Below are 55,534 nucleotides of genomic sequence, written 5' to 3' on the forward strand. Positions count from 1 at the left end.
CGCGGGAGGGGCCGCGCACGCAGGATGGGCAGCATGCCGAAGCCATCCCGCGCGCGTGCCGCCGCGCTGACCGTCTCCTCCGTCGTGCTGTCCTCGTTGGTCGCGGGGTGCGGCGGGACTTCCGGTGACGGGGACCTGACGGCGCAGAAGCTGAGCTGGAAGGACTGCCCCGCGCCCGCGCAGTCGGAGGGCGGCGGCACCTCCCCCTCCCCGCTGCCCGACGGCGGCAGCTGGCAGTGCGCGACCATGAAAGCGCCCCGCGACTGGGCGAAACCCAAGGGCGACACGATCGGCATCGCGCTCATCCGCGCGCGGACGAGCGGCGACGAGAGCAAGCGCATCGGCTCCCTGGTGTTCAACTTCGGCGGCCCGGGCGGCTCGGGCGTGACCACCCTGCCGTCGTTCGGCTCGGACTACGACCGGCTGCGCACCCGCTACGACCTGGTGAGCTTCGACCCGCGCGGGGTCGGCCGCAGCGCGGGCGTGCGCTGCGAGAACGACCAGCAGCTGGACGCCTACTTCCAGCAGGACATGACCCCCGACGACGCCGCCGAGCGCACCGCCCTGCTGAAGGCCACCAAGGACTTCAACGCGGCCTGCGAGAAGAACTCCAAGAAGATGCTGCCGTACGTGCGCACGACGGACGCGGCCCGCGACATGGACCTCATGCGGCAGGTCCTCGGGGACGGCAAGCTGTACTACTTCGGCATCTCCTACGGCACCGAACTCGGGGGCGTCTACGCCCACTTGTTCCCCAAGAACGTGGGCCGCGCGGTCCTGGACGCGGTCGTCGACCCGACGCAGACCTCCGAACAGGCCGCCCTGGGGCAGGCGAAGGGCTTCCAGCTGGCGCTCGACAACTACGCCGAGAACTGCGTCTCGCAGACCCAGCCGTGCCCCGTCGGGGACAGCACGCAGGACGTCAAGGACCGCATCGCGAAGCTCCTGAAGGACCTCGACGCCAAGCCGATCCCCGGGAACTTCCCGCGCGTGCTGACGCAGACCGCGGCCACCAACGGCATCGCGCAGGCCCTGTACTCCAAGGACTTCTGGGAGTACCTCACCGAGGGCCTGGAGCAGGCCTACGCGGGCGACGGCCGGGTCCTGATGCTGCTGTCCGACTCGATGAACGGCCGCAGCGGCGACGGCGAGTACAGCAACAGCACCGCCGCCAACGTCGCCATCAACTGCGCCGACGACAAGCCCCGTTACACCCCCGAGGACGTCGAGCGCAGGCTCCCCGCGTTCCGGGCGGCCTCCCCGCTGTTCGGGGACTTCCTGGCCTGGTCCATGCTCAGCTGCACCGGCTGGGCCGTGCCCGGCGCCGCCGACCACCCCGACGTGAGCGCGCCCGGCGCCGCGCCGATCCTGGTCATCGGCAACACCGGCGACCCGGCCACGCCGTACGAGGGGGCGCGCAAGATGGTCGAAGCCCTCGGCAAGGGGGTCGGCGTCGAGCTGACCTACAAGGGCCAGGGGCACGGCGCCTACGACAGCAAGGACAAGTGCGTGCAGCAGGCCGTGAACGCGTATCTGCTGGACGGGAAAGTGCCCTCGGCCGGAACCGTCTGCTCCTGACCCGACCCCGAGAAGTAGCAGGTCAGAAGGTTATCCACAGGCCTGCACGCGGTTTCCCGGTCCCGCCTACCATGGCGGGACAGCCGTTCGCAGCACGGTGCGGACGGCCCGCGAGGGGGGTGGTGCGCATGGCGCGAATCGCACGATGGGCGGCGTGGGGAGCCGCCGCCGCGCTGCTGCTGATGACCGGGTGCAGTGGCGGTACGGCGGACCAGGCGGACGGCGAGGCAGCGGCGGCGGCACGCAGCCCGGACACCTCGGGGCTGCCCGCCTCCTTGACCGGCCAGAAGCTGGACTGGAAGCGCTGCGCGAACAGCCCCGGTGACGAGTGGCGGTGCGCGACCCTCAAGGCGCCCCTGGACTGGTCGAAGCCCTCGGGGCGGACGATCGGCCTCGCGCTGGTGCGGGCGAAGGCCAGCGGCAAGGACCGTATCGGCTCGCTGCTGTTCAACTTCGGCGGCCCCGGCGGCTCGGGCGTGACCACCCTGCCGTCGTTCGGCTCGACGCTGTCGGCGCTGCGCACCCGCTACGACCTGGTCAGCTGGGACCCGCGCGGGGTGGGGGCCAGCGAAGGCGTGCGGTGCCGCGGCGACAAGGACATCGCGGCGGCCGAGACGATCGACACCACCCCGGACACCCCCACCGAGGAACAGGCCTTCTTCCAGGACGCCACCACCTTCGGGCAGGGCTGCGAGAAAGCGGCAGGCGACCTCCTGTCGCACGTGTCGACGACCGACACCGCCCGCGACATGGACCTCATGCGCCAGGTCCTGGGCGACGCGAGGACGCAGTACTTCGGGATGTCGTACGGCACCGAACTCGGCGGTGTCTACGCGCACTTGTTCCCGGCGAAGGTGGGCCGGTTCGTCCTGGACGCCGTCGTCGACCCGACCGCCGACGCGGTGGGCCACTCCGAGAACCAGGCGCGCGGTTTCCAGCGGGCCCTGGACGACTACCTGAAGTCGACCGGCCAGGACCCCGCGCAGGGCACCCGGAAGATCGCCGACCTGCTGGCGCGGCTCGACTCGCACCCGCTGCCGGCCTCCTCCGGCCGGATGCTCACGCAGTCCCTCGCCGTCACCGGCATCGTCCTGCCCCTGTACAGCACGTCGGGCTGGCCGAGCCTCACGCGCGCGCTGGACGACGCCGGGAAGGGCGACGGCTCGGCCCTGCTGCGGCTCGCGGACGCCTACAACGAGCGGGACTCCTCGGGCCGTTACGGCACGACGACCCACGCGCAGCGGGCCATATCGTGCCTGGACGACAAGCAGCGCCCGACCGCCGGGGAGATCCGCGCGCTGCTGCCGGAGTTCGAGAGGATCTCCCCCGTGTTCGGCCCGTACCTGGCGTGGGACGCGGCCGGCTGGTGCCACGACTGGCCGGTGGCCGGGCAGTTCGACACCCCGCAGGTGAGCGCGCCGGGCGCGGCGCCGGTCCTGCTGGTGGGCAACACGGGCGACCCGGCGACGCCGTACGAGGGCGCCCGCAAGATGGCGGACGCGCTCGGCAAGGGCATCGGGGTGCTGCTGACCTGGAAGGGCGAGGGGCACGGGGCGTACGGCAGCGGGAGCGACTGCGTGGACTCGGCGGTGGACGCGTACCTGCTGAAGGGCACCGTCCCGAAGGACGGGACGGTCTGCTCATGACGACGGCGGGGGCCGCGCCCACCTCCTCGGGGCGGACAACCGCCCCTGGTGCGCGAGACCCCCGCCGGCTCAGGCGGTCGTCAGTACACCGGCTTGTCGGGCTCGATCTGGTTGACCCAGCCGATCACACCGCCGCCGACGTGCACGGCGTCCGAGAAGCCCGCGGCCTTCAGCACGGCGAGGACTTCCGCACTGCGGACACCCGTCTTGCAATGCAAGACGATCTTCTTGTCCTGGGGAAGCGACTCCAGGGCGGTGCCCAGCAGGAACTCGTTCTTGGGGATCAGCTTGGCGCCCGGGATGGAGACGATCTCGTACTCGTTCTGCTCACGGACGTCGATGATCTCGATGTTCTCGCCCTCGTCGATCCACTCCTTGAGCTGCTTGGGAGTGATCGTCGAGCCGAGCGCGGCCTCCTGGGCCTCCTCGGAGACGACGCCGCAGAACGCCTCGTAGTCGATGAGCTCGGTGACCGTCGGGTTCGCCCCGCACACCGCGCAGTCGGGGTCCTTGCGGACCTTGACCTGCCGGTACTGCATCTCCAGGGCGTCGTAGATCATCAGGCGGCCGACGAGGGGCTCACCGGTGCCGGTGAGGACCTTGATGGCCTCGGTGACCTGGATGGAGCCGATGGACGCGCACAGCACGCCCAGGACGCCGCCCTCGGCGCAGGAGGGGACCATGCCCGGCGGCGGGGGCTCGGGGTAGAGGCAGCGGTAGCAGGGGCCGTACTCGGACCAGAAGACGGACGCCTGGCCGTCGAAGCGGTAGATCGAGCCCCACACGTACGGCTTGTTCAGCAGCACGCACGCGTCGTTGACCAGGTAGCGGGTCGCGAAGTTGTCGGTGCCGTCGACGATCAGGTCGTACTGGCTGAAGATGTCCATCACGTTCTCGGCCTCGAGCCGCTCTTCGTGAAGGATCACGTCCACATAAGGGTTGATGCCCTTGACGGTGTCCCGCGCGGACTCCGCCTTCGAGCGGCCGATGTCGGCCTGGCTGTGGATGATCTGCCGCTGGAGGTTCGACTCGTCGACCTCGTCGAACTCCACGATGCCCAGGGTGCCCACACCGGCGGCGGCCAGGTACATCAGCGCCGGCGAGCCCAGGCCGCCGGCGCCGACACAGAGCACCTTGGCGTTCTTCAGCCGCTTCTGCCCGTCCATCCCGACGTCGGGGATGATCAGGTGGCGGGAGTACCTGCGGACCTCGTCTACGGTGAGCTGGGGGGCCGGCTCGACCAGGGGTGGCAGCGACACGGGGACTCCGTTGGTCGGTCGATCACTACAGTTGTTCTCCTTGCAACACTGCCACGCGCTTCTTCATTCCGAGACACCTGGTCCGATCCGCGAGACGAGCTCGTCCCAGTAGCCGGGCAGCGTCTCCCAAGGGCCCTCGCGCGGGCCGCCGTCGGTGAACCAGACGGTCGCCGCGCCCTGCCAACGGGCGACGCGCAGCGCCTCGTCGAGATGCGTGCGCGGCACTCCGTGGACCAAGTGGCAGAACTTCTCGGGCGGATGGCCCGCGGTCCACTCGGCCGCCTGCGACCAGCGGTAGTCGGTCCAGGCGCCGCGGAAGGTGACCAACTGGTCGGCGTGGTCGGCGTATCCGGGGTACGGGTGGATGCCGTGGCCGAGGACCAGATGGGCGTCGTCGGCCGCCTCGCGCAGCGCGGTGAGCGTACGGACGACCCTGGGGAGGGCGTCGCGCTCGGCCGGGCAGCGGTCCAGCAGGAAGCCGTCGACGCGGTACCAGTCGGCGTAGCGGGCCGCGTCGGTGAGCAGATCCGCGCGGGGGCGCACTCCGTGGGCCGCGTCCAGGAACCCCAGGACGCGCACGCCTGCGCCGCGCAGCCGGGCGACCGCCTCCAGGCACTGGGGGTCGGGGCGCACCCCGGGACCGCTCGCGACGTCCAGGACGACCCAGTGCAACGGCCGCCCCACGCGCGCGAGTTCGCCCCACTCCCCGGGAGCCAGCAGCGGATGCGCGAGCCCCGGGGCGCCGAACCCGGTCTCCGCACCAGCGGAAACGTCCCCCACGCGCGGGCCGGCCGAGGGCGCCCCTTGAGCGCCCTCGGCCCCGTCACCGCCGCAGCCTCCGGGGCACGTGCCGTTGCCGTTCCGGAGCGGTCCCGGGGCGCCCTCCGCCCCCTCGCCGCCACAGCCACCCGCGCGCGTGCCGTTGCCGTTGCCCTTGCCGAACACCCCTTGGGCTCCCTCGGAGCCGTCGTCGCCCGCGCGGGTGCCGCTCAGATGCGGCATGCCGCCTCCATCCAGATGTCCGCCAGGGACTCCTCCAGGTTGATCCTCGGCCGCCAGCCCAGCCGGTCGCGCGCGGTGCGCACGTCGGCCTGCTGCCAGCTCCCGCAGCCGTCCGGGTATGGGTACGCGAGGGGCACCGGGTGGTCGGGGTCCTGCCCGTGCGGGTGCCTGGGGTGGCCCAGGGCGCCGCGCAGCGGGCCCGGCGGGGTGTCGAGCTCGTGCAGCGCGCCCCCGTACCCGGCGACCCGCGCGAGGGTCACCGCGGCGTCGCGCAGCCGTACCGCGCGCCCGGAGCCGATGTTGATGACGCCCTGCGCGGCGGAGAGCGCGGCGGCGTGCACCGCGCGGGCGACGTCGCGGACGTCGACGAAGTCGCGCTGGGCGCCGAGCCCGCCGAGCTTCAGCTCGCCGTCGCCGGACTGCATCGCGCGCCGCATGGCCTCCGCGAGCCGCCCCAGCGGTGAGCCCGCCGGGGTGCCGGGCCCGGCCGGGGAGAACACCCTCAGGACGACGGCGTCGAGGCCGGAGCCGAGGACCAGTTCGGTCGCGGCGAGCTTGCTGACGCCGTACGGGCCGCCGGGGCGCGGGACGGCGTCCTCGGCCGTGGAGGAGCCGGGCTGGCTCGGGCCGTACTCGGCGCCGCAGCCGATCTGCACCAGGCGCGCGCCGCAGCCGCTGCGCCGCAGCGCCTCGCAGACGGTGGCGACGGCGACGGTGTTGTGCCGGATCAGCTCCTTCGCGCCGCCGCGCGTGGCTCCGGCGCAGTTGATGACGGCCTGGGGGTGGACGGCGTCCAGGAAGCGGGTCAGCGCGCCGGGGCTGCCCGTGGCGAGGTCGAAGCGGACGTCGGCGTCGTCGCCCCGGCCCAGCGCGGTGAGCTGGGTCATGGGGTCGGCGAGCAGCCGGTCGGCGACGAACCGGCCGAGGTACCCGTTGGCACCGATCAGCAGGACCCTCATCGTGCGGCTCCCATGGTGTGCGCTGCGGCTCCGGGACGTGGGGTGGTCATCTGGCTCTCCTTCGGGGGTGGTGCGGTCGCCCGCGCCCGGGCGGGGGCGACCGCACGGGGTGTCCGTTCGGGCGTGGGCCGAGGCCCTGGTCAAGGTGCGGGTGGCGTGGATCAGCAGGGTGAGGGCGGCGGCCCCGCAGACGAGCGCGGGAACGGCTCCTGGGCCGCCGGCGGCCGTGAGGGTGTCCACGGGGACGGACAGGGCGGCGCAGCCCGGGAGCCGGCCCGCGAGGACGGTCGCCGGGGCGAGGGCCTCGGCGGCGGCAGCGGCGGTCAGGACGACGGCCGGGGCGTGCGTGAAGCCGTGCGTGGTGAGGAGCCGGGCCAGCAGCAGGAGCAGCCCGAGCGGCACCACCCGCGCGTAGGCGGCCGGTTCGTTCAACAACGCGCCCCCCAGGGCGGTCAGCGCGACCAGCGCGCCCGTGTACAGGGCGACCGCGCCGAGCAGCAACGGCCGTACGGCCACGGCGAATTCCTCCAGCCCCCGGCTGCTGTGCAGCCTCCTGCGCGCGCGTACGGCCAGCAGGTGGGCGCATCCGGCGGCGGGGGCGCAGGCCAGGGCCAGCGTCAGCAGGGGCGCGGCGTTCACCGGCCAGGGGGCGTCCGGCGCGAGTCCGGGCGGCTCGTCGGGGCCTCCGGAGAGGGCGCCGCGCAGCAGGCCGTCCCCCAGGGCGGCGTACGTGAGGAGCCAGAGGGTCGCCGAGGCGGTGCGGTGCGGGACGGGGTGCGTACGGCGGCGGCTCAGGGGGCCGTGGCGCAGGGCGGCTTGCAGTGCGAGGGCGACCGCGAGGACGCCTCCGGCGAGCAGTACCGCGCGCGTGGTGCCGTGTGTGCGGTGCAGACCGGCCAGCGTCGCCGCGCACAGGGCGCCCGGCAAGAGGCTCAGCAAGGCCCATGCCCAGAGCGCCGGACCATGGAGCAGGTGCTGAGAAGGCACCTGCTCCATCCCCTGAACCACGTCCGGATCTGAACCGCCGCGCGGCACGCGCGCGTACATCTCCTCCGCCAGCGAGAACACGTCCCGGTGCCGGAACCGCGCGGCGGCCCGGTCGGTGATCCCGTGCGCTTCGAGCCCCGCCGCGATCTCCAGCGGGTCCACGGCCCGTTCGCACAGCTCCCGGTGCCGGTGCAGCAGGGCCTTGACCGGATCGGCGGTCGTACGACGCCCCACGACCGGTTCGCCGAGCCCGCTCACCGGGCCCCCTCCCCCACCGGAGCGGCGGCGGCCAGCGGCACTTCTGAGGCCTCGAAGGCGTCGTGGACGGACTCGGGGACCCCGAACGCCTCCCAGGCCGCGTCAGGCCCGTCCAGCGCCCTTCCCCGCGCCCATCCCGGTCCACGCCCGGGCACCGGTTCGGGCGGCGCGGCGGGCAGCCCCGCCAGATGCGCCTCGGCGGGCACCCCGAACGGCAGCGGCTCCCCGGCGCGATCCACGACGACACGCCGCACAGGGCAGCGCGCGACGACGTCCAGGTAGATCTCGCCGAACGCGGTCACGTTCTGCTCGACGGTGAACAGCTCCAGCGCCCGGGCCCGCGCCGCCGCCCCCAGCCGCGCCCGGCGCTCGGGGTCGCGCAGCAGCGCCACGCACGCCTCCGCGAGCGCGCGCGGGTTGCGCGGCGGTACGACGATCCCGGTGCCGCCTATCGCCTCGACGACGGCGCCGACGTCGGTGGAGACGGTCGCCCGCGCGCAGAGCATCGCCTCGACCAGGCCGATGGGGAAGCCCTCGACGACGCTCGACGAGACGACGACCGCGCCGGCCGCACAGACGTCCGCAGGACCGGCGAGTCCGGGTCCGCCGGGCTCTTCGAAGGAGACCGGGTTGTCGCCCGTCGTGTAGGCGCCGTCGGCCTCGTCGGGGAAGAGCTGGGCGGCGAGCGCGCGGCAGTGGGCGGCGTAGGCGTCGCCCTCGGGGTCCTCGGGTGCGCCGACGATCCGCAGGCGGGTGCCGGGCTCCTGCCGGTGGACCTCCGCGAAGGCGTGCAGCAGGCACACCAGGTCCTTCGCGGGCCCGATGCGGCCGGTCCACACCAGGGTGCGCGGGTCGGCGCCGTCGGGCGCCTCGCCGACCTCGGCGAAGGGGGCGGCGTCCATGCCGGGGTGGACGGTGTGCAGTTTGGCCGGGTCGGCGCCGCAGCGTTCCTGCCAGCGGCGCGCGTGCGCGTCGCCCGGTGTGATGCGGGCGGCCCGGCGGTAGACCTCGGCGGCGAGCCGGCCCTGGAAGGCCGCCAGGAGGGCGCGTACGGCGGGCGCCCGGCCGGCGCCGCCGGGTCTCCCGGGAGCGCCGGGTTCGCCCGCGCCCTCGGGTCCCCCGGTCTCCTGGGCATCCAGGTAGTGCGTCCGCAGCCGCACCCCGTACTCGGTGACGACGAGCGGCACCCCGAAGAAGTGCCCGGCGAGCAGCCCGGGCAGCGCCGTGGTCCCCCCGGACGTGGCGTGGCACAGGTCGACGGCGCCCAGGGTGTCGTCCTCGTACCAGGGGAGCGACAGAGGGCGCAGGGCGTGTTCGAGGCGATCGGCGACGGCAAGGAGGTCGGGTACGCGCGCCGCGCGCGCGGCGTGGAGTGCTCCGGGCGCGCGACAGGCGCGTTCCAGGGCGCGTACGGCCCGTTCGGAGCGGAGCGCGCCGACCAGGCCGCCTTCGTCGCGGGCGAGTTCGGCGAGTGCGCACAGTGCGTTGCCGAAACGGTCCGCCTCCAGGGCGGAGAGGGGCTCCGGGGCGAGGCCCGAGGGTGCCTCGCACAGGGCGGCGACGAGTTCGCCGTAGCCCTCGGTGAAACGTTTGCGGGCGCGGCGGCCGTAGCGGACGCCGTCGTCCTCGGCGGTCCACAGGGGGGCCGTGCGGACGGCGGTGACCTGGGGTGGGAGGCCGGCCCAGGAGGTGGCGTCCGGGTGGGCGGCGCGACTGAGCGCGTAGACGTCGAACTCGTGCCGTCCGAGCCCGCGCACGAGCCGGTCGCACCAGAGTCCGGCGTCCCCGCCCGCGTACGGACGGCCACCCTCCGTCAGCAGTCCGATGCGCACGCGCGCACCCCCGATCTCCCGTTCAGGGAGCCGCCGTTGACCCGACGGCTCGCAGCGGGAAGAACGTAAGCGGACAAGGCGGTGGTGCGATGGACGGTTGTCCGTCGCACCACCAAAAGGGGTGAACGGTCGTAACTTTCCCGTGCGGGTCGCGTTCTGTCGCGCTAAGAGATCAGACGGTCGCACGCCGCCACGCCGATCATCACAAGAAAAGCGCCCCAGGGGACGGTGAAAGCCTCCCTAGGGCGCCTCTTGCGGGCTCACCCCATGCTCACGCGACGGCGAGCTCCTGCCGTCTGGCCCGCCGCTGGGCGGCGAGCTGCGGGTCGAGCGCCGGGACGGCCGCCAGCAGCTGCTGCGTGTAGGCCTCGCGCGGGGACTCGTACACCTCGTCGGCGGGGCCCTCCTCGACGATCCTGCCGCGGCGCATGACGGCGACGCGGTCGCTGACCTGCCGGACGACAGCGAGGTCGTGGGCGATGAAGACCAGGGCGAGGCCGAGTTCGCGCTGGAGCTCGCCGAGGAGCGCGACGACCTGTGACTGCGTAGTCACATCGAGGGCCGACACCGGTTCGTCGCAGACGATCACCTTGGGGTCGGCCGCCAACGCGCGCGCGATGCCCACGCGTTGGCGCTGGCCGCCGCTGAACTCGTGCGGGTAGCGGTCGTAGTGCGCGGCGTCCAGGCCGACGCGCTCCAGGAGTTCCCGCACGCGCGCGTGGATGCGCTGTTCGTCGCGTTCGCCTCGCGCGCGCAGGGGGTCGGCGATGGACTCGCCGATGCCGCGGCGAGGGTTGAGGGAGGAGACCGGGTCCTGGAAGACCATCTGCACGGCCGGGTTCACCCCCGTGTGCGGGCGGCCGTCGTAGCCGACAGTGCCCGTGGTGGGCGCCAGGAGGCCGACGAGCATGCGGCCCAGGGTCGTCTTGCCGCTGCCGGACTCGCCGACGATGCCCAGGGTCTCGCCCCGGCGGACGGTCAGGGAGACGTCGTCGACAGCCGCGAACGCCTTCTTGCCGCGCCCGAACTCGCGCCTGAGGCCCGTCGCCTCGATGACGACCTCGTCGGTCGCCCCCGAACCGGTGCGGCGCACGTCCACGCGCGGGACGGCGCCGAGCAGCTCGCGCGTGTAGGCGTCCTCGGGCGCGCCCAGGACGGCGCCCACGGGCCCGTGCTCGACGAGCCTGCCGCCGCGCATGACGAGGACGTCGTCGACGCTCTCGGCGGCCACGCCGACGTCGTGGGTGACCAGCAGCAGGCCCATGCCGGTCTCCTCGCGCAGCGTGTGCAGCAGGTCGAGGATCTGGGCCTGGACGGTGACGTCGAGGGCCGTGGTGGGCTCGTCGGCGATCAGCAGGTCGGGGGCGCAGGCGAGCGCCATGGCGATCAGCGCGCGCTGGCGCATGCCGCCGCTGAACTCGTGCGGCCGTGACCTGGCGCGCCGGGCGGCGTCCGGGATGCCGACCCGCTCCAGGACGTCGACGGCCCGCGCGCGGGCGGCGCTGCGCGACGCGCGCGTGTGCACCCGGTACACCTCGGCGATCTGGTCGCCGATCGCGTAGTACGGGTCCAGGGACGACAGCGGGTCCTGGAAGACCATCGCCGCCTTCCCGCCGCGCAGCGCGCGCAGTGCGCCGTCGGAGGCGTCCTGCACGGCCGTCCCGGCGACGGTGACGGAGCCGCTCACGCGCGCGCCGGTGCCCCGGTGCAGGCCCAGCAGGGCCGAGGCGACGGTGGACTTGCCGGAGCCGGACTCGCCGACCAGGGCGAGGGCTCCGCCGTGCTCCAGAGTGAAGGAGAGGTCGTCGACGGCCCTGAGGGCGCCGAACTCGACCGTGAGGCCGCTGACTTCCACGAGGCTCACGCGAGCACCACCCGTCGGTCGGCCACCGCGTACAGGACGTCCGCGAAGGCGTTGGCGAGGACCACGAAGAATCCGATGACCAGGACCGTGCCGACGACGACCGGGAGGTCGACGACGCTGACGGCGTGGACGAGCTCCTGGCCGATGCCGGGCAGCCCGAAGAGGGTCTCCACGAGGACCGCGCCGCCCATCATCGAGCCGAAGTCGTTGGCGTTGAGCGCGATGACCGGCGCGAGGGCGCCGCGCAGGGCGTGCCGGCCGACGATCGCGCGCTCGCCGACGCCGTACGCGCGGAAGGTGCGGATGTGGTCCTCGGCGAGCGTTTCGAGCATCGACGCGCGCGTGAGGCGTGCGAAGTAGGCGGCTTCCGCCAGGGCGATCGTCAGCCAGGGCAGCAGCAGGTTCCACGCCCACTGTTCGGGGTCGTCGGAGAAGTTGACGTACTGGGGGAACGGCAGGAGTTCCAGCTGGCCGCAGATGATGATCATCAGGATGAGGCCGATGACGAACGTCGGCATGGCGATGCCCGCGAGGGTGATGCCGGTCAGCGCGCGCTCGGTGAACCGGCCGCGCCGCCAGACGGACAGCACGCCCGTGCCGACGCCCAGGATCAGCCACAGGACCATCCCGCCAAGGACCAGCGACAGGCTGACGGGCAGCTTGTCGAGGATCATCTGGGTGACCTGCTGGTCGCTCTGGTACGACAGGCCGAGGCAGGGCGCCGAGCAGTGCTGCACGGAGGTGCCGGTCGAGTAGTCGTGGCCGACGACGATGCCCTGGAGGAAGTGCCAGTAGCGCAGGTACAGCGGGTCGTCGAGCTTGAGCTGTTCGGCGACCTGGCGGACCTGTTCGGGCGAGCAGCGCGGGCCGCAGGTGATCTGGGCGACGTTGCCGGGGGTGGCGTAGAAGACGACGTAGACGATCACCGAGATGGCGAGGAGGGTGACCACGGCGCCGATCACGCGGCGCAGGGCGAATCCCGCGAAGCCGTTCATGCCGTGGCCTCCTTGCCGCCGTCAGGGCCCGTCCCGGCCGTCCTGCGGTCCGTCCCGGTGTCCTGCCCCGCCGCTTTGGCCTCCTGCTTGCGGCCGGTGCCGACGCCGAGCCGGGAGGCGGCGCGCGGGTCGAGGGCGGTGCGGACGCCGTCGGCGAGGACGGTGAGCGCGAGGACGGTCACGAACAGGGCGGCGGCGGGCAGCAGCAGGTACTGGGGCGCCGCCTGGTACCAGACGTTGGCGGAGGTGAGCATCTGTCCCCAGGAGGGCGTGGGCGGCTTGACGCCGACACCGAGGAACGACAGGGAGGCCTCGATGGCGATGTTGGCCGGGGTCATCAGCGCCGCGTAGGTGATGACGGGCGCGGCGATGCCCGGCAGGAGCTCGCGGCGGGCGATGCGCCAGGTGGACCAGCCGCTGAGCCGCGCGGCGGCGACGTAGTCGAGCTCCTTGAGGGTGAGCGTCCGCGCGCGGGCGATCTTGCCGATGGTGCCCCAGGCGACGAAGCCGATGACGAAGGCGACGAGCACGGGGCGCGGGAAGCTGTCGGGGACGATCGCGAGGAGCGCGAGCGCCATGATGATCAGCGGCATCGCGACGATGATGTCCGTGATCCGGCTCAACAGTTGATCAACCCATCGGTTGCCGAGCGCGGCGGTGACGCCGACGACGACTCCGAGGACGACCTGGACGACGGTCGCGGCGAGCGCGACGCCCAGGGAGACCCGGGCGCCGTAGACGAGGCGGGCGAACATGTCGCGGCCGGTCTGCGGTTCGACGCCGAGCCAGTGGTCGGCGCTCATGCCGCCGAAGGAGCCGATGGGGACGCCGCCGCGGGCGGAGTCGATCAGGTCGGGGTGGTAGGTGGTGGGGTCCTGGCCCTCCAGCGCGGTGAGGAGGGGCGCGGCGAGCGCGACCAGGACGAGCAGGGCGACGACGGCCGCCGCGACCATGGCGGCCCGCTGCGCGCGCAGCCGCCGCCAGAACTGACGGGCACCCGAAGCCCCCGGGACGGCGGTGTCCGTCCCGGGGGCGGGGGTGGCGGGGAGTGCCTGACTCATGTCGATTGCTTGACCGTGTACTTGACTACCTTGACCACGTTGACTATTCGCTTGATCACTTGACCGCGACCTGCGAGATGTCCAGGACGCCGGTCCAGTCGCTGATGACGACGTTCTTGATGTCCTTGCCGACGAGCCGCTTGTAGACGGGGTGGAACAGCGGGACGGTCAGCGCCTGCTCACCGATCTTCTTGTCCAGCGCGCCCCACCGCTTGGCGGCGGCGTCGAGGTCCGTCAACTTGTTGATCGCGTCGATCTCGTCGTTGACCGACTTGTCGTTCAGCTGGCCGTAGTTGAAGTTCGCGCCGTCCGTGACGATCTGGCGGCCGTCGAAGATCGGGGCGAGGAAGGGACCGCCGGAGGGCCAGTCGGCACCCCAGTGGGCGAGGAAGAAGCCCGGCTCGGTCTTCACGTTCTGGATCGTGTCGGAGTACTCGTTGTCCTCAAGGCCCTGGAGCTTGACCGTGATCCCGGCCGTCTTGAGCGCGTCCTGGATCGCCGTCGCGATCTCGGGGCTCGTCTCGAAGTCCTTGGAGTTGGAGTGGGTCAGCGTGACGGTCAGCCCGTTCGGGTAGCCCGCCTCCTTCAGCAGCTCCTTGGCCTTCGCGGCGTTGCCCGTCGCCCCGGCCGGGAAGAGGTCGTACGGCGTGTAGCCGAAGGACTTCTGGTTCGGCAGGAACGTCGTCGCGGGCTCGGCGAGCGCGGAGCCGCCGGCCGCGTTGACCACGGAGGAGCGGTCGATCGCGTAGGAGATCGCCTGGCGCACCTTGGGGTTGTCGAACGGCTTCACCTTCGGGTTGAAGGCGATGTAGTTCGTGTAGCCGAAGTGGCCGGTGCCGACGCGGGCGGCGAGGCTCTTGTCACCGCTGACCTTCGCCAGCTCGGCCGGGCCGAGGTTGGTGTCCGTGGTGACCGCCGCCGCGTCCGTCCCCTGGGACGCCGACAGCCGCTGGTTGATCACCGAGGAGTCCAGGCCGGAGCGTACGTCGATCTTGTCCGGGTAGGCCTTGCGCTCGGCGTCCGTGGCGGCCGACCAGTTGGTGTTGCGCTCCAGGACGACGTGCTCGCCGTTGTTGTCGTTGGAGACGACCTTGTAGGGGCCGGACGAGATCGGGTGCTCGACGTACTTGGTGCCGGTGTCCTTGGCCTTCGGGACCGGCGCGAACTGCGTCTGCGTGGCCAGGAAGGGGAACTCGCCCTCGGGCTTGTTCAGGTGGAAGACGATCGTCCGCGCGTCCGGCGTCTCGATCGCCGACAGCCCCTTGGGGTCCTTGTACGGCCCCTGGTAGTCGGCCGCGCCGACCAGCCAGTCCCGCAGGTAGGGGGCGCCGCCGGACAGCTCGGGCGCGAAGGAGCGCTCGATGCCGTACTTGATGTCGGCGGTCGTGATCGGCGTCCCGTCCTCGTACTTGAGGCCCTCCTTGAGGGTGTACGTCCACACGGTCGCGTCCTTGTTGGGGCGCCCGGTGTCGGTGGCGAGGTCGGGGACGACCTTCGCGCCCTCGGCGCCGTTCTCGCGGTTGCGGGTGGTGAGCGTGCGGAAGAGCAGGGACGGCACGTTGCCGCCGCCGGAGGTGTACAGCCGAGCCGGGTCGAGGTTCTTCTGCGGGTTGGCGTTGAGAACCGTCAGGGTGCCGCCCTTGTGGGGCGTGGAGTCGCCTCCGGAGGCCTTGGCATCGCTGTCCTTGGGCCCGCAGGCGGCTGCACCCGCTGCCACCACCAGGCTGACGGACACCGCGGCCACGCGGCGGGCTATGACGGACGGTTGACGCATGGGTTGAGGCCTCTCATTGACTAGGTTGATTCGGCTGGCTGTGCATTGACTGGTACTTGCATCATCTGCACGTCTTGACACCTGTCTCGATATCCAAGACACATTGACAAGGAGTGAGACGACCGTGAACAGACGTCTGCCCCAGCGGCGGAGAGTCGAAAAACCGTGACTCAGGTCACGGTGAACGGTGGAGAATCCGACGCGCGCACGCTGAGGAGCGGGGCGTCAGCAACAGTGGATGTCGGCTACGCAGAGCGCGGTCACGCCGATGAGCGCGAGCTCGATGGCTGCGCTGTCGACGGCATGACTAGACCACATGGGCAGAAATATGAACGAAAATCGGTGCGCATGTCAACGTGACGTATGAGTCATTTGTCAACTGGCGGGATACGGCCAGGGGTTGGCGCGGCAGCGGATCCCGTCGTGGTCCAGGAACTTCGTCTGCTGCTGCATCACCGGCGCCAGCTCGCCGTCCTCGTCGCACGTCACATGCCCGTACCCGAGCCGGTGCCCCACCTCGTGGTTGATCAGCATCTGCCGGTAGGCGTGCATCTGGTCGCCATAGGTCGTCGAACCCTGCGCCCACCGGTAGGCGTTGATCATCACGCGCTGGGTGGAGGCGGAGTCGCAGGAGACGTTGTCCTGGGTGGTGTCCAGGCCTGACTTGGCGCACCAGAAGGCGGTCGTCCCGGGGCTCGCGAGGGTGATGACGAAGTCGGGGTCGCCCGAGTAGACCCGCTCGAAGGTACGGCCCCCGTCGTGCGCCCAGCTGCGTTCGTCGTTCAGCGTCGTCTGCACGGCCCGCGCGAACAGCGCCCCGTCCAGCCCGAGCCCCTCCTCGACGTCCACGCGGTAGGTGTACTTCTGCCCCGCGCCCGGCGCCTTGTCGACCCCGGGCACCGCGTCGAACTTCCCCGACCCCTCCAGCTCCGCCGCCAGCGGGTACTTCGCGGCCATCTTCTGGTCGTACGACAGCGCCGTCACGCCTGTCGAGGGCGACGCGCTCGGCGCGCCCGCCGTCGCCCCGGCCCCGACCTCGCGCCCCTTCGCCGCCTGAGCCCGCGCGTCGGAGACCGCGTCGTCGCTCCGCCCGCCGGTCACCTGTCCCGCGACCACCACGGCCAGGACAGTGGTGACGGCGGCGGCAGCGATGCCGGCGAAGGCGCGGCCCTTGGCGCCCTTCGCGGGGGCGGGAGCAGCGGGGTCGTCGGGGTTGATCGGACCGGCGGGATTGACCGGGTTGACCGGACCGCCCGGCGTTGATGGATGGTCCATACCGGGATCAATGACTTGACCGGCACCTTGACCAACGCGACGAAATCGGCCGACACCTTGATCAGCTTGACCGACTTGACCAGCTGGACCGACTGCACGATCAGCTTGACCGAGTGGACCAGCTGGGCCGGCTTGACCAACGGGCCGGCCAACTTGACCGGCCGGGCGGCCGACTTGACCAGCTTGACCAACTGGACCGGCAGAACGGCCAGCTTGACCAGCCGAACTTCCAGCTTGACCAACAGAACGGCCAGCTTGATCACCTGCACCAACTTGACCGAAACGCCCCGCCCGGCCGACCCGCTCAACATGGTCACGCCGATCAACCTGATCAACCTCAGCGAACGCGTCAATGTATTCCTGCCGAGGCCCGGAAACAGACCTGGGCCGAGGCACGACAGCCGGCCGCTCCCCCACAGCAGCCCCACCGACCCCAGAGCCACCACCAGCACCGCCGGCACCGGCCGCCCCACCGGCACCACCATCCCCGTACCGCCCAGGAAACTCCCCCCAGCCGCCCCCGGACTCCCGCTGCTCGGGATGCCCCCCGCGAACCTGGGGGAACCCGTACGCGGGTGTGCCGTCGAGGGGCGGGAAGGCGTGGGAGGGGGTCCCGTTGCCGCGGTAGGAGGTGTACGGCGGCCCGCTGTCGTGCCAGGTGTGCTCGTTGTTGGGGGGCGGGGTCGGGGTGTCGGGTGTCTCGGGGGGTGTGCCCTTGGGTGGCTTCGGGGTGGGGCCGCGGCGGCTGTGTCGTCCCACTGCGGCTCAGCTCCCCGCGTCGGCGGTGGACGTCGAGGAGAGCAGTTCGCGGACGGCGGCGGCGACGGCCTCCGGGTACTCCATCATCGCGACGTGCCCGGCGTCGGGCAGGGAGACCAGGCGGGCGTCGCGGAAGGTGCGCGCGGCCTTGGGGGCCATGCGGTAGCCGACGAGCTGGTCCCGGCCGCCGTAGACAAGCAAGGTGGGGGCGAGGACGCGGGCGGCCTGGCGCCACATGTTGTGCTGGCCGCCGAGTGTGTAGGAGTTGACGATCCCGCGCGCGGAGCGGGTCAGCGCGTCCCAGAAGTACGGCAGCCGCAGTCGGCGTTCCATTTCGTCGACGGCCGCGCGGAAGTCGTCGGGGGTCACGCGCGCGGGATCGCCGTAGCAGAGCGCCATGACGCCCCGGACCTGGTCCTCCGCCGTCCGGTCGCGGCCAGCCCTGCTGAGCAGCGCGGCCATGCCGGGGGCGGCGAGCAGGCCGGTGGGGACGGCGGTGCGCTGGACGCGGAGTTCGGGCAGGGCGGGTGAGATCAGGGTGAGGGTGCGTACGAGGTCGGGTCGTACGGCCGCCACGCGCGTGGAGACCGCGCCGCCGAGGGAGTTGCCGAAGAGGTGGACGGGGCCGCGTCCCGAGGAGTCCAGGAGGTGGATCACCGCGCGCGCGTGCGCGGAGACCGAGTAGTTGCCGTCGTCCGGGGGCGGGGAGTCGCCGAAGCCGGGCAGGTCGAGGGCCTCGCCGTCGACGTCGCCCTCCAACTGCCGCATCAACGCCGACCAGTTCTGCGAGGAACCGCCGAGGCCGTGGACGTACAGGGCCGGAGGCAGGCCCTCGCGCGCGGGCGGGCGGGAGCGGACCGTGAGTGTCACACCGGGCAGTCTGACCGACCGCAGCCGCTCACCCTGCGCGACCCGGGCGGGCAGCGCCTCCGGAAAGGCGTTGGCGGGGGACGGAGTTGGCAGCTCGGTCGAAGACATGCGGCAATGTTACGAGACGATCACACCGTGGTTCACGTGTTCGGTGTCACAGACCCCCCACGGGCTACCCGGAGCCTCCCGACGCCCCTCCCGAAGCCCTGCATCGCCCCCTCCAGCGATCCTCCCGAAGCCCCCCACCGGCACCTCCAGCGCCCCTCCAGAAGCCCAGCACCGACACCACCGGCACCCCCTCCGGAAACACCCCCGAACGCCCCGCACAGCCCCCCTCCCCCGCCGACATGGCATCCGCCAAGCCCGTCTCCTACGCTCGAATCAAGCGGAGCGGCAGGGACAGCCTGAAGGGAGCCCCTCATGGCAATCGACCCCACCGACCCTGAAACCTTCGGCCAGGACGCGCTAGGCGCCTCGGAGGCCGACGTGGAGGCCCCCGAGAACGACGCGGCGGAGCAACGGACCTCGCTCGCCCCGGACGAGGACGACTCCCTGGAGGACGCCGACACCACTGCGGCGAACGAGGCCGACCTCGCGGAACAGGCACGCGTGGTCGCGCTCGACGAGGACGACTACCGCTAACCGGACCGCCGGCGCGACAGCACCCCCAAACAGCACCCTTAGGACAGCCACCGCACACAAACCCCCCGCGCGCGGGAGCGCTCTACGGACGGACGCGCGAAAAAAAGCCACTGTCTACCCACTACGCATCACCCCAAACCACCCCCGGTGCCCCAGGAGCGGCTTTCCCCGCCGCCCGGTCCGTGAAATTCTGCGCTCGCACCGCGCACACCACGGTTACCGAAAAGTACGATGTCCGCGCGGATGGCAACACCGCAAGTGGACGATCTTGGGAGGCGGCGTGACAGCCATCGAGCAGACTGATGCGGCGCGCCCGCGGGGCACCCGCCTGCCGCGCCGGGCCCGACGCAACCAGTTGCTGGGCGCCGCCCAGGAAGTCTTCGTCGCGCAGGGCTACCACGCGGCGGCCATGGACGACATCGCCGAGCGCGCCGGGGTCAGCAAGCCGGTGCTCTACCAGCACTTCCCGGGCAAGCTCGACCTCTACCTGGCGCTCCTGGACCAGCACTGCGAGTCGCTGATCCAGTCGGTGCGCACGGCGCTGGCGTCGACGACGGACAACAAGCAGCGCGTGCGCGCGACCATGGACGCGTACTTCGCGTACGTCGAGGACGACGGCGGCGCCTTCCGGCTGGTCTTCGAGTCGGACCTGACGAACGAGCCCGCCGTGCGCGAGCGGGTCGACAAGGTCACCACCGAGTGCGCCGAGGCGATCTGCGACATCATCGCGGAGGACACGGGCCTCTCCCGCGCGGAGTCGATGCTGCTGGCCTCAGGGCTCGGCGGGCTCGCGCAGGTCGTGGCGCGTTCCTGGCTGCACAGCGACCGCAGTGTGCCGCGCGACCAGGCGGTGCATCTGCTGGCGTCGCTGGCGTGGCGCGGTATCGCCGGGTTCCCGCTGCACGGCATCGATCAGCACTGACCGTTTTTGTTCCCGCGCGGTGTTCGCTCCTGGCGTGGACGGCCCGCTCCGTGCGGGTCGCCTCCCCGGGCTAATGTGTGCAGCGTACGGCGCGGAACCGCGCACTTCATGACCGTCGGAGGGACATAGCCGTGGAGGTCAAGATCGGCGTGCAGCACGCGCCCCGCGAGATCGTTCTGGAGAGCGCCCAGAGCGCCGAGGAGGTCGAGCAGGCCGTGTCCGACGCGCTGTCGGGCCAGTCGAAGCTGCTGAGCCTGGTGGACGAGCACGGCCGCCGGGTCCTGGTCCCCTCGGACCGCCTGGCGTACGTGGAGCTGGGCGAGGCGGCCCCGCGCAAGGTGGGCTTCGGCGCACTGTAGAGAGCCGTTCACGAAGGGCCCGGGAGCTGTCGTACGACGGCTGCCGGGCCCTTCGCCGTGCGCCGGCCGGGGCCCTCGGCGGCGTCCCTGGGGCGCTTCGGCGTCTTCACGGACGGAGCACAAGATGCGCACAGGTGAGGATTGTTCCGCGCAGGTCACGGGTATGACGGAGTCGACCTTGGTGCACGGCCCGGCCCTGCGGGAGGACCCGACATGATCTTCGAAGTGCTCGCCTCCGCCGTGCTCGGCCTGGCGCTCGCCTGGGTGGCCCTCCGTCGTTTCCCGGACCGCCTCCCGGCCACCGCCCTGGTCCTGGCCACCGGCACGGCGGGCGCCCTCTTCGGGGACTTCGTCACCCACACCGCGCTGGGCTCCGGCGCGATCCTCCCGAGCCTCCTGGGTGCCGCCGCGCTGGGCGCCGCCTCGGTGTCGCTGCTGCTGCGCCAGGAGGCGGGCCGCCGGGAAGGCCGGCTGCGCCGACGATCGATCCCGGCCTGAGCCCCTCCAAAGCAGCCCCTCCAAAGCAGCCCCCTAAAGCAACCCCTTAGACAGCAGCCCCTCAAACAGCGACCCCTTAAGCAGCTTTAAGCCGCCAACCCCAGCGCGGCCATCCTCTTGGTGTGCGCCTCCGTGATGCGCGTGAACATCCGTCCCACCTCGGCGAGGTCGAACCCGTCGGCGACCCCGCCCACGAGCATCGTCGACAGGGCGTCGCGTTCGGCGACGACCCTCTGGGACTGCGACAGGGCCTCCCCCATGAGGCGGCGTGCCCATAGGGCGAGGCGTCCGCCCACGCGCGGGTCGGCGTCGATGGCGGCCCGTACGCGTTCGACGGCGAACCCGGCGTGCCCGGTGTCGTCGAGGACGGCGAGGACCAGCGCGCGGGTGTCGGTGTCGAGGCGGGCGGCGACCTCGCGGTAGAAGTCGCTGGCGATCGAGTCGCCGACGTACGCCTTGACGAGGCCCTCCGGCCAGTCCGAGGGGGCGGTCTGGCGGTGGAAGCCGTCCAGGGCGGCGACGAAGGGCTCCATGGCCTCGGTGGGCTCGGCGCCGATCTCGGTGAGGCGGTCGCGCAGCCGCTCGAAGTGGTGGAACTCGGCCGACGCCATCTTCGCCAGCTCCGCCTTGTCGCCGAGGGTGGGTGCCAGCTTGGCGTCCTCGGCGAGCCGCTCGAAGGCCGCGAGTTCGCCGTACGCGAGCGCGCCGAGGAGGTCGACGACGGCCGCGCGGTACTGCGGTTCGGCGGCGGCCTGGTCCCAGTCCTGGGCGGCGATCCCGGTGGGCTCGGGGCTCTGGGGCGACTCGGCGGGATCGGCGGACTCGGAAACCTCAGCGGCGTGGTCAGGCGTCGTCATGAAACGCACAATAGTCCGCCGACCGTACGGCGGAAGCCCGGCGCCGGTGGCGGGCGGCACAGCAGGTCAGCTACCGGCCACGGTTGGTGACACCGGGTGCGCCACCCCGAGACGACCCCGACTCAACTCCCGTTCCGTCCCTGAGGGTTGTCAGGGTCGATCCCTGATCGTTCCCTGTGACGGCCACAACGTGACCGAATCGGCCATCACATGTGCACGATTCCGGGGTATGGTGGTAATGCGCCTGCTGGTACCGCCCCGTGCCTCGACAGGCCGCACGTATGAGGATGCCCGGTCGCTGGCCCGATCGGCTCCGACCTGACAGCCCTCATGGCTCCTGCGGCACATCGCGTACGGCAGCCAAGGGGAACCCTCAGCGGTACGAGCGCTAGAGCGTCGGCAGAGGTCCCGATGTCCACGGCCACCCCCTCACCGGGTAGACCGTGAGACAGCCGACGTCCCCCGGACGGTCCGTCCCAGACCCTCGCGCTCGCCTCGCACCGCGTACACAGAAGAGGCAGCACCCTGACTACGACGTTCAGAGATCTCGGAATCCTTCCCGAGACCGCCGAGGCCCTTGAGGCCGTCGGCATCATCTCCCCCTTCCCCATCCAGGAAATGACGCTCCCTGTCGCGCTCAGCGGCACGGACATCATCGGCCAGGCCAAGACCGGCACGGGCAAGACCCTCGGCTTCGGCCTGCCGCTCCTGGAGCGCGTGACCGTCCCCGCCGACGTCGAGGCCGGCCGCGCCGCCCCAGAGGCCCTCACGGACGCCCCGCAGGCCCTCGTGGTGGTCCCCACGCGCGAGCTGTGCACGCAGGTCACCAACGACCTGCTGACGGCCGGCAAGGTCCGCAACGTGCGCGTGACGGCGATCTACGGCGGTCGCGCGTACGAGCCCCAGGTCGAGGCCCTCAGGAAGGGCGTCGACGTCGTCGTCGGCACCCCTGGGCGGCTGCTCGACCTCGCGGGGCAGAAGAAGCTCGACCTCAAGCACGTGAAGTGCCTGGTCCTCGACGAGGCCGACGAGATGCTCGACCTGGGCTTCCTGCCCGACGTCGAGAAGATCATGGACATGCTGCCGGCGCGGCGTCAGACGATGCTGTTCTCGGCGACCATGCCGGGCGCCGTCATCGGCCTGGCCCGCCGGTACATGTCACAGCCCACGCACATCCGCGCGACCGCGCCGGACGACGAGGGCGCGACCGTCGCGAACATCGCGCAGTACGTGTACCGCGCGCACTCCATGGACAAGCCCGAGCTGGTCTCGCGCATCCTCCAGGCCGAGGGCCGCGCGCTGGCGATGGTCTTCTGCCGCACCAAGCGGACGGCCGCCGACATCGCCGAGCAGCTGGAGCGGCGCGGTTTCGCCTCCGGCGCGGTCCACGGCGACCTCGGCCAGGGCGCCCGCGAGCAGGCGCTGCGCGCGTTCCGCAACGGCAAGGTCGACGTCCTGGTGTGCACCGACGTCGCCGCGCGCGGGATCGACGTGGAGAACGTCACCCATGTCATCAACTACCAGTCCCCCGAGGACGAGAAGACGTACCTGCACCGCATCGGCCGCACCGGCCGCGCGGGTGCCTCGGGTACGGCGATCACCCTGGTCGACTGGGACGACATCCCGCGCTGGCAGCTGATCAACAAGGCGCTGGAGCTCGACTTCAACGACCCGCCGGAGACGTACTCCACGTCCCCGCACCTCTTCGAGGAACTGGGCATCCCCGCGGGTACGAAGGGCGTCCTCCCGCGCTCCGAGCGCACCCGCGCGGGGCTCGACGCGGAGGAGCTGGAGGACCTGGGCGAGCCGGGCGGCCGTGCGCGCGGGCGTGGTGGCCGTGGCGACCGTGACCGTGACCGCCGTGGCGGCGGTGAGCGTCCCCAGCCCCAGGCCGACACCAGCGCCGAGCGCTCCCCGCGCACGCCGCGCCGCCGCCGTCGTACGCGTGGTGGCACGCCGCTGGAGCAGGGTGTGGCGCCTGTGCAGCAGCCGGCCGTCGCTGAGAAGGCCGAGGACGCTCCGGCGTCCGCGCGCACGCCGCGTCGCCGGCGTCGTACGCGCGGTGCGGGCCAGGACTCGGTGGCCGCTCCCGTCGCGGCGGTGACGACGCCGTCGGCGCCGGTCGTGGAGCAGCCCGCGCCGGCTGCCGAGGCAGCCGTGGCCACGGCTGAGGGGACGAGCCAGGAGAAGCCCCGCCGTACGCGTACCCGTACGCGCCGGAGTGCCGAGCAGGCGCCGGTCGTGGCCGAGGTGGCGGTCGTGCAGGAGCCGGTGGCTGCTGTGGCTGTCGTCGAGGCGGTGGAGGCTCCTGTGGTCGAGAAGCCTCGGCGTGCCGCGCGGAAGAAGGCCGCCCCTGTGGAGGTGGCTCCGGTCGCCGAAGCCCCTGTTGTCGAGGCGCCGGTCGTTGAGGCCCCGGTTGCCGAGGCTCCTGTTGAGGCCGTCGTCGAGGTGCCCAAGCCGCGGCGGACGCGGAAGACCGCCGCCAAGAAGGTTGCCGTCGCTCCTGAGGCGGCTGTGGAAGCCGTCGAGGCCGTGGAGGCAGCCGCCGAGGTGAAGCCCAAGCGCGTCCGCAAGACGGCCGCCAAGAAGGCCGCTCCTGAGGTCGCCGTCGACACCGCCGAAGGCACTGTTGTCGTCGAGGCCGCGGAAGCCGTCGAGGCCAAGCCGAAGCGGGTCACCCGCAAGAAGGCCGTCGCCGCCGAGGTGACTCCGGTCGCTCCGGCCGAGGAAGCCCCGGTCGTGGAAGCCCCCGCCGAGGAGGCGCCCAAGCCGCGTCGCACCCGGAAGACGGCCGCCAAGAAGGTCGCCGCCGCTCCTGAGGCAGCTGTGGAAGCCGTCGAGGCCGTGGAGGCAGCCACCGAGGCCAAGCCCAAGCGCGTCCGCAAGACCACCGCCAAGAAGGCCGCAGCCGAGGTCGCCGTCGACACCGCCGAAAGCACCGTCGTCGAGGCCGCGGAAGCCGAGGCCAAGCCGAAGCGTGTCCGGAAGACGGCCGCCAAGAAGGTCGCTGTCGCCCCTGAGGCCGTCGCTTCCGAAGCGGTCGAGGCTGCGGAGGTCAAGCCGAAGCGGACCCGCAAGACGGCTGCCAAGAAGGCCACCGCGGCCCCCGAGAGCGCCGAGGCCCCTGTGGTCGCCGAGGCTCCCGAAGCGGCGAAGCCGAGGCGGCGTACGACGAAGAAGGCCGCGGCCCCGGTGGAGCCCGCGGCCACGGAAAGCTGACCCGGCGACGGAGAGCTGACCCCGGCAGACGGATCAGCTGATCCGGAAGTCCTCGGTACCGGCCCGGTCCCCCACGCGGGGGCCGGGCCGGTCCGCTGTCAGTGCCCTGGTCTACGCTCGCATCGTGAGCTTCCCTCTGCCGCCCGCCGCCCGTGCGGTCACGCTGCGCACCGCGCGGGGTGACTTCGCGACCGTGGACATGCCCGCCGACCCGGCCGCCCCCGCGCGGGGCACCGTCCTGCTGCTCCCGGGGTTCACGGGCAGCAAGGAGGACTTCCACTTCCTGCACGGGCCGCTGGCCGCGCGCGGGTACCGGACGATCGCGGTCGACGGCCGGGGTCAGCATGAGTCGGACGGCCCCGCACAGGACGAATCGCCGTACGAGCAGGGCGAGTTGGCGAAGGATGTGCTGGCGCAGGCAGAGGTTGTCGCGGGGGCGTCGTACCCGTCGGCCGGGCCGTCGCCCATCGCGCCCGGGACGGCGTCCACCGCACCCGAGCCGTCCCCCGCCGCCCCCGGAGCATCACCCACCGCCCCCGAGTCAGCGCCCACCCCCGGACTGCCACTGCACCTCCTGGGACACTCCCTCGGCGGCCAGGTCGCGCGAGCTGCCGTCCTCCTCGACCCCTCCCCCTTCCGCTCGCTGACCCTGATGTCCTCGGGCCCGGCGGAGATCTCCCCGGATCAGAAGCAGCGTGTGCGGATGCTGCATGAGGCGCTGGCCGTGATGTCGATGCCGGAGATCTGGACGGTGATCGAGGGCATGGGGCCGCCGGAGGAAGTCGGGGGTCCCGCGCGCGGGTTCGGCTCCCCGGAGCAGATGCGAGGCCGCTGGCTGAGCCACAAGCCGGCCCAACTCCTCGCCACGGGCCGCCAGTTGTGCGCGGAGCCGGACCGGGTGGCCGAACTGGCCGCCGTGCCGCTGCCGTTGCACGTGCTGTCCGGCGCGGTCGACCACACGTGGCCGGTGCCGCTCCTGGACGACATGGCGGTGCGGCTGGGCGCGCGGCGGACGGTGATACCCGGGGCGGAGCACTCGCCGAACCAGGAGCGGCCGGCGCCGACGGCAAGGGCGCTGGCGGACTTCTGGGACGCGAACTCGTAAGAGGCGCTCACCCTCAAGAGGGCCCACCCCCCAAGAGGGCGCAGCACGCAAGAGAGGCCGCCTAAGGGCAACCCCAGGACTCCGGCCCCCGAACCCCCGCGGGGCCCCTCAGCCCCCGCCCTCTCAGCCTCGCCCTTCAGCCCCGCCCTCTCAGAGCCCCACCCCTCAGTACTGCGTCCGCACATGCTCCCAGAACCCGTCCCGCAGCGCCCGCCGCAGATCCGCCTGCCCCCGCAGCGAGTACTGGAGCACGTTCTCCGCCTCGACCAGCAGATCCTGGTCGACGGACCCGGGCAGGTACGGATGCCCGGGGAGGAGTTCCGCGAGGCTGTCGCGGCCCCGTTCCGCGAGCCACTTCGCGGCGATCTGGGCGCCGGCGAAACGGACGGCCTCGCGCGTGGGGCGGGCCCCGGAGCGCTCCTCGGGGGCGGCGACGGTGCGGCGGGAGACGTACGGCTTGAAGAACTCGAGGTCCAGGGTGCGCTGGCTGTCGACCTCCCAGAGGAGCGGTTCGGCCTGGTTGCGGCCTTCGGGGGCCTCGATGCCCCAGAGGTGGACGCGGGCGCCGTACCCTTGCGCGGCCTCGACCGCGGAGACCAGGTCCTCGTCGCCGCCCAGGAGGGCCGCGTCGCTGATCGCGCGGTGGCGGGCGAGGGATTCGAGGTCGGTGCGGATCAGGGAGTCGACGCCCTTCTGCTGGTTGTTGGCGTTGAGGTTGCCGAGGCGGACCTTCACGTCGGGGAGTTCGGCGATGGACTGCTGCTCGGAGGTGTGGATGCGGCGGCGGGCACCGTCGTACCAGTAGACGCGCAGCAGGCGGCTGTCGGCGAAGATCGAGCGGGCGCGGTCGATGAGGGCCTCGATGAGGCCTTCGGCGTCGAGGTCGAAGGCCCGGCGGTCCTCGGTCCCGGCGATCAGTCTGCCCGCGGCGGCGTAGAGGTAGCCGGCGTCGACGAAGATCGCGTGCGTCGAGGGCGTTTTCGCGACCTCGGCGAGCATGCGTCTGAGCAGGTCGTTCGTACGGTCGAGGCGGGCGGCGAGGGCCGCCAGGTCGTCGTTCATCCCCGCCATTGTCCCGGCGGTCACGCTGCGAACACAACCGATCCCGTTCAGTCTCCTGAAACGGCCTGTACCGGTCGGTAGTTAGCCGTTCGAAAAATTTCTTTAGCGTAGGGAATGTTCGTAACACGCGGGCCGTTGACTACCTACGTAACCGAGTAATTCTCCTCAGGAGGATGACCAGACGAAGGGAGAGGCCATGCGCTTCGAAATCCTGCGACTCGACGACATCGACGGCACGCCCGTCGACCGCACCGTCGTGGACGCCGCCTCCGTCAACCGGATCGTTCAGGACGCCGCGGCCATAGGGCAGCGGCTGTGGATCCGTCCGGCCGACAGCACGGCCTCATAAAGGCCGGCCACTTCTATGCTTCAGAACCCCCGTACGGCGCCGACGCCGCGCGGGGGTTCTGCGTCTCCCCTCCAGGGGAGGGCGTAAACACGACGTATACTCACCGCATGTCTGATGCCATGATCAGGGTGCCCGCCGAGGTGCGTGACCGCCTGGCGGTCATCGCGGAGTCCCGGGGTACGTCGATCCGTTCGCTGGTCCAGGAGTTCGCGGAATCGACCCTCACGGCCGAGGAGCGTCGCGAGCGGGCGGAGCGGACCCGCGCCTACCTGGCCGAGCACTTCGGAGTCGAGGTGACCGACGAGGAGAGCGAGGCGATGGGCCGCAAGATCCGTGAGGCGTTCGCGAACAGGCGGGACGCCGCCGCGTGATCCAGTACCACCTCGTCCTCGACACCCCCGCGCTGCTGGCCCTCGCAGGCAACCGCCAGGTCTCCGCGCTGATCCACCGGGCGGACTCCGAGCCCGAGACCAGGCTGTGGACTCCGGTCCTGTCCATCCTCGAAGCCGACGCCGAGCGCCCTGGCATCGCCGAGCACATCGGGCAGCTCGACGTCATCCACACCCTCGACCTGGACTACCCGGCCATGCTGGCCGTCGCCCAGCTGCGCCGGGACGGTGTTCCGCCAGGCGTGGCGGCCACCGTCCACGCCGTGCGCCATCTGCCCGACTGGGGCGCGGACGCGCTGGTCGCCACGGTCGCCCCAAAAGCGTACGAGGGACGGGGCGTCCCCGTCCTCGACCTCAACCGCTGACGACCGCCCCTTCAAAAGGGAGCACCCTCAAAGGGGAGCACCCTCGAAGCAAAGAGCACCCTCGAAGAACGCCCTCAGAGCTCGTGCGACACCGGCGCCGCCCCCGTAGCCCGTCGGACGAGTTCCCCGTAGACCTCCGGATCGGTCGTCCACTCCCCCAGCACGCACGTCTTGCGGCTGCCGTGGTAGTCGGACGAGCCGGTCACCAGCAGCCCCAGTTCGGCCGCGAGCGCGCGCAGGCGGGTCCGTGACTCGGGGTCGTGGTCCATGTGGTCCACCTCGATGCCGTCGAGGCCGGCGGCGGCGAGTTCGGAGATCGTGGACTCCGGGACCGTGCGCCCGCGCTTGGCGGCGGCCGGGTGGGCGAAGACGGTCACCCCGCCCGCCGCCTTGACCAGCCGGATCGCCTCGAAGGGGTCGGTCTCGTGCTTCGCGACGTACGCGCGCCCGCCGTCGGCCAGCCAGCCCTGCGTGAAGGCGTCGCCGACGGTCGGTACGACGCCCAGCTCGACCAGCGCGGTCGCCACGTGCGGGCGCCCCACCGAGCCGTCACCCGCGATCCGCGCGACCTGCTCCCAGGTCACCGCCACCCCGAGCTCCTGGAGCTTCGCGACCATCCCCTTGGCCCGCGGCACCCGGTCGTCGCGCACCAGCTCCCGCTCGGCGAGCAGCGCGGGCTCCCCGGCGTCGAAGAGGTAGGCCAGCATGTGCATGGACACGCCGTCGGTACGACAGGACAGCTCGGCCCCGGCGACCAGCGTCAGCCCCGGCGGCAGCGCGGCGATCGCCTCGGCGTGGCCGCGGGTGGTGTCGTGATCGGTGAGGGCGACGACGTCCAGGCCCGCGCCGGCGGCATTGCGGACCAGTTCGGCGGGGGTGTCCGTGCCGTCGGAGGCCGTGGAGTGGGAGTGCAGGTCGATGCGCACGGGGGCTCCAGGCGGCGGGGCGGGCCGGGGGGCCTCGGAGAGCGAGGGACCCCCGACGGACGAGAGGGCCCTCGCAGGATACGGGACAGCGAGGGTGTGATTGTCATACCCCAGCCCCTGAAGCGACCCCTACACCCGCAGCTGCGGCGCCCGCACCCCGGCGCCGTGACACCCCGGCCGCCCAGCACCCCCGTACACGCCGCAGCACCCCAGCCGCCCAGCACCCCCGCACACAACCCCCTACGGCGACAGCAACCTCGGCGACAACGCCCCGCACGGCACCATCTCCACCTCCGCCCCCGCGTCCCGCAGATCCGTCAGCACCAGCTCGTCGTACAGCAGCAGCCCCGACTGCTCGGGCCACACCACCGCCCACACCCACATCCCGAGCGCCTCCCCCGCGAACACCGCGCGGTCGTCCGGCGCCCCGGCGACATGCCACAGCGGGGTCGGCCGGCCGGCGGCGAGCACCTTGGCCTGCGGGGGTTTGCCGACGTCCATGCGCGGGCCGGGGTCGGGTCCTTCAATGCCGGCGTAGCGCGCCCCGAGCCCCACCCCCAGTTCCTCGGCGATCAGGATCAGCTCGCCCATCCCGCCGAGCGGGCCGGGGCCGGTGCAGGCGACGGCGGTCGCGCGGCCACCGGTGCGGTCGTCGCCCGCGCAGGCGACGCCCGTGAACAGCCAGCCGACCGGCAGCGGCCACGGCATCCACACGGGCACCTGGGTCCGGCGGACGACCACGCCGAGGCCCTCGACGCTGGGCGGGATCACGGGCTGGACCGGATGCACCGTCCCGTGGACGGCGCACTGCCAGGAATCGGAGAAGAGACCGGGCGCCCTGACCCGGCCACCGCACTTCGGGCAACTGGGTTCGCCCCTCATAGAGCCCCACGGTCCTACCCTCGACCGCCCGCGTCAAGCGACGATCACCCATCCGGGCGGGGTTGCTCCGCAGGTCACCGGCCCAAACTAGATGCACCTTGCATTAATTAGCCGCGCTAATTTAATATGTGTAAAACACAACCACCAGCCGAGGTACCCCCGGAGGACACCGGACCATGAAGGAACCCACCCCTACCAGCCTCCTCCGCCAGCCCAAAGCCGTCTGGGCCACGGCCGGCGCCTCGGTCGTCGCCTTCATGGGCATCGGCCTGGTCGACCCGATCCTCCCGTCCATCGCGAAGGGCCTCGACGCGACCGCCGGACAGGTCTCCCTCCTGTTCACCTCCTACTTTCTGATCACGGCGTTCGCGATGCTGCTCACCGGCTTCGTCTCCAGCCGGATCGGCGGCCGCAAGACGCTGCTGTTGGGCCTCGCCCTGGTCGTCGTCTTCGCGGCGCTGGCCGGCACGTCCGGCTCGGTCGGCGAGCTGGTCGGCTACCGCGCGGGCTGGGGCCTCGGCAACGCGCTGTTCGTCTCGACGGCGCTCGCGGTGATCGTGGGCGCGGCGGCGGGAGGCAGCGCGGCGGCGATCCTGCTGTACGAGTCCGCGCTGGGCCTCGGCATGGCGTGCGGGCCGCTGCTGGGCGCGCTGCTCGGCAACGCCAGCTGGCGCTACCCCTTCTTCGGCACGGCGTTCCTGATGGCCGTCGGCTTCCTGTGCGTCACGGCGTTCCTGAAGGAGCAGCCGAGGCCCGCGCGGAAGACCTCGGTGCTCGACCCGCTGAAGGCGCTCGGCCACGGCGGTCTCGCCTCGGCGGCGGTCTCGGCGTTCTTCTACAACTACACGTTCTTCACGGTCCTGGCCTTCACCCCGTTCGTCCTCGACATGACGCCCTACAAGTCGGGCGCGGTCTTCTTCGCCTGGGGCGTCCTGCTCGCCTTCTTCTCCGTGGTCGTCGCCCCGCGCCTCCAGGCCCGCCTCGGCTCGCTGAGGGTCCTCGGCGGCTCGCTGGTCCTGCTCGCGGCGGACGTCCTGGTCCTCGGCTACGGCGACCACACCACGGCGGTCGTCTGCACGGTCCTGTCCGGCGCGCTCATCGGCGTCAACAACACCGTGTACACAGAGCTGGCCCTCGGTGTCTCCGACGCGCCCCGGCCGGTGGCGAGCGCGGGCTACAACTTCGTCCGCTGGTTCGCGGCCGCGGCGGCGCCCTACTTCGCGCCGAAGATCGAGGAGTGGTCGGACGTCCACATGCCGTTCGTCGCGGCGGCGGTGACGGCGCTGCTGGGCGCCGTCGTGGTCGTCGTACGGCGGGACGCGCTCACGCACGAGGCGGCGGACCACCAAGTCGCGCACGCGACCGAGGACTCCGTCACGGTGTTCGCGAACTAGAGCTGAGCCAACTTCGGCTTCACAGGCCCCCGTTGGTGACGTTGCTCACGTCACCCCCCTCAGTCCAGCGGGACGGATCTCCGGGACGGATCCCGGAGGTCCGTCCCGTTCGCCAGCCACCGCTCCTGGAGCGCCTGCGCCCCGTGCACCCGTTTCCACGCCGCCTCGTTGGGCGTCATCGGCAGCAGCGGCAGGAAGCGCACCGGGTCCAGCGGGGGGTCCAGCGCCAGGTCCTCGACCAGGCCGCCGCTCTCGGCGACGAGGACGGAGGTGAAGGGGGCGCCGGGCCACAGCGGGTCGCCGACGTCCAGGGAGCCGCCGGGGGCGATGACGACGCCCTCCACCTGGGGGGACGCGGCGAGGACCGCCAGCGGGCGCAGCACTTTGTCGGTGTCGGCGGCGCCCCGCCGGACGGAGACGATCAGTTCGGCGCGGGGTCCCTCGACCGGATCGGCGACGAGAGCCGAGGGGTCCGTCATGGGGTGGGCGGAGAGACCGAGGGTCGCGTAGCGGACGACGTCGGCGTCGACGAAACGGAGGATCTCTATCCGGTCGGTGCCCAGGAAAGTGATCGCCGCGCGGGCGTCCGGCTCGCCCAGAGCCGTGCGCAGCCGGGCCTCGACCAGCGGAAGAACTTCAGACATGCCGGGAGCATAGAACTCGTCAGCACCGGGCAAAGGGGCGCCTTGACACTTCGGCCGGCTGATAGTCTGGCCGCGTCGTTACGGGCAGCGTGCAGAAGCCGCTTCTCCAGCCCGGACGCCGAAGGAACTCCCTTACGAGGGACCGGCCGGAGGAGGTGGGGCTGTCATGGATCGAAGTCACCCGTGCAGTACCACTCGCTCTTCCCGCCGCTGACGCAAGCGTACTTACGTCACCTTTTCACCTCTCGCGTCTTCCCGGCGGAAGAGCACCTCGCCTCCTCCTGCTCCGCCGAAGTCCCGTCTGAAGTCCTCCACCGCGACGGTGCGGTGCTCCCCGCTTTGTGGACGTACCAAACATCCCGCACGTCAGGACGTCCCCATTCCGGGCAGTTCCACCCGTCGCAGCGGCTCATGCCCCGATGCGAAGGAGCCCTGCCATGTCGATGATCCGCGACCTGCGCGCCGCCGTGGTCCGCCCGTCCCGCGACCACCGCAAGGACACCGCCCCGTACGACACCACGCGCGACCCCGGCACCCCGTCGGCGGTCGTCGACTGCGCGGTCTACCGCGGCGGGGCCCGCGTCCAGGCCGGCCGGCAGCTCACCCCGCAGGAGGCGATGCGCCAGGTGCGCCGGGACGGCGGCTTCGTCTGGATCGGTCTGCACGAGCCGACCGAGGCCGAATTCGCCGGTATCGCCAGCGAGTTCGGCCTTCACCCGCTGGCCGTCGAGGACGCCGTGCAGGCCCACCAGCGGCCCAAGCTGGAGCGCTACGACGACTCCCTGTTCACGGTGTTCAAGACGATCCACTACGTCGAGAACGCGCACGAGCGCCTGGACGCCAACAGTGAGGTCGTCGAGACCGGCGAGGTCATGTGCTTCACCGGCAAGGACTTCTTCATCACCGTCCGGCACGGCGGCCAGGGCTCCCTGCGCGCGCTGCGCCACCGCCTCCAGGACGACCCCGAGCTGCTGGCCAAGGGCCCTTCGGCGGTGCTGCACGCGATCGCCGACCATGTCGTCGACGGGTACGTCGCGGTCGCGGACGCCGTGCAGGACGACATCGACGAGGTCGAGACCGAGGTCTTCTCGCCCGGCCGCAACGGTTCCCCGCGCGGCACCGACCCGAGCCGGATCTACCAACTCAAGCGCGAGGTACTGGAGTTCAAGCGGGCGGTGTCGCCGCTGCTGCGGCCGATGCAGCTGCTGAGCGAGCGGCCGATGCGGCTGGTGGACCCCGACATCCAGAAGTACTTCCGGGACGTCGCCGACCATCTCGCGCGCGTGCAGGAGCAGGTCGTCGGCTTCGACGAGCTGCTGAACTCGATCCTCCAGGCCAACCTCGCGCAGGCGTCCGTCGCGCAGAACGAGGACATGCGGAAGATCACCTCGTGGGCGGCCATCATCGCCGTGCCGACCATGGTGTGCGGGCTGTACGGGATGAACTTCGACCACATGCCGGAGCTGCACTGGAGGTTCGGCTACCCGCTGGTCATGGGCGTGATGCTGGCCAGCTGCTTCGGCATCCACCGCACGCTCAAGCGCAACGGCTGGCTCTGAGCCCGGGATTAGGGTGACCGCCATGACGTCTCCTGCCGACCAGGCCCTCGTGGAAGAGGCCACCAAGAAGTCCGGCCTCATCTGGGTCCGCGGGGCGGACTCCCCCTCCGCGCGGGCCGTGTGGCACGTCTGGCACGAGGGCGCCGCCCACGTCGTCGGCGACGGCCCCGGCGAACAGCCCCTGACCGGCCTCACCGAGCACACGGAGGCCGAGGTGACGGTCCGCAGCAAGGACAAGGGGGTCCACTTGGTGACCTGGCGCGCGCACGTCGTCCGCCTGGAGCCGGGCACCGACGCGTACGACGCCGCCGTCGGCGAGCTGAAGGGCAAGCGGCTCAACGCGCCCGACGGGGAGGCGATGGCGCTGCGGTGGGCGCGGGAGTGCCGGGTGCTGCGGCTGGAGCCGACCGGGGAGGTGCTGCCGGTCCCCGAGGGCGACTTGGCGGCCCGGCCGGTACCGAGCCCGGCGACGACCCGGGGTCCGGTGCCGGAGGGGCTGCCCAAGCTGCTGCTGAGGAGAAAGAAACGCTAGCCGCCCAGAGCTCCAGCTCTTTTAAAGCGCTTTAAGGAACCCGGAAACCCCTTAAAGCGCTTTAAGACGCCGGCAGCTGCTTCCCGTAGTCCACCGTCTCCGAGTCCCCCGGCTCCGCGAGGGCGAAGTCCTGGCCCCAGGCGGAGAAGGTCAGCGTGCCCGCGCCGCCCGCGCGTTGCAGGCGCAGGGGGTAGGGGTCGCCGTGCAGTGCCACGTCGAGGGTGCCGCCGGCCCCCTCGTCCCCGCTGATCCGGATCGTGCGGGCGCCCGCCTGCTCGTGATGCCCGTTCTTCGCCAGTGACCCGTGCAGGGTCAGCAGCCCGTCCAGAAGGAGGTTCTTGTCCGTGAAGCCGCTGAACTTCTTGTACGACGGATCTCCGGCCGGCACCTTCACGTACTTGCCGTCGAGCTTGTCGGCCGCCCCGCTCGCCTCCCCGTCGTGCTTCCAGAACCCGGCGCCCGCCTTCAGGTACAGCTCCTCGCCGATCCGCAGCAGCTGGAACGTCGTCCCCTGCGAACTGACCGACCCGGTGCCGCCGCCGGCCTTGAGCTTCATGTCGAGCGTGTACGTGCGCCCGCTGGTGGAGACGGTCCCGGCGAGGCGGACGGCGTCCACGGCGGACGCGGCGGCCTTCGTCTTCTCCTGGATCTTCGCGGCGGACAGCTTGCCCACCCCGTTGGTGCCCGCGTCCGGATCGTCGCCGCAGCCCGCGAGGGGGAGGGCGAGCGCGCACACCACCCCCGCCAGCGCTGTCATACGAGTCCGGGCCGGGGGAAGAGCGCTCACCGAGGCTGCCTCTCTGCGGAGTGGAACGGGGCGGCGTACCGCAGCGTACCGGGGCCGGCGGGGCCCGGCGGACGCGCTGCCCGCGCCGCCCCCACCAGCGCGTATCCGATCGGGACGGGCTAGCCTGAAGCCCACCCGAGCCGACATTCCGGACCATCGAGCCGATATTCCGGACCCCTGTGAAGGAACCCCCGTGATGGCTGCCGGCTCACCCCGGATCTTCGTCTCCCACCTCTCCGGCGTCGCCGTCTTCGACCCCAACGGCGACCAGGTCGGCCGCGTCCGCGACCTCGTCGTCATGCTGCGCGCCGGCAACCGGCCGCCGCGGCTGCTCGGGCTGGTCGTCGAACTCTCCACCCGCAGGCGGATCTTCCTGCCCATGACCCGGGTGACCGGGGTGCAGTCCGGGCAGGTGCTGTCGACCGGGGTGCTGAACGTGCGCCGGTTCGAGCAGCGGCCCACCGAGCGGCTGGTGTTCGGGGAGCTGCTGGACCGGCGCGTGAAGCTCGGCGAGTCCGGGGAGGAGGTCACCATCCTGGACCTGGCCGTGCAGCAGCTGCCGGCCCGCCGGGAGTGGGAGGTCGACCGGGTCTTCGTCCGCAAGGGCGGCAAGGGTTTCCGGCGGCGCGGGGAGACGCTGACCGTGGAGTGGCCGGCGATCACCGGCGTCTCCCTGGAGGAGCAGGGCCAGGGCGCCGAGAACCTGCTCGCCACCTTCGAGCAGCTGCGCGCCGCCGACCTCGCCAACGTCCTGCACCACCTCTCCCCCAAGCGCCGCGCGGAGGTCGCCGCGGCCCTCGACGACGACCGGCTGGCCGACGTCCTCGAAGAGCTCCCCGAGGACGACCAGATCGAGATCCTCGGCAAGCTGAAGGAGGAGCGCGCGGCGGACGTCCTGGAGGCCATGGACCCCGACGACGCCGCCGACCTCCTCGCCGAGCTCCCCGAGGCCGACCAGGAACGCCTGCTGTCCCTGATGGAGCCCGACGACGCCGCCGACATGCGCCGCCTGCTGACGTACGAGGAGCACACGGCGGGCGGTCTGATGACGACCGAGCCGATCGTCCTGCGCCCGGACGCGACCGTCGGCGAGGCCCTGGCCCGCATCCGCAACCCCGACCTCTCCCCGGCGCTGGCCGCCCAGGTCTACGTCTGCCGCCCGCCGGACGAGACGCCGACCGGCAAGTACCTGGGCACGGTCCACTTCCAGCGCCTGCTGCGCGACCCCCCGTACACCCTGGTCGGCTCGATCATCGACGCCGACCTGCGGCCCCTGGACCCGGACGCGGCGCTGCCGGTCGTCGCCGGGTTCTTCGCGACGTACGACATGGTCGCGGCGCCCGTCGTCGACGAGTCGGGGGCGCTGCTGGGCGCGGTGACCGTGGACGACGTCCTGGACCACATGCTGCCGGAGGACTGGCGCGAGACGGAGTTCCACTTCGGGGAGGAGGCGGTCACCGATGGCGCCTGAGAGCACGACGAAGAGCCGGCCGCGGATCAGGCTGGACCAGCCGCGCCCGCACCGGCACCGGCTGCTGCCCGAGTGGGACCCGGAGGCGTTCGGGCGGCTCTCGGAGCGGATCGCGCGGTTTTTGGGGACCGGCAGGTTCATCGTCTGGATGACGGTCGTGATCGTCGTCTGGGTGCTGTGGAACATCTTCGCGCCGGCCCCACTGCGCTTCGACAACTACCCGTTCATCTTCCTGACGCTGGTGCTGTCCCTCCAGGCGTCCTACGCGGCCCCGCTGATCCTGCTCGCGCAGAACCGGCAGGACGACCGCGACCGGGTCAACCTGGAGCAGGACCGCAAGCAGAACGAGCGTTCCATCGCCGACACCGAGTATCTGACCCGGGAGATCGCCGCCCTGCGGATCGGCCTCGGCGAGGTCGCGACCCGGGACTGGATCCGCTCCGAGTTGCAGGACCTCGTCAAGGAGCTGGACGGGCAGGTGCTATTCCCGGCGGAACGGACACCTGTGCGTGACGTAGACGACCGCTGAGGGGCGTATAGGGGCCGTTGTACCGCGCCGTACCATCGTCTTATGGCTAGCGAAGACGCGGTGCGCGAGGCACTGGCGACGGTGAACGACCCCGAGATCAACCGGCCCATCACGGAACTCGGGATGGTCAAGTCGGTGGAGATCGGCGCGGACGGGGCGGTCGCGGTGACCGTCTACCTGACCGTCTCCGGCTGCCCGATGCGCGAGACGATCACGCGGCGCGTGACGGACGCGGTCTCCCGGGTCGAGGGCGTGAGCGGCGTCGAGGTCACCCTCGACGTCATGAGCGACGCGCAGCGCAAGGAGCTGGCGGCGGCGCTGCGCGGCGGCACGGCCGAGCGCGAGGTGCCGTTCGCCAAGCCCGGCTCCCTGACCCGCGTCTACGCGGTCGCCTCGGGCAAGGGCGGCGTCGGCAAGTCCTCGGTCACGGTCAACCTGGCCGCCGCGATGGCCGCCGACGGCCTGAAGGTGGGCGTCGTCGACGCCGACATCTACGGCCACAGCGTGCCGCGCATGCTGGGCGCGGACGGCCGTCCCACCCAGGTCGAGAACATGATCATGCCGCCGTCCGCGCACGGCGTGAAGGTCATCTCCATCGGCATGTTCACCCCCGGCAACGCCCCCGTCGTCTGGCGCGGCCCGATGCTGCACCGCGCGCTCCAGCAGTTCCTCGCCGACGTGTACTGGGGCGACCTGGACGTCCTGCTGCTCGACCTGCCGCCGGGCACCGGTGACATCGCGATCTCCGTCGCGCAGCTCGTCCCGAACGCCGAGATCCTCGTGGTGACGACGCCTCAGCAGGCGGCGGCGGAGGTGGCCGAGCGGGCCGGTTCGATCGCCGTGCAGACGCACCAGAAGATCGTCGGCGTCGTGGAGAACATGTCCGGGCTGCCCTGTCCGCACTGCGGGGAGATGGTGGACGTGTTCGGGACGGGCGGCGGCCAGTCGGTCGCCGACGGCCTGACGCAGACCACGGGGGCGACGGTGCCGGTGCTGGGGTCGATCCCGATCGACGTGCGGCTGCGGGAGGGCGGGGACGAGGGGCGGCCGGTGGTGCTGAGCGACCCCGAGAGCCCGGCGGGGGCGGCGCTGCGGGGGATCGCGGGGAAGCTGGGGGGACGGCAGCGGGGTCTTTCGGGACTGTCGCTGGGGATCACCCCGAAGAACAAGTTCTAGAGGTACCTGAGGGGCGCCGGGCCGGTCATGGCCTGCGGCGCCCCTTGGTCGTCACTCGTACTCGGTGACGTCCTTGACGACCGCGAAGCCGAGCCCGTACGCGCTCATCCCGCGCCCGTAGGCCCCGAGATGAACCCCCTGCTGCGTGGCCCCCGCGAGCACCCACCCGAACTCGGACTCGCGGTAGTGGAACGGTGTGGGCACGCCGTCGACCGGCAGGGTGAGCGTCGACCACTCCTCCCCGCCGAGATCGTCGGCGAGCACCCACGCGGTCTCCGTCTGCTGCTCCAGCCAGTCGTCGCGCAGGGTGTGGTCCATCTGGCCCGGCCAGGTGAAGGACAGCAGCCCCACGCCCGCGAGCCAGGCCGCGGAGGAGACCGAGGTCGCTTCGAGCGTCCCGGTCCCGTCGGCGCTCCTGCGGGACGGGTTCGCGGCGACGGTGACGACGACCGCGAACTTGCCCCGGTCCTCACCGGCCGTCTCGTGCCGGACGGACGGCTCGTCGCCGTGTCCGATGGAGCCGTGTTCGACGGCGTCGCCCGCCGTACCGACCTGCATCAGCCAGCGCCGCCCCGTGAACGCCTCGTCGAGGCCGTACCAGGGGAAGGGCGCCTCAAGAAAGCCGTGGGCCGTGCGCCGGGCGGAGGGGACCTGTTGTCCGTCCTCCGCGGCCGGCGCCTGCGCGACTGCCCGACTCGTCGTCTCCATGTACCGGGAGCCTCCTCGCTCTCGGCGAACCGCTCCGGCCCGCCCCCCTTCGGGCGCACGCGCGCGGTCCGCACAACGACTCGGCAGCATATCGAGACCGGTCAGGGCTGCCCGGTACGGGCGCGGCTCAGGTGGCGTCGTAGTCGAAGGGAGGGCGTTCTTCCTTGCCGGGTTCGGGCTTCTTGGTGAGGTCGAGCTTGTTCTCGGGGCTGATCCCGGGCTTGGTCAGGTCGGCCTTCTTGCTCATGTCGACCTTGGTGGTGCCGGCCTGCTCGGGTTCCGTGCTGTGCACGGCGTCCGCGACCTCGTTCATCTCCTGCCGCAGGTCGAAGCCGTTGCGGATCTCCTTGAGCCCCAGGTCGTCGTTCTCCAGCTGCTTGCGCAGGAACGTCTTGGGGTTCAGGTCCTCGAACTCGAAGTCCTTGAACTCCGGGCCCAGCTCGGAGCGGATGTCCTGCTTGGCGCTCTCGGAGAACTCACGGATCTTCCGGATCGTCCGCATGACGTCCTGGATGACCTTCGGGAGCTTGTCCGGACCGAAGACGAGCACGCCGAGGACGACGATCGTCAACAGCTCAAGCGGTCCTATGTCATTGAACACCTGACGCTCCTTGCGATGTCCGGCCGGCCGCCCTAGGTGGTGTGATCGGATCTCATCGTGGTCCGGGCCGGGTCCACGGTACCTGCCGTACCTGGCGCACCGGTACCGCCGGGGCCGCCCGGATCCACCGCCGGCGGCCCGCTTCCCTTAGGGGCACCGGGCCTGACGGCCCACCTGTGACCTTTCTGTCAATTGCCGTCCTTCCCCACTTCTCACCCTGCCGTGGCCGTCCCCAGCACCAGCCCGATCCCCCGCGCCCGCCCGTCGCGCACGACGGTCAGCTCCAGCCGGTCGCCCGGCCGGTGCGCCCTGACCTTGACGATCAGTTCGTCGCCGGAGTGCACGGGCTTGCCGTCGACCTCCGTGATCACGTCCCCGGCCCTGATCCCGGCCCGCTCCCCGGCGCCGCCGACGGCCACCGCGGGCCCCCCGTCGGACGCCTTGGCGCCGACCCGCGCGCCGTCCCCGGTGTACGCGAGGTCGAGGGTGACGCCGATGACGGGGTGCGTGGCGTGACCGGTGTTGATCAGCTCCTCCGCGACGCGTTTGCCTTGATTGACGGGGATCGCGAACCCGAGCCCCACCGATCCGCCCTGCCCGCCGCCGGAGTCGCTGTTCCCCGACCGGATCGCCGAGTTGATCCCGATGACCCGCCCCTGCCCGTCGAGCAGCGGCCCGCCCGAGTTCCCCGGATTGATCGGCGCGTCCGTCTGGAGCGCGTCCACGTACGACACGTCGCTCCCGTCGCCGCCCGCCGTGATCGGGCGCTCCCGCGCGCTGATGATGCCCGCGGTGACGGTTCCCGAGAGGTCGTAGGGCGCACCGATGGCCACGACCGGGTCGCCGACCGCGACTCCGTCGGAGTTGCCGAGGGGGAGGGGGGTCAGGTTCCGTACGCCGCTGACCTTGACGACGGCCAGGTCGTAGCCGCTGTCCCTGCCGACGATCTCCGCCTCGACCGTCTGCCCGCTGCTGAAGACGACACTTATGCGGCCGCCCTTGGACGCGGCTTCGACGACATGGTTGTTGGTGAGGATGTGCCCCCGGGTGTCAAGCACGAACCCGGTCCCTGTCCCGGCCTCTCCGCCTCCCCTGACATGCAGGGTGACGACGCTGGGGAGCGCGCGGGCGGCGATGCCGGCGGTGGTGTCGGGGGCGCGGGGGGTGGTCTGGGCGGGGGCCTGAGCGAGGGTGATCCCCCCGATGCCGCCACGCCGCTCGAGCTCCATCCCGATGACTCCGCCGGCGGCTCCGGCGAGGAGGGTGAGGGCTAGGGCGGCGGGGAGGAGGAGGTTTCGGCGGGGGTGGTGGGGGGTGGGGGTGTTGGGTTGCGGGGGGTGGGGGTGGGTGCCTGTACGGAAGGGGGTGGGGGACCAGGGGTCGTAGCGGGACCAGGGGTCGGGGGTGGGGGTGGGGTCGGGAAGGGGGCTGGAGGTGAGGTCGGGGGTTGGGGGTTCGGGGGTTCCGGGGGTGGAGGCGGGGGTTGGGGGTCCGGGGGGTTCGGAGGGGGTGTGCGGGGCGTGTGGGGGGTGGGGGGTGGTGGCGGGGTGTTGGACGGGGGGTGCGGGGGCCCAGGGGCCTGGGTGGCCGTAGGGCGGGGTGTCGTAGGGGGTGGGGGTGTGGAGGGGGGTGGGGGGAGCGTCGCTTGGTGTCTCGGATGTGGCTGCCGGGCCGGGCTTGCGGGTGGGCGGGGCTTCGCTCGACGTCCCGGCCGTGTTCGCCGGGCCGGGCCTGGAAGTCTTCGTCCAGGCGATGGTGTCGCGAGCTGCGGCTTCCGGGGGGTCGCTGAGGGCTCCGGCGGGGGTTGCGTGGGGGCTGGGGGGCTCTGCCGTGTGGGCTTCGGCGAGGGGGAGGGGGTCGGCGGGGGGTGGGGTTTCGCTGGTGGTCGGGGTTTCGGCGGGGGGCGGGGGCTCGCCGACGGTCGGGGGCTTGCTGGGGGTCGGGGTTTCGCCGGGGGCCAGGGGCTTGCCGGGGGCCGGGGTTTCACCGACGGTCGGGATCTCGCCGGTGACCGGGGTTCTGCCGGTGGCCGGAGGCTTGCCCGTGGGCACTGCATCCCGGCCGGTCCAGGAAGCTTCGTTCGCGTCAGCGTTCTCGCCTGCCGCTGCATCATCGGTGCCCGGCGCGGTACTTGGCCTTCCGGGTGCGTCTGCTGTCGCGGTCCCGGGGGTGCTTTCCTTACCGGTGGCCCCGTCTGCTGCGGCAGCCCCGGGGGGCGGCGCGTCGTCCGGCTTGCCTGCTCCGGCGGCTCCCCGTTCCTCCGGGCCCCGCAACTGGTAGTCCCCGTCCGCCGTCATCTCCCCCAGCGGCCCGGCAAGACCGAAGTCGCCGTCCCCCTCAGAGACCCGTCCGGAACGGCCCTGCTTCGGTGTCCCCTCGTCCATGTTCTCCCCACCAACCGGCCGAGGCCGACCACTCGGACATCGTCGTCTGCACACCCGGCCGACGCACCGGCACGGGCTCACGCTGGGGATTCAACCAGGTTGCGGGGGGCCCGCGCAGACGGTGCGTCAGCGAACACGCGGTCTTGCGGGGGGGCGGTGGGGAGTTCGGGGGGGGTGGGCTTTGGTGAGGTGTACGAGGGTTGCCTCGGCGGGCGGTGCGCTGGTGAGACGGGCGTCTCTGGGGCTGAGATCTCGGGTGCGGGGCTTGAGGGCTCGGGCACGGAGTCTCGGGGCGGACCTCAGGCGGCGGGGCCACGCCGACGGGGAGCGCCATGCCAGGCGGCCCTCTGCCCAGATCCCTTAGAGCAACGGCGCCGGCTAGGCATCCGGCTCCAGTCTTTCGGCCGACGTGTGCCAGGCGGGGAGAGCTGTGCCGACTGAGTCAGAGCCGACGAGGTCAGCCCAACTGGGCGTTCCCTTGCGGGAGTTCCGGCAGCACCGAGAGGCGCCTTTCCCGTCCCAGTCCCTCAGCGCAGCTCCGGTGTCACGGGCGAGGAAACCGCGTCCGCTGCTCCAAGCCGACAGGGACAGCCCAACTCGGTGTCCCCGCCCGGCAGTTCCAGCAGCACCGATACGGGGCACCTCCCCTGTCCCAGTCCCCCAGCGCAGCCCCGGCAGCGTCCGCAAGACGTCCCCTCGCAGCCCAGCTACGACGACGCCAGCCGAGGCCAGCTCCCCTCAACGCGACTCCAGTGAGCACCGCACGCGGCATCCGTCCCCCTGGCTCCTCAGCACGACTCCAGGTACCGCACGCGGCACCCGCCCCCATACTCCCCAGCCCAACAGCTCCCGCGCCATCAGGCGAACCCCCTCCACAGCACAGCCCCGCCAGCCCCCGCCCCAACCGCTCACCCGGGTCCGGCAACGCCAGGCAAGACCCCTGAGCCATTCCGGGCCCAGCGCACCTAGCGAACCCCCTCCCGCAGCCCAGCCAACCTCCCCCGCTCCTACCACTCACCGGGGTCCGGCAATGCCAAGCAAGCCCCCTGAGGCACCCCGGGCCCAACCCCTCAGCCCAACCCCAGCACATACAGCAAACCCCCTCCCCCGTCCCTGTCACTCGCCCAGGTCCGGCAACGTCAAGCGAGGCCCCGGAGGCATCCCCGCCCCAGCCCCCTCAGCCCAACCCCAGCGTCAAGCACCCCCCACCCCTCAGCGCAGCTCCGGCGGTGTAGGTGACGACATCGTGTGCGGCAGCGGTGCGTTGGAGAGGAGGCCCGGGGACATGGACCAGGCCGACAGGGAGAGCGGGGGCTCCAGGGACAGGGGGCGTATCAGAGGGGCCATCGCCGCCGCTCCCGCCACCACGGGAGTGGTCAGCGCGCGTAGCGTCTGTTCATGGCCCCCGGCGGGCGGCGCAGGGATACCCGGCAGCAGAGGCGCACCGGACTCCGTCGGCGCGACCGGCGCCTGGATGTTCCCCCCGCCCTGACTCAGCAACGGCCCCACCGAACGACGGCGCAGACTGTCGGGCACGGTCGCCGAACCGGACCCCGGCACACGGGACGGAGTCACATTGCTGCCCGCCCCTCCCCGCGCCTCGGCGGTCAGATCGGTCGGCGCGGAACCGGTGACCCCGCCGAGGGCGATCGCCGCGAGCGAGACCGCGCCGGCCGCGACGAACGCGAACCTCATCCCCCGCGAACGCTCACCGTCATGCCGCCCGACGTGATGCACCCGGAACCCACGCTCACCGGCACCCACCGAAGAAGCGCCAACTCCCTTGGCCCCGGCCAGAAACCCAACGGCCCCCGGCCCGAGCCGCCCGGCAAGCCCAGCCCCGGAAACCCCGCCCGGCACAAGCCCGACGGCACCCACCGCCGCGACACCGGAGCCATCGCCGGCCCGCAGACCCGCACCCGGCACACTCCCGGAACCATCGCCAACAGCCAGGCCCCTTGCCGGCCCGGCCGCAGAGCCATCGCCCGCACGCAAGCCCGCACCCGGCACAACCCCAGAGCCGTCGCCAACAGCCAGGCCCCCTACCGACCCCACCTCAGAACCGTCGCCGACAGCCAGCCCCCCTGCCGACCCGGCCTCAAAGCCATCGCCAGCCCGCAGACCCGCCACGGCACCAGAAATCCCACCGTCCGTCAGCCCCGCCCCGGAAACCCCGCCTCCCGTACGACCACCGGCGAGTCCAGCCCCCTCACCGCCAACGGCCCCCTCCTCCCGGAACCCGAACGGCTCATGCCGGCCGCCGAGGACCGGACCGCCGAAGACCCCGGAGTTCCCGGGCCCGCCGAGCACCCCCCGGGACCCCCCGAAGCCGCCGCCGAAGACGCCGGATCCTCTGGAGCCGCCGCCCAGGAGGCCCGCGCCGGGGCCGCCGCGGCCGCCGGGGCCGAATCTGCCGTCGAGGGGTGACTCCCCCTCCCCGGGCAGGCCCTGGAGCCGGGCGAGGAAGCTCGCGGAAGGCGGCGGAGGGGCGGCCTCCGCGAAGACGTTCTTCAGGCGGCGCTGCGCGTCCACCTCGGCCTTGCACTTGGGGCAGGTCGCGACATGCGCGAGGACACGCTCACGCGCGTCATGGCCCAGCTCTCCGTCCACCAGGGCGGAGAGCCGGTCGCCTAGATGCTGCTCCGCGAGATGCCCCGCGGGCGGTTCGGGCCTGGAGCCACCGAGTCCACTCACGCGGTCGCGCCCCCTCCCCCCAGCGCGGGGACCCGCGCCACGAAGGAGCGCCGCCGCTCGGCCTCACGGGCCTGCGGAGAGCGGTGCGCGAGGGCCTTGCGCAGCTGGGAGCGGCCCCGGTGGATCCGGGAGCGGACGGTGCCGAGCTTGACGCCGAGGGTCGCGGCGATCTCCTCGTAGGAGAGGCCTTCGATGTCGCACAGGACGACCGCCGCGCGGAACTCGGGGGCGAGGGTGTCGAGGGCCTGCTGGACGTCGGCGTCGAAGTGGGCGTCGTTGAAGAGCTGCTGCGGGTTCGGCTCCTTGCTGGGGAGCCGCTCGGCCGCGTCCTCCCCGAGCGCGTCGAACCGGATGCGCTGCTTGCGGCGGACCATGTCGAGGAACAGGTTCGTCGTGATGCGGTGCAGCCAGCCCTCGAAGGTGCCCGGCGTGTAGGTCGACAGGGAGCGGAAGACGCGGACGAAGACCTCCTGCGTCAGGTCCTCCGCGTCGTGCTGGTTGCCCGTGAGCCGGTAGGCGAGGCGGTAGACGCGTCCGCTGTGCAGGCTGACGATCTCCTCCCACGTGGGCGGAGTCCACGCCTGCCCGTCCGCGTCGGTGGAGAAGGTCGCGGTCTGGGCGCGGACGCCGGCGTGGCTTCGGTCAGCGGTGTCGTTCACGGATTTCGGCCTGCCCGCCGATCCGAGAAAGCGCCGTAGCACTCCTCCCCGATCCACAGGCGCAGCCGCACCTCCCCTGTCGGCTCTGGTGGTGTCCAGTGGAGCCCCTACCATAGCCACCTCGCCCGTTAGCTCCGGATAAGCGGTTTTACCTGAATTTGATCTGGGCTGATACGGCTCATACTGCTGCGTCCGGCCCGGATCGCCGCCCCGCCCGCCTTCGTGATCCAACTGTGTCCCCCCATCACCGTTCCCACCCCTTCAAACGCGCGGTCCCATCTGCGGGTTCCCGCCCGCAGCGGATACAGTCACGCCGAGGCACGTCATGGGGATGAGGAGAGGGTCATTACCGGCAACCGGCAGGCAAGCTGGGCGTTCGCCGACGCCTACGCCGCCGAGGACGACGCACTGCGCTGGGCCCGCGACCGGGCCCGTGAGGCAGGCCTGCGCTCGGTGTCGCCCAGCACGGGCGCCGCGCTGCGGTTGCTCGCCGCCACCGTCGACGCGAAGGCGGTCGCCGAGATCGGTACCGGCACCGGCGTCTCCGGTCTGCACCTGCTGCACGGGATGCGCCCCGACGGCGTCCTGACCACCGTCGACTCCGAGCCGGAGCACCAGCAGTTCGCCCGCCAGGCCTTCCGCGCCTGCGGTTTCGCCAGCAACCGGGCCCGCTTCATCCCGGGCCGCGCCCTCGACGTGCTGCCCCGCCTCGCGGACTCCGGGTACGACGTCGTCTTCTGCGACGGCGACCGGCTGGAACTGCTCGACTACCTAGCTGAATCGTTGCGCCTGTTGCGCCAGGGGGGCCTCGTCGTCTTCGAGGGCGTCTTCGCCAACGGCCGCACCGTCGACTCCGGACCCCAGCCCACCGAGGTCGTCCGCGTCCGCGAACTCCTGCGCACGGTCCACGAGAGCACCGATCTGGTGCCCTCGCTGCTGCCGGTCGGCGACGGGCTGCTGTGCGCGGTCAAGCGCTGACGTCCCCGCGCGCACCGATCACCGGACAAACAGCCGCCCCGGCACCGTATCGATGCCGGGGCGACCGCAAGGGATGTACGCCTGCGCGTCAGCGGATGAGGCGCTCCACAACGAACCGCTCTAGCTGACGACCTTCTTGAGGGCGTCGCCAAGGGCGTCGGCCTCGTCAGGGGTCAGCTCGACGACGAGCCGACCGCCGCCTTCGAGCGGAACGCGCATGACGATGCCCCGCCCCTCCTTGGTCACCTCGAGCGGGCCATCGCCCGTTCGCGGCTTCATGGCCGCCATGCTCGTTCCCCTTCCTGAAACCAGCTCACGTCAAAGCCGACGGCCCTGGAGGGCATGCGCGATCCTGCGAGGGACTCACGACACCGGCATCGAACACATTGCTTCCAAGCCATTATCCCGCATCTCAGGACCCGATGACCAACATCGGACGGCATCGCTTGGGCAACGCGCGCGAGCAAAACCGCTCAATTCGGCGGTGTGGCTGCGATACTGCGCCGCCGCCCGGAGTTAGGCCATCCGAAGACGCGAGGGCATTCTTTGACGCAGGTCACATGTCCCGCCGGCACCGCGGACGGCGAACTCCGCCATGCTGGCTGTCGAATGTGACCGCGCTGCTACGGAGGGGACATAACGCGATGAGCGACACCGTGCGCTACGAGGTGACCGACGGCCTCGCGACCGTCACGCTGAACCGGCCCGAGGCGATGAACGCGCTGAGCCTCGAGGCGAAGGCCGCGCTGCGGGACGCCGTCGAGGCGGCGGCCGGGGACGACGCCGTACGGGCCGTGCTGCTGACGGCGGCCGGGGAGCGGGCGTTCTGTGTGGGGCAGGACCTCAAGGAGCACATCGGGCTGCTCGCGGCCGGCTCGGAGTCGGTCATGTCGACGGTGCGGGAGCACTACAACCCGATCGTGCGGGCGCTGACGTCGGCGGCCAAGCCGGTCGTCGCGGCGGTGAACGGGGTCGCGGCGGGCGCCGGGTTCGGGTTCGCGCTGGCCGCCGACTACCGGATCGTCGCCCACACCGCCTCTTTCAACACGTCGTTCGCGGGCGTCGCGCTGACCGCCGACTCCGGGATCTCCTGGACGCTCCCGCGCGTGGTGGGCCCCTCCCGCGCGACGGACCTGCTGCTGTTCCCGCGCAGCATCAGCGCGCAGGACGCCTACGAGCTGGGCATCGCCAACCGGGTCGTCCCGGCCGCCGAGCTGCGCGCGGAGGCCGAGAAGACGGCCCGCGCGCTGGCCGAGGGGCCGACCCTGGCGTACGCGGCGCTCAAGGAGTCCGTCGCCTACGGGCTGACGCACTCCCTGGCGCAGACCCTGGAGAAGGAGGACGAGCTCCAGACCCGCGCGGGCGACTCCGAGGACCACCGCGCGGCCGTGCGCGCCTTCGTCGACAAGGAGCGGCCCAAGTTCGTCGGGCGCTGACCCTGAGCCGGCCGCCCAGCCGAAGCCGGCCCCTGGCTGAAGCCTGCGCCCCCTAGACCTGCTCCCGCGCCGCGCACGCCGCCAGGTGGTCGTTGACCAGGCCGCACGCCTGCATGAGGGCGTACGCGGTGGTCGGGCCCACGAACTTCAGGCCCCGCTTCTTCAGCTCCTTGGACAGGGCCTTGGACTCGTCCGTGACGGCGGGGACGTCGGCCAGGGTCCTGGGGGCCTTGCGGGGCTTCTTCGGGGCGTGGGACCAGATCAGCTCGTCCAGGGCGCCGGGGGCCCAGTCGGCGAGCACGCGCGCGTTGGCCATCGTCGCGTCGACCTTCGCGCGGTTGCGGATGATCCCGGGGTCGGCGAGGAGGCGTTCGCGGTCGGTGTCGGTGAAGGCGGCCACCTTGGCGATCCGGAAGCCGCTGAAGGCGGTGCGGAAGGTGGGGCGGCGGCGCAGGATCGTGATCCAGGAGAGGCCGGACTGGAAGGCCTCCAGGCTGAGGCGTTCGAAGAGGGCGTCGTCCCCGTGGACCGGGCGGCCCCACTCCTCGTCGTGGTAGCTCACGTAGTCCGGGGTGGACAGCGCCCAGGGGCAGCGGGCGAGCCCGTCGAGGCCGGTGACGGCGCCGCTCATCGCTCCCCCTCCAGCGGCTCACGCGACAGGGGCTCACGCGACAGGAGCTCACGCGGCTGCGGCTCACGCGACTGCGACTGCGGCTGCTCCGGCGTCGTACGCGGGACGGACGCCAGGGCCGACTCCAGGTCCTCGATGCGGGCGTCGCGTTCGGAGAGTTCGGCGGCGAGTCTGCCCAGGGCGTCGTCGACGTCGGACATGCGGTAGCCGCGGGCGGCGAGCGGGAAGCGCAGGGAGTCGACGTCCGCGCGGGTCACCGGGCGGTCCCAGGGCAGCGGGTCGTGCAGCCGCTGGGGGGACTCCTCGGGGAGCGGTCCGCTGCCGTCACCCCCGCCGACCACCGCGAGCGTCACCGCGGCGACCACCACGGCGAGCGCGATGACCAGGAACAAGAACATAACCATCGTGGGCCCCAACGCTCTGTGACTCGAAGCGGATGTGTCGCATGTCCGATCGTGCCATGCGGCACTGACAGTTAGGGTCCCGGACGAGGGATGTCCAGGCGGTACTAGGGGAGGTCACAGAGGATGCTCAGGCTGGGCGGACGGGTCTTCGGCGCGCGGGAACCGGTGGTCATGGCGATCGTGAACCGGACACCGGACTCCTTCTACGACCAAGGGGCGACGTTCGCCGACGAACCCGCGCTCGCGCGCGTGGCGCAGGCCGTCGCCGACGGGGCCGCGATCGTCGACATCGGCGGTGTGAAGGCGGGACCCGGTGAGGAGGTCACCCCGGAGGAGGAGGCCCGGCGCACCGTAGGGTTCGTCGCCGAGGTCCGCCGCCGCTTCCCCGATCTGATCATCAGCGTGGACACCTGGCGCGCGGAGGTCGGCGAGGCCGTCTGCGAGGCCGGCGCGGACCTCCTGAACGACGCCTGGGGCGGCGCGGACCCCGGGCTCGCGGAGGTCGCCGCCCGCCACAAGGTCGGCCTGGTCTGCACCCACGCGGGCGGCGCGGAGCCCCGTACGCGTCCGCATCGGGCCGTGTACGACGATGTCATGGCCGACATCCTGCGGGTGACCGTGGGGCTCGCCGAGCGGGCCGCCGGGCTGGGGGTGCCGCGGGAGTCGATCCTCATCGACCCGGGGCACGACTTCGGGAAGAACACCCGGCACAGCCTGGAGGCGACGCGGCGGCTCGGGGAGATGGTGGACACCGGGTGGCCGGTGCTGGTGTCGCTGTCCAACAAGGACTTCGTGGGCGAGACCCTGGACCGGCCCGTCAAGGAGCGGCTGGTCGGGACGCTCGCCACCACCGCCGTGTCCGCGTGGCTCGGGGCGCAGGTGTTCCGGGTGCACGAGACGTCCGAGACGCGTCAGGTCGTCGACATGGTGGCGTCCATCGCGGGCCACCGCGCACCGGCGGTGGCCCGTCGAGGACTGGCTTAAAGCGCTTTAACTTACCTAAAGCGCTTTAAACACCCAGGACTTAAAGCGCTTTAAAGCCCCGCTCCCTCAGCGCCCCGTCTCCTTCGACACCAGCGCCACCGCCTCCTCCACGTCGTCCGTCACATGGAAGAGCAGCAGATCCTTCTCCGACGCCTTCCCCTGGGCGACGAGTGTGTTCTTGAGCCAGTCGACCAGACCGCCCCAGTACTCGGTGCCGAAGAGGACGATCGGGAAGCGTGTCACCTTCTGGGTCTGGACGAGGGTGAGCGCCTCGAAGAGTTCGTCGAGGGTGCCGAGCCCACCGGGCAGGACGACGAACCCTTGCGCGTACTTCACGAACATCATCTTCCGGACGAAGAAGTACCGGAAGTTCAGGCCGATGTCGACGTACGGGTTCAGCCCTTGCTCGAAGGGCAGCTCGATGCCCAGGCCGACGGAGATGCCGCCCGCCTCGCAGGCGCCCTTGTTGGCGGCCTCCATGGCGCCGGGCCCGCCGCCCGTGATGACCGCCCAGCCCGCCTCGACCAGCGCGCGGCCGAGGTGGACGCCGGCCGCGTACTCCGGGGAGTCGGGCTTGGTCCGGGCCGAGCCGAAGACGCTGATGGCGGGCGGGAGTTCGGCGAGCGTGCCGAAGCCCTCGATGAACTCGGACTGGATGCGCAGGACCCGCCAGGGGTCGGTGTGGACCCAGTCCGAGGGGCCGCCCGCGTCCAGCAGGCGCTGGTCGGTGGTGCTGTCCGTGACTTGGGAGCGCCTTCTGAGGACCGGTCCCAGGCGCCGCTCTTCCGGCCGGGTCTCCTCTGTGGTCATGCGTACTCCCTCCGCTTGCAGGGTGTTTCCACGTTCAGCGTAGATCCACGGGGGTTACGGAAAGGGGACATCTGCGTGTCCCCGTACCGTCCGCTCAGTCCGTCAGCCAGGCCCGCAGCCGCTCCTCGCCGGCGAGGATGTGGGTGGTCTGCACACGTTCGTCGCGCTTGTGGGCCAGCAAGGGGTTGCCGGGGCCGTAGTTGACGGCCGGGACGCCGAGCGCGGAGAAGCGGCTGACGTCGGTCCAGCCGAACTTGGGGCTCGGGGCGCCGCCAACTGCCTTGAGGAAGGCGGCTGCCGCGGGGTGTGAAAGACCGGGCAGGGCGCCGGGGCTGTGGTCGGTGACCGTGAACTCCTCGACCCCGCAGTCCGCGAAGACCTCCCGCACGTGCGCGATCGCCTCGTCGCCGCTGCGGTCGGGCGCGTAACGGAAGTTGACGGTCACGACGCACGCGTCCGGGATGACGTTGCCCGCCACTCCCCCGCTGATCCCGACCGCGTTGAGGCCCTCGCGGTACTCCAGGCCGTCGATGACCGGGCGGCGCGGCTCGTACGCCGCGAGGCGGGCCAGGATCGGGGCCGCGGCGTGGATCGCGTTGGCGCCCATCCAGCTGCGCGCGGAGTGGGCGCGCTCGCCCTTGGTGTGCAGCTGGACCCTGAGGGTGCCCTGGCAGCCGCCCTCGACCTGGCCGTCGGAGGGCTCCAGGAGGATCGCGAAGTCCCCGGCGAGCCAGTCGGGGTGCTCGCGGGCGACGTGGCCGAGTCCGTTGCGGTCGGCCTCGACCTCCTCGTTGTCGTAGAACACGAACGTCAGGTCGCGGTTGGGGTGCCGGACGGTCGCGGCGATGCGCAGCTGGACGGCGACGCCGGACTTCATGTCGCAGGTGCCGCAGCCCCACAGGACGCCGTCGGCGTCGAGGCGGGAGGGGACGTTGCCGGCGATGGGGACGGTGTCGATGTGTCCGGCGAGGATCACCCGCTCCGGCAGGCCGAGTTGCGTGCGCGCGACGACGTTGTTGCCGTACCGGTCGACCGTCAGGTGCGGCAGGGCCCGCAGCGCGGTCTCGATCGCGTCGGCGAGGGGCTGCTCGGAGCCGCTGACCGAGGGGAAGTCGACGAGGCGCGCGGTGAGCGCGGCGGCGTCCAGAGTGAGGTCAAGTGGGGTGTCGGCCATGCTCCCGACCCTAACCCGCCAGCCCTCGAACGCTCTTTTCACTCCGGGCACATGCTTCACCGTACTCTCCAGTACCTTGTACGCGTGCCAGCGCCGTCCCCCTCTCCCAAGCGTCGTGGCCGCCTGCTCCGTTCCGGTGCGGCGGTCGTCGGTCTGCTCGCTGTCGTGGGCTATGTGGTGATGCAGTACGTCACCGGAGGGACCGGTGATCCGGGGTGCAGAGTCGTGTCCGCCTCGGGCGGCGCCTCCTATGAGTTCACGCCCGAACAGGCGGTCAACGCCGGGACGATCGCGGCGGTCGGCACCAATCTCGGGATGCCCCAGCGGGCGGTGACGATCGCGCTCGCGACGGCGCTCCAGGAGAGCGGCCTGCGCAACCTCCCGCACGGCGACCGCGATTCCCTCGGCCTCTTCCAGCAGCGCCCCTCGCAGGGCTGGGGCACCGAGGAGCAGGTCCAGGACCCGGCGTACTCGGCGGACATCTTCTACCGGCACCTGAAGAAGGTCGACGGGTACGAGGAGCTGCCGCTGACGGTCGCCGCGCAGCGGGTGCAGCGCAGCGGTTACCCGGAGGCGTACGCGAAGCACGAGCCGGACGCGACGGTCCTGGCCGCCGCCCTCACCGGCCGCGCGGCGGCGACCCTCACCTGCACCGGCCGCCCGGATCCGGCGCAGGTGGCGTTGACGGGCCCGGACGCCGTACGGGCCGCGCTGGTACGGGACTTCGGCCGCAACGCGGTGGACGAGGCCTCGGGGACCGTGAGCCGGGCAGCGGCCGGGGAGGAGGGGCCCACGGCGGTGAGCGGCGGGCAGACCCTCACGCTCCCGGTGACCGGGGACACGGCCAAGGCGGGGCGTACGGTCGGCGAGCGGGGTTGGCAGCTGGCGCACTGGGCGGTGGCCAACTCCTCGGCGCTGCACATCCAGAAGGTGACGTACGCGGGGCGGACGTGGAACGCCGGTAATTCGGACAGCACTTGGCGGGCGGCGACGGCCACGAAGGCGGGCGGGGCCGATCAGGGGTCGGTGCGGATCACGACCGAGCAGTAGTGCGAGGGGTCGCCCGGACGGGTGCCGTGGGGCCTTTCGGGCGGCGGCCGTCGGGCGGTCCGGGCCCTGGGGGTCGTACCCCTCGGAACCCTTGGGGCACTGGGAGCGGTGGGTGTGCATGCTGTTTGTCCCCGGCCAGCTTTGCCCGTTTTTATCCAGAGCTGATAATGCGACGCATTGCTAAGTCTTTACGTTTGCGTGCCGCAACCTTCGCGCGGCTCGGGCGGTAGTCACGGCGTCAGAGCCCGAACACCCCGAAGGAGCACCATGTCCCTCCCCCTGACCCGCCGGATCGCCCGTGCCGCGCTGCTCGTCGCCGCGGGGGCCGCCGCCGGGGTCGGTGCGGCCGGCTCGGCGAGCGCGGCGCCCGCCGCCGCCCCGAACCTGGGCGGGCTGTCCGCCCTGGACTCGGCGAGCCTCGGCAACTCGCTGGACGCCACCGCCCAGTCCGTGACCGGCACCGCCGGTGAGGCCGGCGGCAAGGCCGTCGAGCAGACGGTGCCGGCGGTCGGCAAGAGCAGCGGCAAGGCCGTCAAGAAGGTCACCCCGTCCGCGCAGCAGGCCGCGGGCCAGACCGCGGGCGCGACCGGCGAACTCGTCGGCGACACCGCCAAGTCCACCACCAAGGGCGCCCTCCCGACCGACGCCCTCACCAAGGGCGCCCTCCCCACCCCCCAGACCCTCCCCCTGAAGGGCCTGCCGCTGGGCGGCTGAGCCGTCCGGCACGACATGACGACGGGGCCCGGGGAGCTTCCCCTCCGGGCCCCGCCGGTCGTTCCAGGGCTACTTCAGCCGCTGCACCGCCGCCTGTACCCGTTCGTCCGTCGCCGTCAGTGCCACGCGTACGAACCTCTCGCCCGCCTCCCCGTAGAAGTCGCCGGGGGCCACCAGGATGCCCAGGTCGGCTAGGTGGGCGACGGTGTGCCAGCAGGACTCGTTCCTTGTCGCCCACAGGTAGAGGCTGGCCTCGCTGTGTTCGATGCGGAAGCCGTGGTTCAGCAGGGCCTCGCGCAGGGACGTGCGGCGGGACAGGTAGCGCTCGCGCTGGGCCTGGACGTGGGTGTCGTCGCCCAGGGCGGCCACCACCGCCGCCTGGGTCGGGGCGGACGTCATCATGCCGCCGTGCTTGCGGATCTCCAGCAGCGGGGCGAGGACCGCCGGGTCGCCGGCGAGGAAGGCCGCGCGGTAGCCGGCGAGGTTGGAGCGCTTGGAGAGGGAGTGGACGGCGACGATGCCGTCGTAGGAACCGCCGTTGACGTCCGGGTGCAGGACCGAGACCGGGTCGGCCTCCCAGCCGAGTTCGATGTAGCACTCGTCGGAGAAGACCAGGACGCCGTGCTCGCGGGCCCACGCGACGATTTCGGTCAGCTCCCGCTGAGAGAGGACCTTGCCGGTCGGGTTGGACGGCGAGTTGAGCCACAGGAGCTTCAGCCCCGCCGGATCGAGGTCGCGCGGGTCGTCGTAGACCTCGTACGCGGCGCGGGCCAGGCGGGCGCCGACCTCGTACGTCGGGTACGCCAGGCGCGGATACGCCACGCGGTCGCCGGGGCCCAGGCCCAGCTGGGTGGGGAGCCAGGCGACGAGTTCCTTGGAGCCGACGACCGGCAGGACGTGCCGGTGGGTGAGGCCGCGGGCGCCCAGGCGGCGCTCGCTCCAGCCGGTGAGGGCGTCGCGCAGCTGCGGGGTGCCCCAGACCGTGGGGTAGCCCGGGGAGTCGGCGGCGGCGATCAGCGCCTGCTGGATCAGCGCGGGGACCGGGTCGACCGGGGTGCCGACGGAGAGGTCGACGATGCCGTCCGGGTGCGCGGCGGCCGTTTTCTTGTAGGGCTCCAGCTTGTCCCAGGGGAAGGTGGGGAGGCGGTCGTGCACGGCGCTGCTCACTCTCTGTACGTACGGCAAACGCCTCGGTCCCGTACGGGGCGCGTACGGGACCGAGGCGGCACGACTAAGGCTGCCTGCCGGGGGGTTACTCGCCCTCGGCCTGCGGCGGGAGGGCGGCCACGAAGGGGTGGTCGCGCTCGATCAGGCCCAGCTTGCTCGCGCCGCCGGGGGAGCCCAGCTCGTCGAAGAACTCGACGTTGGCCTTGTAGTAGTCCTTCCACTCGTCCGGGACGTCGTCCTCGTAGAAGATCGCCTCGACCGGGCAGACCGGCTCACAGGCACCACAGTCAACGCATTCGTCCGGGTGGATGTACAAGGACCGGGAGCCCTCGTAGATGCAGTCGACCGGGCACTCTTCGATGCACGCCTTGTCCTTCACGTCGACACAAGGCTGCGCGATGACGTAGGTCACGCTGTCGTTCCTCCTCGATAGGGCGCTGGCGGGCCTTTCCCAGGCTCCGCCGCCTGGCGCGCGGGAGCGCGGCGTCGTCGATGCCCACCTCTAGTATCTCCGTTCTCGGGCATGATCCGAACAGGAGGGGTGGACGGACTGGTGGAAATCGTGGGCGGCGGGCTCCTGGAGGTCCGCATCACCCCTGCTGACGTGGGGAAACGGGTGTCTGTACGGCGCCTTTGCGGGCCCTCCGAGCTTGGGGGGAAATTCACCGACACGGTGGGTGTTCTCACATCATGGGACGCCGGTGTGGTGTCGATCACGCGCAAGGACGGTTCGGCGGTGCGTTTTCCCGCGTCGACCCTGGTCGCCGGAAAGGTCGTGCCCCCCGCGCCCGCCCGCCGCCGGGGGCCCGCCGCGTCGTACGACGAACTCGCCCGCGTCGCCTCCGCCGCGTGGCAGCCGCTGGAGACCGAGGCGCTCGGGGCCTGGCAGCTGCGTGCCGCCGCCGGATTCACCCGGCGCGCCAACTCCGTTCTCCCGCTCGGCGATCCCGGGGTTCCGCTCGGCGATGCGCTGTCCTTCGTACGGGGGTGGTACGGCGAACGGGGGCTTCCCGCGTACGTCCAGGCGGCGACCGGGGGCGCGGGGACGCAGGAGCTGCTGTGCGCGGAGCTGGAGGAGCGGGGGTGGGTGCGGGAGGTCTCGGCGGAGGTGTGGGTCGGGGGGCTGGCGGGGGTGGCGGACGCGGTCGGTCTCGGGGCCGGGGTCGCGTCGGGCTCCGGGGTCGCTCAGGGGGAGGTCCGGTTGTCCCGTACCGCCGATGCCGCCTGGCTCGGGCGGTATCAGCGCAAGGGGGTGAGCGAGGTGGCGCTGCGGGTGCTGGGGAGCGGGCCTTCGGTGTGGTTCGCGACGGTCGAAGGGGCGGACGGGCCCGCCGCGATCGGGCGGTGCGTGGTG

The 55,534-nt window shown here is 71.9% G+C and carries 53 protein-coding genes and 1 pseudogene (1 of these 54 cut by a window edge); 24 read left to right on the forward strand and 30 right to left on the reverse strand.

Annotated features, from left to right (window positions below):
• The first annotated feature begins 33 nt into the window (after positions 1 to 33).
• Together ACYUD3_RS14085 and ACYUD3_RS14090 are read left to right on the forward strand one after the other, a co-directional pair.
• Positions 34 to 1,578, forward strand: a complete 1,545-nt coding sequence (locus ACYUD3_RS14085) for an alpha/beta hydrolase (RefSeq protein WP_470968862.1) — start codon at positions 34 to 36, stop codon at positions 1,576 to 1,578.
• A 128-nt stretch (positions 1,579 to 1,706) separates the two neighbouring features.
• Positions 1,707 to 3,224 (forward strand): alpha/beta hydrolase, encoded by a 1,518-nt coding sequence (locus ACYUD3_RS14090; protein ID WP_470968864.1) that lies wholly within the window; start codon positions 1,707 to 1,709, stop codon positions 3,222 to 3,224.
• An 80-nt stretch (positions 3,225 to 3,304) separates the two neighbouring features.
• Here the strand turns inward: ACYUD3_RS14090 and moeZ are convergent, their stop codons facing one another.
• The 11 genes from moeZ to ACYUD3_RS14145 all read right to left on the reverse strand — a co-directional run bounded on the left by moeZ (position 3,305) and on the right by ACYUD3_RS14145 (position 18,227).
• A complete protein-coding gene (gene moeZ, locus ACYUD3_RS14095) occupies positions 3,305 to 4,483 on the reverse strand; it encodes an adenylyltransferase/sulfurtransferase MoeZ (protein WP_470968866.1) in 1,179 nt (392 codons plus the stop codon).
• A 63-nt stretch (positions 4,484 to 4,546) separates the two neighbouring features.
• Positions 4,547 to 5,263, reverse strand: coding sequence for a spherulation-specific family 4 protein (locus ACYUD3_RS14100; protein WP_470969770.1), 717 nt, complete (start codon positions 5,261 to 5,263; stop codon positions 4,547 to 4,549).
• Positions 5,264 to 5,472: 209 nt separating this feature from the next.
• Positions 5,473 to 6,444, reverse strand: coding sequence for an NAD-dependent epimerase/dehydratase family protein (locus ACYUD3_RS14105; RefSeq protein ID WP_470969773.1), 972 nt, complete (start codon positions 6,442 to 6,444; stop codon positions 5,473 to 5,475).
• Positions 6,445 to 7,685: 1,241 nt separating this feature from the next.
• On the reverse strand, positions 7,686 to 9,521 hold the full coding sequence (locus ACYUD3_RS14110) for a DUF3492 domain-containing protein (RefSeq protein WP_470968869.1): 1,836 nt from the start codon (positions 9,519 to 9,521) through the stop codon (positions 7,686 to 7,688).
• Positions 9,522 to 9,792: 271 nt separating this feature from the next.
• Positions 9,793 to 11,385, reverse strand: a complete 1,593-nt coding sequence (locus tag ACYUD3_RS14115) for a dipeptide ABC transporter ATP-binding protein (protein WP_470968871.1) — start codon at positions 11,383 to 11,385, stop codon at positions 9,793 to 9,795.
• On the reverse strand, positions 11,382 to 12,380 hold the full coding sequence (locus tag ACYUD3_RS14120; RefSeq protein ID WP_470968873.1) for an ABC transporter permease: 999 nt from the start codon (positions 12,378 to 12,380) through the stop codon (positions 11,382 to 11,384). Before ACYUD3_RS14120 ends, ACYUD3_RS14115 begins: the two co-directional genes overlap by 4 nt.
• The gene (locus tag ACYUD3_RS14125; RefSeq protein ID WP_470968876.1) at positions 12,377 to 13,441 is read right to left on the reverse strand and encodes an ABC transporter permease; all 1,065 of its coding nucleotides are present in this window, start codon (positions 13,439 to 13,441) and stop codon (positions 12,377 to 12,379) included. The genes ACYUD3_RS14120 and ACYUD3_RS14125 overlap by 4 nt, the downstream gene beginning before the upstream one ends.
• Before the next feature lie 55 nt (positions 13,442 to 13,496).
• Entirely contained in the window at positions 13,497 to 15,215 is a 1,719-nt protein-coding gene (locus ACYUD3_RS14130; RefSeq protein ID WP_470968878.1) for an ABC transporter substrate-binding protein, read from the reverse strand.
• Positions 15,216 to 15,440: 225 nt separating this feature from the next.
• Positions 15,441 to 15,533 (reverse strand): Ms4533A family Cys-rich leader peptide, encoded by a 93-nt coding sequence (locus tag ACYUD3_RS14135; RefSeq protein WP_470968881.1) that lies wholly within the window; start codon positions 15,531 to 15,533, stop codon positions 15,441 to 15,443.
• 57 nt (positions 15,534 to 15,590) lie between these two features.
• On the reverse strand, positions 15,591 to 16,907 hold the full coding sequence (locus tag ACYUD3_RS14140; RefSeq protein ID WP_470968884.1) for a DUF3152 domain-containing protein: 1,317 nt from the start codon (positions 16,905 to 16,907) through the stop codon (positions 15,591 to 15,593).
• Positions 16,908 to 17,255: 348 nt separating this feature from the next.
• Complete coding sequence (locus tag ACYUD3_RS14145) at positions 17,256 to 18,227, reverse strand: alpha/beta fold hydrolase (protein ID WP_470968886.1); 972 nt, start codon at positions 18,225 to 18,227, stop codon at positions 17,256 to 17,258.
• A gap of 312 nt (positions 18,228 to 18,539) precedes the next feature.
• Between ACYUD3_RS14145 and ACYUD3_RS14150 the strand changes: the two genes are divergently transcribed.
• The 4 genes from ACYUD3_RS14150 (at position 18,540) to ACYUD3_RS14165 (ending at position 20,540) form a co-directional block, all read left to right on the forward strand.
• Entirely contained in the window at positions 18,540 to 18,761 is a 222-nt protein-coding gene (locus tag ACYUD3_RS14150; RefSeq protein ID WP_470968888.1) for a hypothetical protein, read from the forward strand.
• A gap of 280 nt (positions 18,762 to 19,041) precedes the next feature.
• Positions 19,042 to 19,683, forward strand: coding sequence for a TetR/AcrR family transcriptional regulator (locus tag ACYUD3_RS14155; protein WP_470968890.1), 642 nt, complete (start codon positions 19,042 to 19,044; stop codon positions 19,681 to 19,683).
• Between the two features lie 131 nt (positions 19,684 to 19,814).
• A complete protein-coding gene (locus ACYUD3_RS14160) occupies positions 19,815 to 20,042 on the forward strand; it encodes a DUF3107 domain-containing protein (protein ID WP_470968891.1) in 228 nt (75 codons plus the stop codon).
• Between the two features lie 213 nt (positions 20,043 to 20,255).
• Entirely contained in the window at positions 20,256 to 20,540 is a 285-nt protein-coding gene (locus ACYUD3_RS14165; RefSeq protein WP_470968893.1) for a hypothetical protein, read from the forward strand.
• A gap of 86 nt (positions 20,541 to 20,626) precedes the next feature.
• Here the strand turns inward: ACYUD3_RS14165 and ACYUD3_RS14170 are convergent, their stop codons facing one another.
• A complete protein-coding gene (locus ACYUD3_RS14170) occupies positions 20,627 to 21,406 on the reverse strand; it encodes a ferritin-like fold-containing protein (RefSeq protein WP_470968895.1) in 780 nt (259 codons plus the stop codon).
• 609 nt (positions 21,407 to 22,015) lie between these two features.
• On the opposite strand from ACYUD3_RS14170, the gene ACYUD3_RS14175 reads away from it, so the two are divergent.
• Both ACYUD3_RS14175 and ACYUD3_RS14180 read left to right on the forward strand, forming a co-directional pair.
• Positions 22,016 to 24,616, forward strand: coding sequence for a DEAD/DEAH box helicase (locus ACYUD3_RS14175; protein WP_470968898.1), 2,601 nt, complete (start codon positions 22,016 to 22,018; stop codon positions 24,614 to 24,616).
• A 124-nt stretch (positions 24,617 to 24,740) separates the two neighbouring features.
• Positions 24,741 to 25,721 (forward strand): alpha/beta fold hydrolase, encoded by a 981-nt coding sequence (locus ACYUD3_RS14180; RefSeq protein WP_470968900.1) that lies wholly within the window; start codon positions 24,741 to 24,743, stop codon positions 25,719 to 25,721.
• Positions 25,722 to 25,886: 165 nt separating this feature from the next.
• Here the strand turns inward: ACYUD3_RS14180 and ACYUD3_RS14185 are convergent, their stop codons facing one another.
• Complete coding sequence (locus tag ACYUD3_RS14185; protein WP_470968903.1) at positions 25,887 to 26,783, reverse strand: NYN domain-containing protein; 897 nt, start codon at positions 26,781 to 26,783, stop codon at positions 25,887 to 25,889.
• 196 nt (positions 26,784 to 26,979) lie between these two features.
• On the opposite strand from ACYUD3_RS14185, the gene ACYUD3_RS14190 reads away from it, so the two are divergent.
• The 3 genes from ACYUD3_RS14190 (at position 26,980) to ACYUD3_RS14200 (ending at position 27,886) form a co-directional block, all read left to right on the forward strand.
• Positions 26,980 to 27,132 (forward strand): hypothetical protein, encoded by a 153-nt coding sequence (locus tag ACYUD3_RS14190; protein WP_470968905.1) that lies wholly within the window; start codon positions 26,980 to 26,982, stop codon positions 27,130 to 27,132.
• A gap of 107 nt (positions 27,133 to 27,239) precedes the next feature.
• Complete coding sequence (locus tag ACYUD3_RS14195) at positions 27,240 to 27,503, forward strand: hypothetical protein (RefSeq protein WP_470968907.1); 264 nt, start codon at positions 27,240 to 27,242, stop codon at positions 27,501 to 27,503.
• Positions 27,500 to 27,886 (forward strand): PIN domain-containing protein, encoded by a 387-nt coding sequence (locus tag ACYUD3_RS14200; RefSeq protein ID WP_470968910.1) that lies wholly within the window; start codon positions 27,500 to 27,502, stop codon positions 27,884 to 27,886. The genes ACYUD3_RS14195 and ACYUD3_RS14200 overlap by 4 nt, the downstream gene beginning before the upstream one ends.
• A gap of 74 nt (positions 27,887 to 27,960) precedes the next feature.
• Here the strand turns inward: ACYUD3_RS14200 and ACYUD3_RS14205 are convergent, their stop codons facing one another.
• Complete coding sequence (locus ACYUD3_RS14205) at positions 27,961 to 28,812, reverse strand: PHP domain-containing protein (protein WP_470968913.1); 852 nt, start codon at positions 28,810 to 28,812, stop codon at positions 27,961 to 27,963.
• Positions 28,813 to 29,052: 240 nt separating this feature from the next.
• Positions 29,053 to 29,694 (reverse strand): DUF6758 family protein, encoded by a 642-nt coding sequence (locus tag ACYUD3_RS14210; protein WP_470968915.1) that lies wholly within the window; start codon positions 29,692 to 29,694, stop codon positions 29,053 to 29,055.
• Positions 29,695 to 29,870: 176 nt separating this feature from the next.
• Between ACYUD3_RS14210 and ACYUD3_RS14215 the strand changes: the two genes are divergently transcribed.
• The gene (locus ACYUD3_RS14215; RefSeq protein ID WP_470968918.1) at positions 29,871 to 31,088 is read left to right on the forward strand and encodes an MFS transporter; all 1,218 of its coding nucleotides are present in this window, start codon (positions 29,871 to 29,873) and stop codon (positions 31,086 to 31,088) included.
• Between the two features lie 59 nt (positions 31,089 to 31,147).
• Here the strand turns inward: ACYUD3_RS14215 and ACYUD3_RS14220 are convergent, their stop codons facing one another.
• Complete coding sequence (locus ACYUD3_RS14220) at positions 31,148 to 31,732, reverse strand: suppressor of fused domain protein (RefSeq protein WP_470968921.1); 585 nt, start codon at positions 31,730 to 31,732, stop codon at positions 31,148 to 31,150.
• A 437-nt stretch (positions 31,733 to 32,169) separates the two neighbouring features.
• Between ACYUD3_RS14220 and ACYUD3_RS14225 the strand changes: the two genes are divergently transcribed.
• A complete protein-coding gene (locus ACYUD3_RS14225) occupies positions 32,170 to 33,291 on the forward strand; it encodes a magnesium and cobalt transport protein CorA (RefSeq protein WP_470968924.1) in 1,122 nt (373 codons plus the stop codon).
• Positions 33,292 to 33,313: 22 nt separating this feature from the next.
• Entirely contained in the window at positions 33,314 to 33,823 is a 510-nt protein-coding gene (locus ACYUD3_RS14230) for a hypothetical protein (protein WP_470968927.1), read from the forward strand.
• A gap of 61 nt (positions 33,824 to 33,884) precedes the next feature.
• Here the strand turns inward: ACYUD3_RS14230 and ACYUD3_RS14235 are convergent, their stop codons facing one another.
• Positions 33,885 to 34,580 carry a hypothetical protein gene (locus tag ACYUD3_RS14235; protein WP_470968930.1) on the reverse strand — a complete coding sequence of 232 codons (696 nt, stop codon included), beginning with the start codon at positions 34,578 to 34,580 and terminating at the stop codon, positions 33,885 to 33,887.
• Positions 34,581 to 34,806: 226 nt separating this feature from the next.
• Here ACYUD3_RS14235 and ACYUD3_RS14240 point away from each other — a divergent pair, with 226 nt between their 5' ends.
• Genes ACYUD3_RS14240 through ACYUD3_RS14250 form a run of 3 tightly spaced genes read left to right on the forward strand, consistent with a single transcriptional unit; the run spans position 34,807 to position 37,786 of the window.
• Positions 34,807 to 36,081 (forward strand): magnesium transporter MgtE N-terminal domain-containing protein, encoded by a 1,275-nt coding sequence (locus ACYUD3_RS14240; protein ID WP_470968933.1) that lies wholly within the window; start codon positions 34,807 to 34,809, stop codon positions 36,079 to 36,081.
• A complete protein-coding gene (locus ACYUD3_RS14245; RefSeq protein WP_470968936.1) occupies positions 36,071 to 36,610 on the forward strand; it encodes a DUF1003 domain-containing protein in 540 nt (179 codons plus the stop codon). The genes ACYUD3_RS14240 and ACYUD3_RS14245 overlap by 11 nt, the downstream gene beginning before the upstream one ends.
• 42 nt (positions 36,611 to 36,652) lie before the next feature.
• Positions 36,653 to 37,786, forward strand: a complete 1,134-nt coding sequence (locus ACYUD3_RS14250) for an Mrp/NBP35 family ATP-binding protein (RefSeq protein ID WP_470968939.1) — start codon at positions 36,653 to 36,655, stop codon at positions 37,784 to 37,786.
• A gap of 51 nt (positions 37,787 to 37,837) precedes the next feature.
• Here ACYUD3_RS14250 and ACYUD3_RS14255 read toward each other — a convergent pair whose 3' ends face one another.
• The 4 genes from ACYUD3_RS14255 to ACYUD3_RS14270 all read right to left on the reverse strand — a co-directional run bounded on the left by ACYUD3_RS14255 (position 37,838) and on the right by ACYUD3_RS14270 (position 43,174).
• Positions 37,838 to 38,494: a hypothetical protein gene (locus ACYUD3_RS14255; RefSeq protein WP_470968942.1), complete on the reverse strand. Its 657-nt coding sequence runs from the start codon at positions 38,492 to 38,494 to the stop codon at positions 37,838 to 37,840.
• A gap of 127 nt (positions 38,495 to 38,621) precedes the next feature.
• Positions 38,622 to 39,095, reverse strand: coding sequence for a sec-independent translocase (locus ACYUD3_RS14260; RefSeq protein ID WP_470968944.1), 474 nt, complete (start codon positions 39,093 to 39,095; stop codon positions 38,622 to 38,624).
• A gap of 212 nt (positions 39,096 to 39,307) precedes the next feature.
• A complete protein-coding gene (locus ACYUD3_RS14265) occupies positions 39,308 to 41,146 on the reverse strand; it encodes a S1C family serine protease (RefSeq protein WP_470968947.1) in 1,839 nt (612 codons plus the stop codon).
• 1,545 nt (positions 41,147 to 42,691) lie between these two features.
• The gene (locus ACYUD3_RS14270; RefSeq protein WP_470969839.1) at positions 42,692 to 43,174 is read right to left on the reverse strand and encodes a hypothetical protein; all 483 of its coding nucleotides are present in this window, start codon (positions 43,172 to 43,174) and stop codon (positions 42,692 to 42,694) included.
• 21 nt (positions 43,175 to 43,195) lie between these two features.
• Between ACYUD3_RS14270 and ACYUD3_RS14275 the strand changes: the two genes are divergently transcribed.
• Positions 43,196 to 43,906 (forward strand): hypothetical protein, encoded by a 711-nt coding sequence (locus ACYUD3_RS14275; protein ID WP_470969842.1) that lies wholly within the window; start codon positions 43,196 to 43,198, stop codon positions 43,904 to 43,906.
• Here ACYUD3_RS14275 and ACYUD3_RS14280 read toward each other — a convergent pair.
• Positions 43,814 to 44,173, reverse strand: a pseudogene (locus ACYUD3_RS14280) (anti-sigma factor family protein); the annotation flags it as partial. The gene ACYUD3_RS14275 and the pseudogene ACYUD3_RS14280 sit on opposite strands and share 93 nt — an antisense overlap.
• A complete protein-coding gene (sigE, locus tag ACYUD3_RS14285; RefSeq protein ID WP_470968950.1) occupies positions 44,170 to 44,874 on the reverse strand; it encodes an RNA polymerase sigma factor SigE in 705 nt (234 codons plus the stop codon). The pseudogene ACYUD3_RS14280 and the gene sigE, both read right to left, overlap by 4 nt.
• A 237-nt stretch (positions 44,875 to 45,111) precedes the next feature.
• Between sigE and ACYUD3_RS14290 the strand changes: the two genes are divergently transcribed.
• A complete protein-coding gene (locus tag ACYUD3_RS14290) occupies positions 45,112 to 45,810 on the forward strand; it encodes an O-methyltransferase (protein ID WP_470969776.1) in 699 nt (232 codons plus the stop codon).
• Positions 45,811 to 45,930: 120 nt separating this feature from the next.
• Here the strand turns inward: ACYUD3_RS14290 and ACYUD3_RS14295 are convergent, their stop codons facing one another.
• Positions 45,931 to 46,098, reverse strand: a complete 168-nt coding sequence (locus ACYUD3_RS14295; RefSeq protein ID WP_018834979.1) for a DUF3117 domain-containing protein — start codon at positions 46,096 to 46,098, stop codon at positions 45,931 to 45,933.
• A 356-nt stretch (positions 46,099 to 46,454) separates the two neighbouring features.
• Here ACYUD3_RS14295 and chcB point away from each other — a divergent pair, with 356 nt between their 5' ends.
• Positions 46,455 to 47,246, forward strand: coding sequence for a 2-cyclohexenylcarbonyl CoA isomerase (gene chcB, locus ACYUD3_RS14300; protein ID WP_470968954.1), 792 nt, complete (start codon positions 46,455 to 46,457; stop codon positions 47,244 to 47,246).
• A 52-nt stretch (positions 47,247 to 47,298) separates the two neighbouring features.
• Here chcB and ACYUD3_RS14305 read toward each other — a convergent pair whose 3' ends face one another.
• Together ACYUD3_RS14305 and ACYUD3_RS14310 are read right to left on the reverse strand one after the other, a co-directional pair.
• Positions 47,299 to 47,877, reverse strand: coding sequence for a DNA-3-methyladenine glycosylase I (locus ACYUD3_RS14305; protein ID WP_470968957.1), 579 nt, complete (start codon positions 47,875 to 47,877; stop codon positions 47,299 to 47,301).
• On the reverse strand, positions 47,874 to 48,281 hold the full coding sequence (locus ACYUD3_RS14310; RefSeq protein ID WP_470968960.1) for a DivIVA domain-containing protein: 408 nt from the start codon (positions 48,279 to 48,281) through the stop codon (positions 47,874 to 47,876). Before ACYUD3_RS14310 ends, ACYUD3_RS14305 begins: the two co-directional genes overlap by 4 nt.
• Positions 48,282 to 48,404: 123 nt before the next feature.
• Between ACYUD3_RS14310 and folP the strand changes: the two genes are divergently transcribed.
• Positions 48,405 to 49,265: a dihydropteroate synthase gene (folP, locus tag ACYUD3_RS14315; protein ID WP_470968963.1), complete on the forward strand. Its 861-nt coding sequence runs from the start codon at positions 48,405 to 48,407 to the stop codon at positions 49,263 to 49,265.
• A gap of 66 nt (positions 49,266 to 49,331) precedes the next feature.
• Here folP and ACYUD3_RS14320 read toward each other — a convergent pair whose 3' ends face one another.
• Complete coding sequence (locus ACYUD3_RS14320) at positions 49,332 to 50,075, reverse strand: LOG family protein (protein WP_470968966.1); 744 nt, start codon at positions 50,073 to 50,075, stop codon at positions 49,332 to 49,334.
• 94 nt (positions 50,076 to 50,169) lie between these two features.
• The gene (gene dapE / locus ACYUD3_RS14325; protein ID WP_470968969.1) at positions 50,170 to 51,249 is read right to left on the reverse strand and encodes a succinyl-diaminopimelate desuccinylase; all 1,080 of its coding nucleotides are present in this window, start codon (positions 51,247 to 51,249) and stop codon (positions 50,170 to 50,172) included.
• Positions 51,250 to 51,333: 84 nt separating this feature from the next.
• Here dapE and ACYUD3_RS14330 point away from each other — a divergent pair, with 84 nt between their 5' ends.
• Positions 51,334 to 52,299: a VldE C-terminal domain-containing protein gene (locus ACYUD3_RS14330; RefSeq protein ID WP_470968971.1), complete on the forward strand. Its 966-nt coding sequence runs from the start codon at positions 51,334 to 51,336 to the stop codon at positions 52,297 to 52,299.
• Between the two features lie 267 nt (positions 52,300 to 52,566).
• Positions 52,567 to 53,013: an ATP-binding protein gene (locus tag ACYUD3_RS14335; protein ID WP_470968974.1), complete on the forward strand. Its 447-nt coding sequence runs from the start codon at positions 52,567 to 52,569 to the stop codon at positions 53,011 to 53,013.
• Positions 53,014 to 53,082: 69 nt separating this feature from the next.
• On the opposite strand, the gene ACYUD3_RS14340 is transcribed toward ACYUD3_RS14335, so the two are convergent.
• A complete protein-coding gene (locus tag ACYUD3_RS14340; RefSeq protein ID WP_470968976.1) occupies positions 53,083 to 54,180 on the reverse strand; it encodes a bifunctional succinyldiaminopimelate transaminase/glutamate-prephenate aminotransferase in 1,098 nt (365 codons plus the stop codon).
• A gap of 85 nt (positions 54,181 to 54,265) precedes the next feature.
• Complete coding sequence (gene fdxA / locus ACYUD3_RS14345) at positions 54,266 to 54,592, reverse strand: ferredoxin (protein ID WP_470968978.1); 327 nt, start codon at positions 54,590 to 54,592, stop codon at positions 54,266 to 54,268.
• A 141-nt stretch (positions 54,593 to 54,733) separates the two neighbouring features.
• On the opposite strand from fdxA, the gene ACYUD3_RS14350 reads away from it, so the two are divergent.
• Positions 54,734 to 55,534 carry the 5' portion of a GNAT family N-acetyltransferase gene (locus ACYUD3_RS14350; protein ID WP_470969778.1) on the forward strand. 225 nt of this gene lie beyond the right edge of the window, so 801 of the gene's 1,026 nt are visible here — the first part of the coding sequence; the start codon lies at positions 54,734 to 54,736; its stop codon lies off the right edge, out of view.

Source organism: Streptomyces sp. AMJ-169 (genome assembly GCF_055597585.1).

What these genes read in the sequence shown, in the direction of transcription:
- ACYUD3_RS14085 (WP_470968862.1), top strand. Translation starts at nt 34, where the DNA reads ATGCCGAAGCCATCCCGCGCGCGTGCCGCCGCGCTGACCGTCTCCTCC.
- ACYUD3_RS14090 (WP_470968864.1), top strand. Translation starts at nt 1,707, where the DNA reads ATGGCGCGAATCGCACGATGGGCGGCGTGGGGAGCCGCCGCCGCGCTG.
- ACYUD3_RS14105 (WP_470969773.1), bottom strand. Translation starts at nt 6,444, where the DNA reads ATGAGGGTCCTGCTGATCGGTGCCAACGGGTACCTCGGCCGGTTCGTC.
- ACYUD3_RS14120 (WP_470968873.1), bottom strand. Translation starts at nt 12,380, where the DNA reads ATGAACGGCTTCGCGGGATTCGCCCTGCGCCGCGTGATCGGCGCCGTG.
- ACYUD3_RS14125 (WP_470968876.1), bottom strand. Translation starts at nt 13,441, where the DNA reads ATGAGTCAGGCACTCCCCGCCACCCCCGCCCCCGGGACGGACACCGCC.
- ACYUD3_RS14130 (WP_470968878.1), bottom strand. Translation starts at nt 15,215, where the DNA reads ATGCGTCAACCGTCCGTCATAGCCCGCCGCGTGGCCGCGGTGTCCGTC.
- ACYUD3_RS14135 (WP_470968881.1), bottom strand. Translation starts at nt 15,533, where the DNA reads ATGTGGTCTAGTCATGCCGTCGACAGCGCAGCCATCGAGCTCGCGCTC.
- ACYUD3_RS14145 (WP_470968886.1), bottom strand. Translation starts at nt 18,227, where the DNA reads ATGTCTTCGACCGAGCTGCCAACTCCGTCCCCCGCCAACGCCTTTCCG.
- ACYUD3_RS14150 (WP_470968888.1), top strand. Translation starts at nt 18,540, where the DNA reads ATGGCAATCGACCCCACCGACCCTGAAACCTTCGGCCAGGACGCGCTA.
- ACYUD3_RS14165 (WP_470968893.1), top strand. Translation starts at nt 20,256, where the DNA reads ATGATCTTCGAAGTGCTCGCCTCCGCCGTGCTCGGCCTGGCGCTCGCC.
- ACYUD3_RS14175 (WP_470968898.1), top strand. Translation starts at nt 22,016, where the DNA reads ATGACGCTCCCTGTCGCGCTCAGCGGCACGGACATCATCGGCCAGGCC.
- ACYUD3_RS14185 (WP_470968903.1), bottom strand. Translation starts at nt 26,783, where the DNA reads ATGAACGACGACCTGGCGGCCCTCGCCGCCCGCCTCGACCGTACGAAC.
- ACYUD3_RS14190 (WP_470968905.1), top strand. Translation starts at nt 26,980, where the DNA reads ATGCGCTTCGAAATCCTGCGACTCGACGACATCGACGGCACGCCCGTC.
- ACYUD3_RS14195 (WP_470968907.1), top strand. Translation starts at nt 27,240, where the DNA reads ATGTCTGATGCCATGATCAGGGTGCCCGCCGAGGTGCGTGACCGCCTG.
- ACYUD3_RS14210 (WP_470968915.1), bottom strand. Translation starts at nt 29,694, where the DNA reads ATGAGGGGCGAACCCAGTTGCCCGAAGTGCGGTGGCCGGGTCAGGGCG.
- ACYUD3_RS14215 (WP_470968918.1), top strand. Translation starts at nt 29,871, where the DNA reads ATGAAGGAACCCACCCCTACCAGCCTCCTCCGCCAGCCCAAAGCCGTC.
- ACYUD3_RS14220 (WP_470968921.1), bottom strand. Translation starts at nt 31,732, where the DNA reads ATGTCTGAAGTTCTTCCGCTGGTCGAGGCCCGGCTGCGCACGGCTCTG.
- ACYUD3_RS14225 (WP_470968924.1), top strand. Translation starts at nt 32,170, where the DNA reads ATGTCGATGATCCGCGACCTGCGCGCCGCCGTGGTCCGCCCGTCCCGC.
- ACYUD3_RS14230 (WP_470968927.1), top strand. Translation starts at nt 33,314, where the DNA reads ATGACGTCTCCTGCCGACCAGGCCCTCGTGGAAGAGGCCACCAAGAAG.
- ACYUD3_RS14235 (WP_470968930.1), bottom strand. Translation starts at nt 34,580, where the DNA reads ATGACAGCGCTGGCGGGGGTGGTGTGCGCGCTCGCCCTCCCCCTCGCG.
- ACYUD3_RS14240 (WP_470968933.1), top strand. Translation starts at nt 34,807, where the DNA reads ATGGCTGCCGGCTCACCCCGGATCTTCGTCTCCCACCTCTCCGGCGTC.
- ACYUD3_RS14245 (WP_470968936.1), top strand. Translation starts at nt 36,071, where the DNA reads ATGGCGCCTGAGAGCACGACGAAGAGCCGGCCGCGGATCAGGCTGGAC.
- ACYUD3_RS14250 (WP_470968939.1), top strand. Translation starts at nt 36,653, where the DNA reads ATGGCTAGCGAAGACGCGGTGCGCGAGGCACTGGCGACGGTGAACGAC.
- ACYUD3_RS14255 (WP_470968942.1), bottom strand. Translation starts at nt 38,494, where the DNA reads ATGGAGACGACGAGTCGGGCAGTCGCGCAGGCGCCGGCCGCGGAGGAC.
- ACYUD3_RS14270 (WP_470969839.1), bottom strand. Translation starts at nt 43,174, where the DNA reads ATGAGGTTCGCGTTCGTCGCGGCCGGCGCGGTCTCGCTCGCGGCGATC.
- ACYUD3_RS14275 (WP_470969842.1), top strand. Translation starts at nt 43,196, where the DNA reads ATGCCGCCCGACGTGATGCACCCGGAACCCACGCTCACCGGCACCCAC.
- ACYUD3_RS14295 (WP_018834979.1), bottom strand. Translation starts at nt 46,098, where the DNA reads ATGGCGGCCATGAAGCCGCGAACGGGCGATGGCCCGCTCGAGGTGACC.
- chcB (WP_470968954.1), top strand. Translation starts at nt 46,455, where the DNA reads ATGAGCGACACCGTGCGCTACGAGGTGACCGACGGCCTCGCGACCGTC.
- ACYUD3_RS14305 (WP_470968957.1), bottom strand. Translation starts at nt 47,877, where the DNA reads ATGAGCGGCGCCGTCACCGGCCTCGACGGGCTCGCCCGCTGCCCCTGG.
- ACYUD3_RS14310 (WP_470968960.1), bottom strand. Translation starts at nt 48,281, where the DNA reads ATGGTTATGTTCTTGTTCCTGGTCATCGCGCTCGCCGTGGTGGTCGCC.
- folP (WP_470968963.1), top strand. Translation starts at nt 48,405, where the DNA reads ATGCTCAGGCTGGGCGGACGGGTCTTCGGCGCGCGGGAACCGGTGGTC.
- ACYUD3_RS14320 (WP_470968966.1), bottom strand. Translation starts at nt 50,075, where the DNA reads ATGACCACAGAGGAGACCCGGCCGGAAGAGCGGCGCCTGGGACCGGTC.
- dapE (WP_470968969.1), bottom strand. Translation starts at nt 51,249, where the DNA reads ATGGCCGACACCCCACTTGACCTCACTCTGGACGCCGCCGCGCTCACC.
- ACYUD3_RS14335 (WP_470968974.1), top strand. Translation starts at nt 52,567, where the DNA reads ATGTCCCTCCCCCTGACCCGCCGGATCGCCCGTGCCGCGCTGCTCGTC.